Raw genomic sequence first — 57671 nt, 5'->3', positions numbered from 1 at the left:
AAGACTATCCATCGCGATTAAAACAAAGGCAAGCAGAAGAAATCCTAAACGTATAAATACCTTATTACTAAAGCTTATCTGTACAGTTATATCAAAAAATCCTGCATTAACAGGGCTTTTAGTTTGTCCTATTCAGACGTTACTCTACGTTCTGTATTTGTTCTCATTTGCTCCATTAACACTTTAATCTCTGCCGCTACGGCGGTGACTTCTATGCTGATTGATTTAGACGCTAGGGTGTTCAGCTACAACTTGATATGTTTCATTTCTTCAGCTTGAGCAAGATAGTATTCACATCGTGTTTTAATGGACTGTTTATATCGTTCAGCATACTCAGATTCTGCTTCCGTAAGCTCACCAGCTTGTTTTGCCACTTCATCTAGATTATCGAGGATGGCTTTTGCTAGTTGCTTGAGGGTTAATTCAAGTATGTTTGGCTTAATTCCACATTCTTCTGCCAATGTCATTAATTGATAGGCGTGGATCTTACTGGCTTCAAATTCATCACCAATTGCCATCGCCAGTTCTTGATCAAAGTCTGGGTACATTTTCACGTTGACAAGATCATACCATGGCGTCGCTTCAAGGCCTTTAGCGGTGACATAGAATGAATAGTTTTTACCATGTGAATCAGCATTGCATACGAGCAAGTTAAAGATTGTCCAACGAAGCATGTCGAACTTGGCTTGAGCAGGATTAGCACAGTGCTCAGCGATGCTAAACAGCTTTACTAGACTCACTCCTTCACGAATATCTTGCTCATCACGACCACTACCAAGATGTCGCTCATATTTTCTTGCAACGGAATAGCCTAAAGCCTGACGTGCATCGATTTGGTGACGACGCATCACTCTATGATGCTTAGCGTCATAGAGGCGATCAAAGCGGGTGACAGATAATGCTTTGTATTTCCCAATTGGCATTATCTGACGGGTGGTTATGCGCAAAGATTACCGCACTTGCGTTAACCTCAAGTACCGCTTTAACCACCTCTCGCGGATATATGCTTGCACTATCAATTGAACCGAAGAATAACTCCCGGTATTCAATCAGTTGATGCTGAGTATTCAACAGCATTACCGCAAACACTTCCCGTTCATATTTTCCTAGTTTAAAAGTTAAATACTCTTTGGTTGCTTTAGCGGTACTAAATGCATCTCCTTTAATGAATTTATCAGCAATGATCTCTGCGGCTTTCTCAAGTATCTGGTGTTCTGTCATTGGTCTGCACAATGCGTAACTGTGGGTAGATTTTGTGTGCATATTAAACTCCTTATGTAACCCGTTAGTGGGCTTATGCACATAAGTGATATATATCTGAAATAATCTGGAATCGAATTACTTTCGGTGAATTTTTACTCGCTCAACCAATGGTTTGAATGAACACAATAAGGATTCAAACCATGCGATTAATTAAGCTAGCAGAAGTAATGAAGCAAACAGCATTAGGCCGTTCGAGCATTTACAAATATATGAAAGAAGGATTATTCCCAAAGCCTGTTACACAAATAGGCAAATCAGTAGCTTGGGTAGAAGGTGAAGTGCAAGAGTGGATATTGGATAAGATTAAACAACGTGATGACGCAGAGTTACAGATTGCCGGATAAATAAGACATAAAGACAAGGGGCTACTGGTTCCTTGTCTTTATGCCCTGTTTTAATGATATCTTGAAATATATTAGAAAAGGCTGAAATACAAACTAATAGGCAAAAAGTAGACCTCCTTCACCTACATTATTCATTCAACACTTTTCTAGCACGATACCTTTACCCCCCCCACCCACCAGAAAAAACCACCCATCATAAATGTGACTAATAGTCCGTAGACTTATACGTCTCACAAAGGCATCTTGAGAATTTAGGTTGTAAATATGAGCAAAAAACTTGTCTTAGGTGTTTCGCAAACATTGAAAACACTCCGAAATGCTAATCAAATCAGCCAAGAAGAACTAGCAGAAAAAGCAAACCTAGACAGGACATATATTTCTGGCGTTGAAAGAGGGGTAAGAAACATAACCCTATCATCACTCGAGGCCATCGTTGATGGCTTAGACATAGACCTACTTGACTTCCTTGACTCATTAAAAAATCACATCCAATCAGAACAAACACTCAACCAACACAACTCTGATAAATAGAACATTTCTCATCATCAAAATTTAAATTTGGGGGGTAATACTAATTATGAATTTAACAGCCTTTAATAATTCTTCTTGGGTTGCCATTGAAAAGCACCTTGAAGCAATTGATAGTAATAAACAAAAAGGGGATCTTTTTGAGTATTTTACATATTTCTATTTAAAGTATTTCTCTAAGCTTCACGCAATTGATGAAATCTATTGCCCAATAGTAGACGGGAAGAGCTTTCCCGCTAAAGTTATAAACAAACTTAAACTTGAAAATACAGATAATGGTGTTGATGGGGTATATATAAATAACAAAGGCGAATATATAGCGTGGCAAGCAAAGTTCAGATCAAAAAGGGCCGCATTAACAGCAACTGAATTATCAACATTTTGGGCTGAGGCAGAATATGCAGATCATCGGTTGATAATTTCTAACAGTAAAAAACTAACAAAAGTAGCAAATAAAAAATCAGGCCACCTATCATTATTGTCTGACAAATTTGAAGTGCTAGATGAGCACTTTTTTACTCAACTTCATGATTTTTTTACTACAAAGAACAAAAAAATAGTAATAGATAAAAAAGTACCTAGAGACTATCAAGAAAAAATCGTAGAAGATATCCGAGAGGGTTTTTCTACAAGCAATAAAGGCAAAGTGATAGCAGCCTGTGGAATTGGTAAAACTCTTATTTCAATATGGTCAGCAGAAGCAGTTAAAGCTAAAAGGGTTATATTCTTTGCTCCAAGCCTTCAACTTGTAAGACAAACACTTGAAGCATGGTCCTTTGAATCATCAAGCACTTTTTCTTATCTATGCGTCTGTAGTGATCAGTCAGTAGATTCTGATATAGATAAAAATAATATTGACCTGGATGACATTGATATTCCAGTCACTACAAACCCTAAAGAAATTGCTAATTTTCTTTCATTAAAAAACCAAGAAGAATGCGTATATATCTTCTCTACTTACCAGTCCGCAGAAGTAATTGGGACGGCTATAGAGTCATTAGATGACTGGACATTTGATTTAGCAGTGTATGATGAAGCTCACCGAACCGCTGGAATTGGAGCTGACTCAAAATTTTCAAAAGCTCTTTTAGATGCATTAATCCCCACAAGAAAAAAATTATTTTTAACAGCTACCGAACGCTTAATACGACCAAGACTCAGTAACGCCGCTAATGAACTAGGGAAAGCAGTTTTCTCCATGAATGATGCAAATGTATATGGGCCTACCTTCAGTAGACTTACATTTGGTGAAGCAATTCATAAAAAAATAATTTCAGACTATCGAATAGTTTTTTCGGGTATAACCAATTCCGACCTTTCAAGAATAATTTCAAATAACCAATACATCAAAGATGAACTTTCAGATGAGCAGCAGACAGAAGCCATACATAATTTGTTCAAACGAACCATATTAAAGAAAACAATATTGGACCTTGGCGTGAGAAAGGTAATTACTTTCCATTCAAAAATAAGTGAAGCTGTAGAATTTTCAAAAAAACTAAATGAAGAGCTTATAAGTAATGATCCAAAAGATGATATCGCAATAAGCCATATTAATGGGCAGATGAGTTCACAAGCTCGGTGTGAAATAATTAATGATTTTGAAGCCTCAGACATAGGAGTGATATCCAATGTCCGCTGCCTTACGGAAGGGATAGATATCCCGTTAATTGATGCCGTATTCTTTGCAGACCCTAAAGGCTCTCTTATAGATATTGTGCAAGCTATAGGTCGAGCTCTTAGGCAAAAATTTGGACAGGAAAATAAGACCGCTTACATAATAATTCCTGTACTAATTGATGATGAATCATCTGACATTTGTACCGGGCAAGGCTTTGAATCACTATTTAATTTAATTCAAGCGTTACGAGATCAAGATCAAGAGTTATCAGAGTGGATTGATTCTATAAATTCAGACAAAGTAAGAGGCCGAAAGCAGTCCAAGGGGAACTTAGGGAAAATTGATGTAATACTCCCGAAAGAAATTGATATATCCCAATTTGAAGAATCCTTAGCCATTAGAATCGCAGATGTAAACAAAGATCCAACAGGAACGATTGGTGTTGGAGGACAGTTAGGAAAATCAGAGCGTAAGGGAAGCATAACTCGGGTATTTAAAACAGCTGTGGATTTCACCGCAAGCGTATGTTTAGAAAATCTGGTAGAACCTACCTTAAACTTGATGCTACCCAATCAAACTTATACTAGAAAAGACTTAATAATTTATACAAAAAATAATAGACCTAGTAATAATAATGTTTCTCATTGTGAAAGATTAGGGATTATTAAAAAAGTAGCAAAAGCTCAATTCCAACTCACTGGAATAGGTGAAAAAATAAAAAGTAACCAGCATGATTTCAACGACATGTTTAAAAATCAAATGATGTTATTTTCTCAGGACAAAGATGGATCTACACTATTCCCATATAGAGAAGTTTTTCTGTTTCTTAAAAGGCTGAAGTCAATTAACTTCGTTCAATTTGTTTATGGGATTTACTCTATTGAGTTTGATGATGATGATAAACCTAACATTGAGAAAGCAATATCTAACGCTCAAGAAATAAACCAAAATTACCCAAACATTCACCTCACAAGCGAAGCTAACAAGCAAGGCATTCTAAATGAGTTAAATGAAGCGTATAATTGCAACTTTTCCTTTGCAAATGTCTGGACTGATAGGACTACTGTTGGAAACCAATACCGCTACTTAAAGAATGACTTAATTATCTTCGATGAAATATTTACTTTTTCAAATAAGTGTATTCTATTGAAAGATGGCGGTGAAGAGAAAATTAGCGAAATATTATCTAGGTCTGGTGCATTCTTATCCCCTGAACTGTACGGCGAAAAAATTTGGATTAATGAATGAATAACGTTTCATATTTTAACAAAACAATAAAATCTTTAGGCCACACCCCTATATATAAGACACACAAATACTTTGCGCGCCGGCCACACAATGTATTCCGAGAGCTTATAAAACATTATTCTCAGGAAGGTGATGTGATTTTTGACCCCTTTGGTGGAGGCGGAGTGACATTAGTGGAAGGGCTTACAGAGAAAAGAAGGATTATCATCTCTGATATTAATCCAATAGCTTCTTTTATTCAGCTTAATCAAGTATCTGAAATTAATGAAGAGCGCTTTAAAATTCTTTCTAATAAGATCAATAAAGAAGTTATCGAAAAATTGGGAGAATTTTACTCAACTAGTTGCACTGAATGCCAAGAAGACTCTCACGTAAGATGGTACGAACACGCTTACAATGTCCACTGCCCTTCATGCTCAGTTTCAACCTGTATTGACCATAAATCAAAAGCTATAGGTAAAACTGGAAAACCAAAGAATGGGGTTTACCTTTGCAATCATTGTAAACATGAATTCAGAGCAGTTAATAGCCCTAGAATTAACAGTGAAATTTTAAATATTCGTTTCAAATGCTCTAGTTGCGGTACGCAAGATAGCAAACAACCGGAACAAGCAGATATTGAAAAGGCAAAATATTTCGTAGAGAATTTGAGCAAGTTAGTTGAGAAATTTAACATTGATATCCCAGATGATGAAATACCTGAAGACTGGGATAGACAGCAAGAGGATTGCCTCCACCGAAAAGGTTTTCATAAATTATCTGACCTTTTTACAAAGAGAAACCTTATTACTTGTGGGCTTTATTTCTCTTGTATCGAACGTATCAAAGACGAGCTAAAAGAAGATGAGTACCAATACCTTTTATTTTTAATTAGCTCATTACTCAGATATACAAATAACATGAATTTTTCCACCTCCTCATGGATGGATGGTAGACCTGTTGCGTGGTCTAAGCATGCCTATTGGACACCTAACCAATTCATAGAGGTGAATCCTATTGAGTATTTTTCCAATAGAGTTAAAGCTTTCAATTCATCAATAAAAGATAGGAATTCTAGATTCACTGATACTAAGTACTCACTCAACCTGCAAGATGTTCTTAATCAAGAGGCAGATTATTCCATCAACTGTGGGGATTCATCAGAAGTTAGCTTACCGGAAAATTCTGTTGATTTTGTCCTCACAGATCCTCCATATGGCAGTAATGTTCAATATGGTGAGCTATGCAGATTTTGGGATGTTTGGCTTAATAAAAAGTCACCATTTACATCTCACGATAAACTACTGAAAGCAGAGGCGGTTGTCCATAGAAGAACAAAATCAGAGGAGTACTCAAAAGATTTTAATGATTATTATTTATTATTGAACAAAGTATTTAAGAACTGCTACCGAGTGCTTAAACCTAATGGAATAATGGCATTCACATTTAATAACAAAGATATACGAGCATGGCATTCAGTAATAAAGGCCGCAATTGACGCTGGATTTTACATTGAACCTAGTGCTATTTTTTACCAAGAAGGTATAGATGCATATCGAGACACTGCACATTTACGTTTCGATGGAACACCCCAAGGTGACTTCATATACTCATTTAAGAAAACAGATAAAACTATAGATTTCAGTATGGTTCAGGATTCATTTTCACAATGTTTAGAGCGGACTCTTAAGGAAATAAAAAATAACCAGGAAACATTCACCTTAGGAGAGTTCTACATAAAACTCTTTGCTATTTCAACACTTTGCCTGATTAAGCAAGTTACAGAAGGTAAAAGTACTGCTGAAATAAATGAAGAGTTTTCGCATGAACTCATAGAAAAATTTCTCGACACTCAAGCAACTCTAAATAGAGATGGTAATCGCTGGCAAGTACGGGGAAATAAATAATGACATACTCATGGCTATCGCTAAAAGATGCGTACAACTCTCCCATTCTAAAACAAACACTAGAAAATATGGAATCACAATTTCATGGCCGAGATGAGACGGGTTATTTTTCAAGTTTAGTTAATACATCTATATCAAAAAAACAACCTTACCACCGCTGGATGAGATATAGGGAAGGGTATGCTGGAGACCTAGTTAAAGAGCTATTAAAGCGATTTCCAGTCGATAAGTCTGATTACGTAATTGATCCCATGTGTGGTTCAGGATCAACGATGGTCGCTTGTAATGAATTAAATATAGCTTCACTAGGGCTGGATGTTAATCCATATGCAGTTCTATCGACAAAAGTTAAAGGATATAAATTTACAACACAGGAAATCATTGATCTTAAAAAATATACTGAAAATATTTTATTGGTAGCTACAGATATGGAAGTAACAGCCAATGAATATGACGAAAGCATCTCAAAATATTTTAATTACAGTAACTTAAATCAACTGATAGCGATTAAATCCTCTATAAAAAAATTATGCACAGAGAGATATTTTGATTTTTTCTTTATGGCGTTACTTTCTATTATCGAAGATTGCTCCAACCGTAAAAAAGATGGGAATGGACTAGCAACACGAGAAACCAAAATTGTTGATTGCTTCTCTACATTTTCTAACCAAATAGAAATAATGCTTCAAGACTTCCAAATAACTCCTCACCTTCAAAATAATTTATCAAAAGCAATATTAACCAGCGCTATAAATTTGGATAAGCCAGATATAAAGCAGGCTCTCAATAAACAAAAAGTTGGGTCTATTATTTTTTCCCCTCCTTATGCTAATTCTTTTGATTATTTTGAATCATATAAAATGGAATTAATTTTTGGTGAATGGAGTAAAGCAAATGAAATTAAAGAAAAAAGAAAGCTTCTTATAAGGAATTTCCGCCTAAGTTACAAAGAAGACCTAATTTCAAAACTGCCTATCGTTGAACTTCTTTGTGATGAATTATGGAAAAAAATACCACAAAAGGAAAAACTAACAGGCAAACGAGATGGGAGAACAAGACTTGTTCCAAACATGCTAAGAGCCTACTTTGCAGATATGGGAGAAGTAATTAACAAAGGAATGCACCTCCTCAAAGCTGGTGGGCATATGCATATTGTCATTGACCAAAGCGCATATGTTGGTGTCGCAATTCCAACCGATACAATTTTCGCTTTCATTGCAAATGAACTGGGATATGAGGTAATTGAAATACTCAAATGCAGAAAAGCAAATACATCAGGCCAACAAATGAAACAATACCCCTATCTTAAAGATTTGCTTAGAGAAACTATAGTTACAATTAAAAAACCTGATTTAAATTAAAACCAATGCTTAGGTATCTCTAATTCAAACGTATTAGCAGCATGCCTAAGCATTGATATGACCTCTTTATGCTTAGCCTCGTCATATCCTTCGGATGAACCTCTCTGCTCAAGTAATTTCTTTAAAAGCGGTAAGTTAAACATCCCTAACTTATATAAATTACTCCAATTTGGTTCACCAAATAAATTATAAATTAATTCTGTACCATCCCGTTCACTCGCTAACCTTTTATCCCCTAAAATTAAACTTTCTGCTTTTTCAGCTTCATCTTTGTCTTCATATGTATTCAATAATTTCATATGCACAACCTATTTATTAATAATGGTCTTCAAATTTACAGAGAGTATGTATAAGGCATCACTTCGCTAATCAAAATAGTCATACCGATCATAAATCCCTTCAACACCTTCAATTTATGATTCAAACAGCGCTCGGCGACATGGCCGGGCGTTCCTTGTGCCGCTAATAGACTTCTGCAAGTGCGCCTTAAATCATGTACGGTGAAATGTGCCATGTCACCCATTTGGTTAGCTGGTTGTTTCTTCTTGCCTGCCTCATGACCAAACAACTTAGTAATAGCGCGATTAAGCGTATCTTTGCCCATACAGGGCCGCTTGCTTCTTCTGCGACTAGGGAAAACATAGTCTGATCCACATGCTCTGATCTGAAGCTCTTTAAGCCACTCTAAGACTGTTTCAGGTAACGGTATAACAATGCCGACACCGGACTTACTGCGATCTTTAGGAAGGCTCCATTTAGCCTCTTCCAAATCAAATTCCTGCCATAACGCTTCTGTTAACTCCCCTTTCCTTACACTTAATACCACCAGCAATGCACAAGCGAGATAATTATCACGGCTAAAGCTGTCGCTGTTGTCACGTGCTGTATGAAAGAAATGGGTGAGCTCTTCGATGGTTAAGGCTCTGTCTTTACTCTTTTCTACTCCACCAGCATCCGTAACCGAAAATGCACTCGCTGGATTTGCGCTAAGCAGATCCAGTTTTATGCCGTGATTGAAAAGTTGCTTGCTGTACATCAGAGCATCGTTAGCGATTGCTGGGCGGTTAGTGGCTGCGATGGCTTGTAATACTGCTCTTATGTCTCTGGCTGTGACGCTATCGACGCTGAAGCTACCTATATGTGGAGCAATGTCTTTACGGTAGATACGTTCGGGGATTTCGTGATGTTTTAGTCTTTTGATATTACCTAAATGCCAATCGGCAAACAGATCATCAACGGTTTTAATTTCGGCTTGTTCGGCGCGTTTCTTGGCAACGAGAGGATCTAGACCATCACGAAACTGCTTCATTTTAATTGCGGCTTCTGCGCGAGCATCTGCCAATGAAAGATCACTGTACTTAGCCAAAGTCATCTCTTTGCGTTTTTTGTTGGCGGTGTAGCGGAGCATCCAAAATGGTTTGCCGGATTTGGGAACGACAAAATATAAACCTTCACCATCAGCGAATCGGCAAGGCACTCCTTTGGATTTTGCTGCAACTTCCTTTGCGGTTAACTTTCCCATAAGCCCTTAGTCTCCAGTCAAATACAAGGGTGGGTTATTTACCCACCACCATGCATTGGCTATATACTAAGTTACTCACCATATCACCCACCATTTAACGTTGGAAAGTAGTGGGTGCTAATGGACCTCTTTGGACTGAGGTTTAATTAAAGCGTTTAAAATCAGTGGTCAAAGGTTTTATTTGGACTCTATTGGATGCTATTCAACGTTTTGGATCTGTTCTCTCATCTGCTCAATCAACACTTTAAGCTCTACCGCTGCGGCGGTGACTTCTGCGCTGATTGATTTAGAGGCTAGGGTGTTAGATTCGCGGTTAAACTCTTGCATCATGAAATCTAAACGGCGGCCTTGTGCACCACCTTTTTTGAGGATTAAACGCGTTTCAGCAACATGTGCGTCAAGGCGGTCCATCTCTTCTGCGACATCCATCTTTTGTGCAAGTAGCACCATTTCTTGTTCCATTCGGGCTGGATCAAGTTCGCCGGTGATTTCTGCTAAACGGTTGGTGAGCTTGTCACGTTGCCACTGCATAACCGCTGGCATGTGTTCACGTACGATTGCGACTTGCTCAACAATTTGGTCTAGGCGAGTTTGTAACATAGTGTTGATGGCTTCACCTTCACGGCCACGGGCTTCAATAAATTGCGCTACTGCGCCATCAAAAGCGACCAGCAGGTCTTTGTTGATATCGTCCATATCTTGCTCTGCGCCCGACATCACACCAGGCCAGCGTAGTATGTCTGCTAAGTTAAGCTCACCGTGGCTAGATTCTTTCTTTAACCAATCTGCAGCATTCAGCAGTTGTTTGGCTAAGTCTTGGTTTAGGCGCATTTCACTGCTGCCAGACTCTGATAATTCGTAACGTAGGTTTACTTCTACTTTGCCGCGGTTTAATCGCTTACGCAGGCGGTCACGTAATACGGGTTCAAGGCTACGCATTTGCTCTGGTAAACGTAGGTAAGTTTCCAAGTAACGTTGATTGACTGAGCGGAGTTCCCAAGAGGCAGTGCCCCATTCGGCTTTGTGCTCAATGCGAGCGTAGGCGGTCATACTTTGGATCATGTTTGAACCCTAATTAAGTTAGCGGCAATTGTATTGTGTCGATTATAGTCTGCTAGCAGTGAAGGTCAAAGTATACAAAAGCTTATGGACTAGCTTTTACATTAATATGCAACTTACGCCGACTTTTTAGGTCATATTGGCTACATATGTGCGGGCGAATGGATTTATCATGGCTGCTTGTTACTGGTAATTAACGTGTTGTTGGCAATGAGCATCGAATTACACGATTGAATTGTTTATAGTAAGCCTACATCTGCTGCTTGTGCCTAAAAGGTTTAGCTGTTTTATTATTTTGGAGTAGTCAATTGGACCATTTTGTGTGGAATCTCGACCCTGTGTTAATTTCGTTTATGGGTCTTAAAGTACATTGGTATGGTGCCTTGTTTGCCTTGGCCATTGCGAGTGGGTTTCAGGTAATGAAGCGCATGTATAAAAAAGAAGGCTTAGATGTTGAATCGCTCGATAATCTACTGATGTACTGTGTGGTCGGCATTATTGTTGGCGCACGTTTAGCGCACTGCTTCTTTTACGATCCAAGTTACTATTTTGCCAACCCGATGAAAATTTTAGCTATTTGGGAAGGCGGTTTAGCCAGCCATGGCGGCGGGTTAGGTGCCATTTTAGCGCTGTATTATTACAAGCGTAAAACCGATATGCCGTTTTTGTTTTTGTTAGACAGACTGGCTATTGCGACTGCAATATTTGGTTTTTTTGTGCGTATGGCCAACTTCGCCAACTCAGAAATATTAGGCTTACCGACCACTAAACCTTGGGGCATTATTTTTGAGCGTGTGGATATGCTGCCGCGTCACCCAGCGCAGCTATACGAAGCGATTAGTTATTTAGTTATCTTTATTACGCTATATGCGGTGTACAAGTTTACTAACCTAAAAGAAAAGCACGGCGTGATTTTTGGCTTGTTCTTGTGCAGTGTGTTCAGTGCGCGTTGGGCCATCGAAATGGTGAAAGTGAAGCAAGCAGCTTATGCCACTGAATGGACCATGAGTGCAGGGCAGTTATTGAGTATTCCATTTTTAGTGGTAGGCGTAGCCTTACTGATTTTACCGTTTGTGAGAAAGCAAAAGTAAACGCTAGATTGGTTTAATATGAATCGATAACAGGCCGTGACTTGATAAAGTCGCGGCCTTTTTTTGCTCTAATTAAGACTGCTTAAAGTAATGTGTGAATGTCGACCTTCTGGCCTTGTTCTAGTTTGTTAACCGCTGTGACTATGGCGGCATTAACGGGTGTCGCAACCTGATGTTGTTGCCCAAGTTTAACCACGGCTTGGTTTAAGTATTCTATTTCGGTTTTGCGATTAGCCTGTATATCTTCCCACATGGAAGAGCGCGCCTCGGGGTCGATATCGAGCATTTGTTTAGCGAGCACTGTAAACAGGCTGTCGGGTAAGGACAATATCAGCGGCAACCATTGGGGCTTAACTTTGGTGAATTGCGCTAAAGGTAAGTGAGCTTTTTTACATACGTTTAGCCACTCTTTCATCGCAAGGCTTAATAGTTTGCGAGTCGGTGCTTGGCTAAGCTGCTGCTTAATGGGCACGTCAGTAATCGCATTAAGTGCGTTATTGAGATTCAGCAGTAATTTGCCATAAATGATTGGCGCCATATCATCGACCAAGGTGCAGCTTAAACCATTAGAAATCATTGCTTGATGAACTGTCTGCGTATGGGGCGTGTTGGCAAATATGAATTCGCCTTCGGTGCCTTTATGAAAGGTGGCAAGTTCTTTTTGCAGCACGTTAAACGGCGTTATGCCTTGGATGACGAATCTTGATTGCTCTGGGTATTTAGATAATGCCTGTGTTATCTCATCAAAACTGCCTAGACCGTTTTGCATTAATACTATGGTGCTTTGCTTATGAGTTAGTTGCAGTAGTTGCTCAGTAATATTACTCAGCTGGTGGCATTTTAAGGTGACAAAAATTAGGTCGAATGTTGGTGTGTTGGCTTCAATTTCGGTAATAAGGGCTGTCGGCATCACTTTTTGATGCAAACCTTGGTAACTGGTGAGGGTGATGCCTTGGTTATCAATAATGCTGTGCTTAATTCGCTCGCGGCAAATGAGGCTCACATTCTGCTTTGCCATCAGTAGTTCGCCTGCGAGGTAGCAACCGGTAGAGCCAGCTCCAAATATGGCAATGTTCATTATTTTCCTTAACCTTTGCACCGAATCCTAACCCAGTGTGCCTTTTTGTTAATAAAAATCCAATAAGGGTTTTGTTTAGCGTGGCATCCGCGCAAACAAGTCACTATAATGTGCAGCCAAATATGCACGAAATTAAACTGCATAAGCTTAGATTCAAATATTAGATGCTGAGTCTAGATTCAAATATTAGATACAGAATTTGTCATCGATTCCACAAATAGGAAATTCATATGCGCCCAAGCGACAGAACACCTGCACAATCTCGTCCAGTTACGATTACTCGTCAATTTACAGCTCATGCTGAAGGTTCGGTGTTGGTTGAATTTGGTGACACTAAAGTTTTATGTACCGCAAGCTTTGAAGAAGGCGTGCCGCGTTTTCTTAAAGGCCAAGGCCAAGGCTGGGTAACTGCTGAGTACGGCATGCTTCCTCGTTCGACTCATAGCCGTATGCAACGTGAAGCTGCCCGTGGCAAACAATCTGGTCGTACTCAAGAAATCCAACGTTTAATCGGTCGTTCTTTACGTGCTGCTGTAGACATGAAAGCGTTAGGTGAGAACACTATCGTTATCGATTGTGACGTAATTCAAGCTGATGGTGGTACTCGTACCGCTGCAATTACTGGTGCATGTGTTGCACTTGTTGATGCACTTAACTGGGCGCGCGGTAAAGGCATTTTAAAAACTAACCCACTTAAGTTCTTAATTGCGGCAGTGAGTGTTGGTATTTACAAAGGTGAGCCAATCTGCGATTTAGAATACATCGAAGATAGCGCTGCTGAAACAGACATGAACGTAGTCATGACTGAAACTGGCAAGATGATTGAAATCCAAGGCACTGCCGAAGGTGAGCCGTTCAGCCACGAAGAGTTATTAAGCTTACTTGAGCTTGCTAAACATGGTATTCGCGAAATCGTGGATACGCAAAAAGCAGCATTAAGCTAAAACGTATTTGATTAAGGGGCTCTGTTAATAAGAGCCCCTTTTTTTAAGCTTTATTTAGGCTTAGTCGTCATTAAATAAAAACAGATAACAGTGTTAAGGAGATAATGTGAAAGCATATCAACGTGAGTTTATTGAATTCGCTCTTGAGCGTCAGGTATTACGCTTTGGTGAGTTCACCTTAAAATCAGGCCGTACTAGCCCTTACTTTTTTAATGCGGGTTTATTTAATACGGGTCGTGATTTAGCACGTTTAGGTCGTTTTTATGCTGCTGCATTGGTTGATTCTGGTATTGACTACGATTTAGTGTTTGGTCCGGCTTACAAAGGTATCCCTATTGCGACAACGACTGTTGTAGCGCTTTGCGATCACCATGATAAAGATGTGCCTTACTGCTTTAACCGTAAAGAGAAAAAAGATCACGGTGAAGGTGGCTCATTAGTGGGTAGCGAGCTGGCGGGCAAAGTGATGCTAGTGGATGACGTGATTACCGCAGGTACTGCTATTCGCGAGTCGATGGAAATCATCGCAGCCCACGATGCAAGCTTAGCAGGTGTGTTAATCGCACTTGATAGACAAGAAAAAGGCAAGGGCGAGTTATCAGCGATTCAAGAAGTTGAACGTGACTTTGGCTGCGCTATCGTATCTATCATTAAGCTAGGTGATTTAATCAATTACTTATCTGAAAAACCAGGAATGGAAAAAGAGCTAGCGTCAGTGAGCGCTTACCGTGAGCAATACGGTATTTAATCCATCTTCGTTAAAAACAAAAGCCAGACTTAATGTCTGGCTTTTTTGTGTTTGTTTTTCAGTGAGCAGGGTTAATGATTGCTAACTAACACTTAGACTGGTGTAAAAACTCAGCACGGGTGGCTGGGTTTGATTTAAAAATCCCGCCTAATGCCGTGGTGGTGGTTGAGCTGGTGGAGTCCATCACGCCGCGAGATTTAACACAGTAATGCACCGCATCCATCTTAACGGCCACATCTTTGGTTTCAAGCAAGGTTTGCAATGCAACTAAGACTTGCTGGGTCAGCCTTTCTTGTACTTGTGGGCGCTGGGCAAAAAAGCGCACGATGCGGTTTATTTTTGATAAACCGATAATTTTAGTGCGAGGCAAATAGGCGACAGTGGCATAGCCATCAATGGTGACTAGGTGATGCTCACAGGTGCTGGTTAGGCTTATGTCTTGCACACGCACCATTTCATCAACGCCCATCTTATTGTCGATGACAGTGATTTTAGGGAAGTTTTGGTAATCAAGCCCTGAGAAAATCTCATCAACATACATTTTAGCAATGCGGCGAGGCGTATCCATTAAGCTGTCATCTGATAGGTCTAACGCCATTAGCGTTAACACTTCTTTCATGTGATGCTCAATTTTTTGCTTACGCTCTTCTGGAGTATGAGTTTGCGGCAGCATTGGGGTTTCGAGCCCTTGCTCAGTCAGTGCTGTTTTGACCTGTAATGCAGCTTCACTTAATGCCATCTTATCCTCCAACCACAGGGGTAGTGCGTTTTACTGAGTGTATGTTAAAAATCGCCTTGTTGCTGATGCAGCAAATTAACTTGTGCTTCATGCGTCGCAATCATAAGGGACGGGGATAATAGCGTGATTTGAGTCAAATTAATATTATTGAAATAAAAAAAAGCCGACCCTTTTAGTCAAGTATTTGTTTTATGTTTAATTTGGTTGGTTTGGCGACGAATGAGATATTTATTTTTAGCATAAAAAAGCACTCAGTTGAGTGCTTTAAATTATTGCTGTTTAGCTCAGATATTTATTAGCTAGGCTTTTTATTAACTACGCTCTCAGTAACTGAGAGATTTACTAGCTGCGTAACAATTGCTGCTGCACAAACTGCCATTGCTCGTCAAAGTGCTCGGTAGGTTTTTGTTTAAATTCACTACGAACAAATTGGGCGATTCTGCCTTCGGCGATAGCTAATAATAAGTTAGCTAAAATGGCTTCATCTAAATTAAAACCATGGCCTTCACGTAAGGTTTTTTCACGTAGTATTTGCTTGATTTGGGTTTCTATTTTGGCAAATAACCCGCTGATGCGGCTACGTAAACGCTCATTTTCACCTAATAACGCATCGCCATTTAAAACACGTGATATTCCAGGGTTACGCTCAGAAAAGACCAATAACAGCTGCAATACTAATTCGCAGCGTTTCATGGTGTCTTTTTCTTCATCCATGATGATGTTTAATCTAGATAAAATCGCATCTTCGATGAACTCGATTAAGCCTTCGAACATTCTAGCTTTACTTGGGAAGTGACGATAAAGCGCCGCTTCAGAAACACCAACTTCCGCTGCCAATTTAGCAGTGGTAATACGTTGGCCAGGGCTGGTTTCCAGCATGTGCGCAAGGCATTGTAAAATATGCTCACGACGATTTATTTTGGGGCTAGCCGCCATTTGTTATTCCTAGGCTTGTGACTACTTGTAAAGGCTACTTGGTACCTGAGTGACCAAATCCGCCTTCACCACGATCTGAGGTATCAAACTCATCGACTAAGGTAAATTGTGCTTGTACGACAGGGACAAATACCAGCTGAGCTAGTCTGTCACCGATTTCTAATGTGAATGGTTTATCGCTGCGGTTCCAACAAGACACCATTAACGGCCCTTGATAGTCAGAATCAATCAATCCAACTAAGTTACCTAATACAATACCGTGCTTATGGCCTAAGCCTGAACGCGGCAAAATCACGGCTGCAAGACTTGGGTCAGCAACGTGCACTGCAATCCCTGTAGGGATTAATACAGTTTTACCTGGCTCAATGACCATTGTGGTGTCGATCATTGCGCGTAGGTCCATTCCAGCACTGCCTGGTGTGGCATAGCTTGGTAATGGGAACTCAGCGCCAATGCGAGAGTCGAGTAACTTCAGTTCTACAGGTGTTTTCATGATGTTTTTATTTTGGTCGCTATTAGAGTAAGTAATTGTTTTGCAAGCGTCAGTTTATCGGTTGCAGGCAGTTGTTGACTACCATCTTGCCAAAAAACATGTAATGCATTGGCATCGGCATTAAAGCCAAGGCCAGCGATTGATACGTCGTTAGCGGCAATTAAGTCCAACTTTTTACGTTCAAGCTTTCCGCGGGCATATTCTTCTACGTTATCGGTCTCAGCGGCAAAACCTACAGTAAAAGGTCGTTTAGTCAGGGCAGAAACGCTGGCTAAGATATCAGGGTTACGGACAAGCGCAAGCTGCATATTTTCTGACGACTTTTTAATTTTTGACTCAGCAACTTCGGCAATTCGATAATCCGCTACAGCAGCGCAGCCAATGAAGATATCTTGGTTATCGACATTATCCATTACCGCATTAAGCATGTCTTGCGCTGATTCTACATCAATTCTGTTTACGCCTTGTGGCGTCGCTAAGTTAACAGGACCTGTGACTAAGGTGACTTCGGCGCCCATTTGAGTTGCTGCCGCTGCTAAAGCAAAGCCCATTTTACCTGAGCTATGGTTAGAGATATAACGCACGGGATCAATCGCTTCGCGCGTTGGGCCTGCAGTTAACAGTAGTTTTTGGCCTGTTAACGGTTTAGGGCCAAAGAATTGCACCAGCTGCTCAGCAATGACTAATGGCTCTTGCATACGACCCGGGCCGACTTCGCCACAGGCTTGGTCGCCACTCGCCGGCCCCCACACTGTAATGCCTTTGCGGGCTACATTGGCGAGGTTTTCTTGGGTGGCTTGATTGCGGTACATCTGCTGATTCATTGCTGGGCAGATGATCACAGGTGCTTCAGTGGCTAAACAGGTGGTGGTTAATAGCTCATCTGCCATGCCTGCATTAATGCGGGCAATAAGGTTGGCGGTGGCAGGTGCCACGATAACCACATCCGCCCATCGTGCAAGCTCGATGTGTCCCATTGCTGCTTCTGCTGCTGGATCAAGTAAATCGGAGGCGACAGGGTGGCCTGACAAGGCTTGAATGGTTAGGGGAGTAATAAATTCCATCGCGCTTTGGCTCATGACCACACGAACATCTGCGCCGCGTTCTTTAAGACGACGAATTAAATCAGCGCTTTTATACGCTGCAATACCGCCACCAATTCCTAAAAGGACTTTTTTATTTGTCAGCATGTTTGGCTCAATCCTGCTATTCGCTTTATTGCCGCTACGATATCACAATCCACTTAAATGGGGATGATCCGAAATTAAAAATTTAGACCATACTCTTGTAGTTGCAAATGGCCATATCAGGTCACAAGGATGTATTAATTAGCAATATATAGGTAATAAACAAGGGAGTGTTTATGGTAATTAAAGATTGGCCTGACGGCGAAGGACCAAGAGATAAATTATTAAAGCATGGCGCAGGGCATTTATCTGATGCAGAACTATTAGCGGTTTTATTACGCAATGGATTAGCAGGGCACAATGCGGTGGATTTAGCCCGTGGGATGATCAGCAAATTTGGCGGCTTAAGACCATTATTTGCAGCGCCTAAATCTCAGGTGTGTCAATTGGCGGGTATTGGGCCGGTAAAATATGCCCAATTACAGGCTGCATCGGAGATTTCGAAGCGAATTTTTCAAGAAAACATGCATCGAGGACAAATTTTAATAAATCCTGATTTAACTCGGGACTATTTAATGAGACAATTAGCAGACCGATCCTATGAAGTGTTCGCATTATTATTGTTGGATAGCCAACATAGAGTGATTCAGTTTGTAGAATTATTCCGCGGAACGATTAATTCGGCATCAGTTTATCCACGTGAAGTGGTGACACTAGTGCTGGAGAAAAAGGCTGCGGCAGTCATAGTGTGTCACAATCACCCGTCTGGCATTGCAGAGCCAAGTCAGGCAGATCGGCAAATTACTGACAGATTAAAAAAAGCCCTTTCAACCATCGATGTTTCCCTTTTGGATCATATGGTTGTAGGCGATCAGGAGATAGTTTCCTTCGCTGAACGCGGATGGTTATTATAAACAATACTTGATCTTAGTTTTGTTATCGTGTATAAAATGCGCCCTCTTTGTGCCTCGGGCGACGGCCACACGAGGCACATAAATGCTCGAGCGTTTTAAAATTGTTTTTGGAGAAGATTGACATGTCAAGAGTATGCCAAGTAACTGGCAAGAAGCCTATGGTTGGTAACAACCGTTCGCACGCTAAAAATTCGACTCGTCGTCGTTTTTTACCTAACCTACAAAACCACCGTTTTTGGTTAGAAGAAGAAAAACGCTTCGTGCAACTACGTGTATCTACTAAAGGTATCCGTATCATCGACAAAAAAGGTATTGAAGTTGTAGTTAAAGAACTTCGTGCCCGCGGCGAGAAGGTATAATAGAAAATGGCTAAATCTAAAGGTAATCGTGAGAAGATCAAATTAGTATCTAGTGCTAAAACTGGTCACTTCTACACTACTGAAAAAAATAAGCGTAACATGCCTGAAAAAATGGAAATCAAGAAATTTGATCCAGTTATTCGTCAGCACGTTATGTACAAAGAAGCTAAAATCAAGTAATTGATTTTGTTCTTTTGAAAAGCCCCTTTATTGGGGCTTTTTTTTGGCCTTTTTTTAGTATTCGCTGACAATAATGATTACATTTATCGCTCCTACCTTTTAGCAATAAATCTTTACAGTTACACAGCTTATAAATTGGCTTATTCATTAAATCTGTCATATTTGGCCACTAGGCTGTCACATATTGTATTTTTGCTTATGTCTTCGCATACTTTTCAATGTTGTTGGGTTTTACTGTGAGTTTCACTAAGTAATTGTCACTGCAATAATTTATTGGAATGTCACTCTTGGGTGGTTTTGATACCATTTTTGAATAGTTAAATACTAAAAAGCCATAAAAAACCCAATAAAAGCCTTTTAAAGTGAATTTAAATGCAATAATATTGATTAATTATATTAACCTTGTTGTTCGCAACGAGACTTAATACCGATATATTTATTTGTGTAGGGGTTAATGTGCCTTTAAGAACCACAGAGCTTGTTGATGGTTTTCGTCATTCAGCACCGTATGTCAATGTACATAGGGGGAAAACCTTCGTTGTCATGTTGGGCGGCGAAGCGTTATTGCATAATCAGTTTCGCGGCATTTTAAATGATGTTGCCCTGTTGCATTCGCTTGGTATCAAAGTGGTACTGGTGTATGGCGCGAGGCCGCAGATTGATGCAGCGCTTCATGACGCAAACATTGAACCTAGTTATCACAATGGCGTGCGTGTTACTGATGAAGACTCACTAAAGGTCATTAAACAAGTAGCAGGTGCAGTCCAGTTTGATATTACCGCTCGGTTGTCGATGAGCCTTGGTAATACGCCAATGCAAAATGCACAAATCAACTTAGTCAGTGGCAACTTTGTCATTGCTCAGCCGCTTGGTATTGATGATGGTGTAGATTTTTGCCTGACGGGTAAAGTGCGTCGTATTGATACCCAAGGGCTTGAGCGTCAGTTAAACAATAACTGTATTGTATTGATGGGGCCTATGGCTGTCTCAGTGACTGGTGAGTGCTTTAACTTAACTGCGGAAGAGGTTGCCACCAAAGTTGCTATAAAACTGAAAGCAGACAAAATTATTGGCTTCAGTAGCACCCACGGTATTTTAGACCAAGTGGGTGAAGTGATTGCTGAGCTTATGCCTAATGAAGCGCAAACCATTTGGGATGAGATGAACCAAGCAGACCAACCTTGTGTTGGGACGATGGCATTTTTAAAAGCCAGTATCGATGCATGCCGAAATGGGGTGCCACGCTGTCACTTAGTGAGTTATTTAGAAGATGGCACCTTGCTACAAGAGCTATTCTCCCGTGAGGGTATTGGTACTCAAATCGTTACCGAAAGCGCAGAACGTTTAAGACGCGCTAATATTGGTGACATTGGTGGGGTACTGGACTTAATACGTCCATTAGAAGAGCAAGGCATTTTAGTACGTCGCTCGCGTGAACAGCTTGAAATGGAAATTGAGCAGTTCATGCTGATTGAACGCGATAGCCTAGTAATTGGCTGTGCGGCGCTGTATCCATTTGAAGAAGATAACGCCGGTGAATTTGCCTGCTTAGTGGTGCATCCTGATTATCGCGATGCAGATCGTGGCAGTGTGCTACTCAATAATATTATTGGTCAGGCTCGCGTGCGTGGCTACTCTCGCTTATTTGCGTTAACCACACGTAGTATTCATTGGTTTTTAGAGCATGGCTTTAATATCGTTGAAGTGGATGCCTTACCGAATGTGAAAAAGCAGTTATATAACTTCCAACGTAAATCTAAAATTCTTGCGTTAGATTTATAATCCTAAAAATTTAGCGTAATAAAATGCCACTTCATGGTCATACATGGGTGGCATTTTTGTTATGCTCGACAAATCTATCAGCTCACTATTAGCACTTTTAAGCCTTTGGAAAAATGATGAATATTGAACTTGCAGGACTCTCTAGTAATGCCATGGCGAATTTTATTGGCTTGTTAATTGGCTTAGTGCTGTTAACGATACTGCTGAAAGTGAAAAAATTACCAAGTGCGGCGTTTTATTCAAGCTTAGGGATCATTATTGCGGTATTCGCTTTGTTTTCGCTGACCATGTATCAATCGAGCCAATCAAGGGTATCTGTGAGTCAGTCGGGCGCTGTTGAGGTGAATATTCCATTGTATGGTCAACATTTTGAGGCTGGTGAGGTCGATTGGCAGCAAGCTAAGGTGATAAACCTTTTAGAAGAGCCTCAATACACGCCTAGCAGGCGAACTAATGGATTGGGCCTAACAGGATACTTTTTAGGTTGGTTTACGCTTAAAAATGGCGATAAAGCCCTAGTGTCGGTGACAACTAATGAAGCTGTATTACTCGTGCCAACAAAGAGAGGATATACGTTGCTGTTATCGGTGGAAAACCCGCAAGCAACAATGAATAAGATTGCTGCTTTGCAGGAATAAGAGAGATGGGCTAGCAGTTTATGTTTGCTTGATGCGGCGTCTGCGTTGCAATGCCATATCCGCAGTAAAGATAATTAACGCACTCCAAATAAAGCCAAAGGTGATGCCTTTTTCAATATCGAAGGGTTCGTTATATAAAAAAATCGCTAATATGAACATGATACTCGGGCCAATATATTGGAAAAATCCTAACATTGACAAGGGAATACGCATCGCCGCCCCCGCAAAACATAATAGCGGCACAGTGGTAACAATACCGGCAGCGATGAGCGTTAAGTTCATCGTCATATTGTTGGTGAAGATGTTTGCTGTTGCCGTATCTAATGTCAGCAGCAAATAGCCTAAAGCTACGGGTAATAGTATCGCGGTCTCAACCAGTAAACCGGTTTTAGCATCAATGTTGACCTTTTTACGCAGTAAACCGTAAAAACCAAAAGAGCAGGCTAAAGCTAGCGATACCAATGGAATTGAGCCAAACGAGATAAGTTGAACTAACACACCAATACTTGCGAGTGCCACTGCCAGCCATTGTAGTTTCCGTAAGCGCTCAGATAAAAATACCATTCCCAGTAACACATTAAATAATGGGTTAATAAAATAGCCTAAGCTTGCATCTAGCATATGGTCGTTATTAATCGCCCAAATGAAAATAAGCCAGTTAACGGCAATCAGTACTGAAGTAACCGTTAGCACTAACAGTTGTTTGGGCTTTTTCAGCACCAATTTAAGGCGCGAAAATCCGCCAATAAACTGCATTAAAATAATGATGAAGAAAAATGACCACAGCACTCGGTGAGCCAAGGTTTCAAACGCCGAGACATCGCTGAGTAATTTAAAATAAAGAGGCGCAATTCCCCAAAGGAAATAGGCACAAATGGCAAGGGCGATGCCTTTACGGTGTTCAAGATCTTGCATGGGAACCAACTGCACGGAAATAGAGAAAGGGCGATTGTAGGTTGCTGGTGATGATCACTCAAGTTATTAGCGTAATCATTTGTTTCATTCTGATTAACTAATAAGAATTTAGCAGGTAAGGATTTAACTGGTATGTGATGAACTAGTGCAAAATTTCCCTAGTTCATCAAATTAACGCTTAGCTCAATATATTAACCAACCATATAAGTGCCAGTACCAAAAGCTAAATGTGTCCCTTGCTCGTTATGTAGCTCCATGCGACAAACTGAAACACGATTACCTGAGCGAATAACACAACCTGTGCCAGTAAATACTTCACCACGACCTGGACGTAAAAAGTCTACACGCATGTCGATAGTTCCTAAGGTGGTTAAGCGTTTTTCTAATTGCTCGATTGTCCAATCTTCTCGACTTGAGACTAACCCTGCAAATGCGGTTAATCCTCCAACCACATCCAATAAAGTAGCTGTTACGCCGCCATGGAGAATGTTTTGGTGGATGTTACCGATAAGTTCGGGTTTCATACGAATAACAACTTCAACGCCTTCGGTGTCATAGCGTTTAATTTCTAATCCCAATAGATTATGAAATGGTACATGTTTATCAAAAATTTCAGCGACTTGCTTTAGTGCGTTTAATTGAACTTCCGTTGTCATAGTTAACCTTTTTATTGTTATTTGAGGTCGAGTGGCATGGGCAAACTAGCTAGAGTATTTAATCTAACTTAATTAGCTTTATAAAATCAATGCTGCATATTTGAGCAGTTAAAGATTGCAGGCTGACATTGGGTCGAGACATATGCGTGGCAGTGCTTTAAAATGACGCTTCTTATCTTCAGCCTAAAAGATGGACAGTCCTATTTCCAGTTCAAGCTCAAGCCAAACAGTTGATCAAATCGACTCTGCACCCAACGCGACTCAACAAGAGGCGCAGGATGTGCTTGGGCATCAGTTACAACAGATATTTGGTTATCGAGACTTCCGTGAAGGGCAGCGTGAAATTATTGAGCAGACATTGAGTGGCCAAGATACTTTGGTGATCATGCCTACTGGTGGTGGCAAGAGTATGTGCTACCAACTACCAGCCTTAATTTTACCGGGTCTTACCGTAGTGGTTTCGCCGTTAATTTCATTAATGAAAGATCAAGTGGACAGCTTGACTCAATCTGGTGTCGCAGCGGCTTATTTGAATTCATCTTTGCCACGTGACGAGACAGTGTCGATTTTGCGCCGACTGCATCAAGGTGAGATTAAACTGCTTTATGTTTCACCTGAGCGATTATTAAGACCTGATTTTATTGAACGATTGCACGAGCTTCATGTGTCATTATTTGCTATTGATGAAGCGCATTGCATCAGCCAATGGGGTCATGATTTTAGACCTGAATATGCAGCGCTTGGTCAATTGAAAGAAATATTCCCGTATATTCCGCTAATGGCGCTTACTGCAACGGCCGATCAGGCTACGCGAGATAGCATTTGCCAGCGTTTGAGCATTAATCCATTTTGCTTATTATCCAGTTTTGATCGACCTAATATTCGTTATACGGTGGTTGAAAAGCTCAATGCTGCGAATCAATTAAAGCAGTTTTTACAACTTCAAAAAGGCAGCAATGGCATCATTTACTGCAGTAGTCGACGACGCGTTGATGAGGTGGCTGATCGCCTGAAACTACAAGGATTCAGTGCTGCGGCGTACCATGCTGGTATGACCCAAGAAGAACGCATTGATATTCAGGATAAGTTTTTAAAAGACAAAATCGACATTGTGGTGGCGACGGTTGCTTTTGGTATGGGAATTAACAAGTCCAATGTGCGCTTTGTGGTGCATTACGATATCCCTAAAAGCGTCGAGTCTTATTACCAAGAAACGGGTCGTGCTGGCCGTGATGGGTTAGATGCTGAAGCTTATATGCTGTTTGACCCTGCTGATATCGGTCGAGTGAAGCACTTAATCGAGCAGTCAGAACCTGGGCCGCAACAAGATGTAGAGTTTCACAAAATGAATACCATGGCAGCCTTCGCTGAAGCGCAAACTTGCCGCCGTCAGGTATTGCTGCATTATTTTGATGAGAGTGCAGATAAGCCTTGCGGTAACTGCGATGTGTGTATCGACCCTCCTAAGAAATATGATGGCACTGAAGATGCTAAAAAGGTGCTTTCTTGCATCTTTAGGCTTAAGCAGTATTTTGGCGTGAATCAGGTCATTGATGTATTGCGTGGTTCAAAAGCCGCTAACGTGATGGATCGTGGCCATAATAAATTATCCACTTGGGGCATTGGCAAAGATCAGAGCCATGAGTATTGGTTATCGGTCACTCGTCAGCTGATCCATTTAGGTTTAGCAAGCCAAGACATTACCCGTGGCTCGTCAGTTAAGTTAAATGAATCTGCCAGACCAGTTTTACGGGGTGACGTTAAGTTAAAGCTGGCAGAACCGCGAATTCAATTAGTGACCACCAAGCGCCGCACCAGTTCATCTCGTGCGCCGCAGCAATATGACCGCAAACTGTTTGCTCGTCTTAAACTACTGCGCCGTGAGTTGGCTGAAGAGCACGATGTACCACCGTATTTGGTATTCAATGATGCAACCTTAGCTGAAATGTCAGCTATGGTGCCTACCAGTGCAGGTGAAATGTTGGCAGTGAATGGGGTTGGTGAGCGTAAGTTGAGTCGCTTTGGTAATGCATTTTTAGATGAAATCAGCCAATACCTGATTGAAAACTAAATTGTTCTAACTGTTGTTAATCAATGTCATCACAGACTCTAGTTACAGCTCTTGTTGCCAAGAATCCAATAGGAGTAACTAAGTTTAGTATTCACTGAGTGCTATGTCCCTAATTTCGAACAATCATCATTTCTAAATAATTCCTCTCTTTCGTTTGCAGATACTGCAATCACATTAAGCTTATTTCATATTTGATATAACAATTTTTGTTTAGTTGTTTTCAATTTTTTTATGCAAGTTTTATCCATTGAAGTGACTGTTTTCAACCACGGTAAAATTGAGTGAAAATAAATGCTTAAATCAGTGTATATCAAGCTTTACGGCACGATACATAGCTCAAATGAATTGGTTTAACTCAATTTATGAAGAGCAAACCTACAGCATTATGTTTGCCAATGGCTAAAAGATGAATAAATTGGGGTTGACACAGCAGGCTGGTCACGTTAAAAAGTGGGTATAGAAAATTTTAATTTAAGAATAATTAGTTAACTTTAATGAATATTTATAGTGGTAACATTCTCCTAGGTCTCCTTCTTCTCTTACGCAATATTTGCGCGGAGTCCTTTGTGTTACTTGCTAAATAAGTTTACTGGCATTCACAAACCCCGCGCTAACAGCCGCGGGGTTTTTTGTTTCTACAACCGATTAAATTTTTGAACAAACAAATTAAATGAACAAATACAGCTAACGAAATGGATTTAAGCGGTACCAAAATGCAGCAGTAAATCGTTAGTTAGGCGAGCAAACTTTTACGTGAACAATAGGTTCGATGGAGAAAACTGATGTCCAATAGAGTCATAATATTTGATACCACATTGAGAGACGGCGAACAGGCGTTAGCGGCAAGTTTAACTGTGAAAGAAAAACTTCAAATCGCACTGGCGCTTGAACGCTTAGGTGTTGATGTTATGGAAGTCGGTTTTCCTGTGTCATCGCCTGGTGATTTCCAGTCGGTACAAACGATTGCTAAAACGATTAAAAATAGTCGTGTTTGTGCCTTATCCCGTGCATTAGAAAAAGACATTGATGCCGCCGCCCAAGCCATGGCTGTTGCTGACCAGTTCCGAATTCATACATTTATTTCAACCTCGACCATTCATGTTGAAAGTAAACTAAAGCGCTCTTTTGACGATGTATTAGAAATGGCCGTAAGCGCGGTTAAATATGCGCGTCGCTTTACGGATGATGTTGAGTTTTCTTGTGAAGATGCTGGTCGTACACCGATTGATAACTTGTGCCGTATGGTTGAAGAAGCCATTAAAGCAGGCGCACGTACCATTAATATTCCTGACACTGTGGGCTACACCGTACCAAGTGAGTTTGGCGGTATCATTCAAACTTTATTCAATCGTGTACCCAACATCGACCAAGCAGTGATCTCGGTGCATTGTCACGATGACTTAGGTTTGTCAGTGGCCAACTCCATTACCGCAGTTGAGCATGGTGCGCGTCAGATTGAATGTACTATGAATGGCATTGGTGAGCGTGCAGGTAATTGTTCACTAGAAGAAATCGCCATGATCCTTGCAACCCGCAAGAATTTATTAGGGCTTGAAAGTAATATTAATGCTAAAGAAATTCACCGAACCTCATCGCTTGTGAGCCAGCTATGTAACATGCCTATTCAGGCTAACAAAGCCGTGGTGGGAACCAATGCATTTTCTCATTCATCAGGTATTCACCAAGATGGCATGCTAAAAGCCAAGAATACCTATGAAATTATGACCCCAGAAAGCATCGGCTTGAATCGTAATAATTTAAATATGACCTCTCGTTCAGGCCGCCATGTGATTAAACATCGCATGGAAGAAATGGGCTACAAAGAAACCGATTACGATATGGATACTTTGTACGAGCAGTTCTTGAATTTAGCAGATAAGAAAGGCCAAGTGTTTGATTACGATCTTGAAGCGTTAGTGTTTATGGAAGCGCAAACTCAAGATGATGATAACTATTCGCTGCAGCACTTAATGGTGCATTCAGATTCAACTGAAGGTGTGGCAACAGCTACCGTGCGTATTGTGGTGGATGGTAAAGAAATTACTGAAGCCGCTACAGGTAATGGCCCAGTCGATGCAGCGTATAACGCCATTGCACGTGCAACGGGTCGTACAATTAATATTACTAATTACAAATTAGGTGCTAAAGGCGAAGGCCAAAATGCACTAGGTCAGGTGGATATTACTGCTGAATACAATAAGCAGACATTCCACGGTGTCGGCTTAGCGACAGATGTGGTTGAGTCATCAGCACAAGCATTAGTGCACGTGATGAACTTAACGTATCGCGCAGATAAGGTCGCTGATTTCAAACAACAGATTCATAAAGATAGGGAGTTAGGTGGAGTATGAGTTATCAAGTAGCAGTATTAGCAGGTGATGGTATTGGTCCAGAAGTCATGGCTGAAGCACGTAAAGTGTTAAAAGAAGTTGAAGCCAGATTTGAACTAGATATTGAATATGCTGAGTACGATGTCGGTGGTATTGCCATTGATAACCATGGTTGCCCACTGCCAGATTCAACTTTAAAAGGCTGTGAAGCTTCAGATGCCGTGCTATTCGGTAGTGTTGGCGGGCCTAAGTGGGAGCATTTAGCGCCTAACGATCAACCTGAACGTGGCGCTTTATTACCACTTCGTGGTCACTTCGACTTGTTCTGTAATTTACGTCCTGCCAAGTTGCATACTGGACTTGAGCATATGTCACCGCTGCGTAGTGATATCTCATCACGTGGTTTTGATGTGCTATGTGTTCGTGAATTAACGGGTGGTATTTACTTTGGTAAGCCAAAAGGGCGCCAAGGTGAAGGACCAGATGAAGAAGCGTTTGACACTATGCGATATAGCCGCCGTGAAATCGAACGTATCGCCCGTATCGCATTTGAAGCAGCACAAGGCCGCAGCAAAAAAGTCACGTCCGTTGATAAAGCTAATGTTTTAGCGTGTTCAGTACTGTGGCGTGAAGTGGTTGAAGGTGTTGCCAAAGAGTTCCCTGATGTCGAGCTTGAACATATTTACATTGATAACGCGACCATGCAGCTGTTACGTCGTCCGAATGAATTTGATGTCATGCTTTGTTCAAACTTATTTGGCGACATTATTTCTGATGAAATTGCCATGCTAACGGGGTCGATGGGCTTATTATCATCAGCCAGCTTAAATAGCTCAGGCTTTGGTATGTACGAGCCTGCTGGTGGCAGTGCGCCAGATATTGCAGGTCAAGGTATTGCAAACCCAGTGGCGCAAATCTTATCAGCGGCGTTATTACTTCGTCATAGTTTAAAACTTGAAGATGCGGCTAGTGCGATTGAACGTGCTGTTAGCAAAGCATTATCACAAGGTTATTTAACCGGTGAACTATTGGGTGCTGATGAACGCCACAATGCTAAATCAACCAGTGAAATGGGTGACTTTATCGCAAACGCTGTTAAGGAAGGTGTCTAATGGCAACTCAAGTAAGTGCTGCTCAAACCCTGTATGAAAAAGTATGGGAAGCTCATGTATTAGCATCGCCCGAAGCGGAGGCGCCGATTATTTATGTCGACCGTCACCTTGTTCATGAAGTGACCTCGCCACAAGCGTTTAGCGGTTTAAAAACGGCGGGCAGAAAGCTACGTGCACCAGAAAAAACCTTTGCCACTATGGATCATAATATCTCTACATTGAGCGCGAGCCTTGATGCAATGAGCCCTATGGCACGTATTCAGGTTGAAACTCTAGCGCAAAACTGTAAAGAGTTTGGCGTGAAGCTTTATGATATTCATCATCCTAATCAAGGTATTGTCCATGTAATGGGCCCAGAGCTGGGTATTACTTTACCTGGTACGGTCATTGTTTGCGGTGATTCACATACTGCAACACATGGTGCATTTGGCGCGTTAGCATTTGGTATTGGTACCTCTGAAGTTGAGCACGTTTTAGCTACCCAAACTTTACGTCAATTAAAAGCCAAAACCATGAAAGTGGAAGTGCGTGGTAATGTCGCCGAAGGCATTACTGCAAAAGATATCGTACTGGCGATTATTGGTCGTTTAGGTATGGATGGCGGTACAGGTTACGTGGTTGAGTTTTGTGGCGAAGCCATTGAAGCATTATCAATGGAAGGCCGCATGACCTTATGTAACATGGCCATCGAAATGGGCGCTAAAGCGGGTATGGTTGCACCAGATCAAACTACATTTGATTATTTAGAAGGTCGTGAGTTTTCTCCTAAAGGCGATGACTGGGAGCAAGCTGTAAAAGATTGGACTGCACTTAAAACTGACCCTGATGCAACGTTTGATGCAGAAGTGGTGCTTGAGGCTGCCGATATTGCGCCGCAATTGACTTGGGGCACAAATCCAGGGCAGGTGGTTCCGATTGATGCAGAAGTGCCAAATCCTGAGACTGAATCTAATGCTACCGTCCGTGGCAGCATGGAAAAAGCGCTTGAATACATTGGCCTGACTTCTGGCACTAAGATGGTCGATATTCCAATCAATAAAGTGTTTATTGGCTCGTGTACTAATTCGCGTATCGAAGATTTACGTGCAGCAGCCCATCACGCTAAAAACCGTAAAGTCGCAGATGGCGTCGTTGCCATTGTGGTTCCAGGTTCTGGCCAAGTGAAGTTGCAGGCAGAAGCGGAAGGTCTAGATAAAGTCTTTTTAGAGGCGGGTTTTGAGTGGCGTTTACCAGGTTGTTCTATGTGTTTGGCAATGAACGATGACCGCTTAGAAGCGGGCGATCGCTGCGCATCAACCAGTAACCGTAACTTTGAAGGCAGACAAGGCCGTGGCAGTCGCACTCACTTAGTGAGCCCTGCAATGGCAGCAGCAGCTGCCATTGCAGGCCACTTTGTTGATATTCGTAAGCCTTATTAACCGACAACCAAAAGGAAAATCAGATGCAAGCTTTTACAAAACATACTGGTCTAGCGGTTGCGATTGACAGCGCGAATATCGATACCGACCAAATTATTCCTAAACAGTTTTTATCTAAAGTCACCCGTGATGGGTTTGGGGTTCACTTATTCCATGACTGGCGTTACCTAGATGAAGCTGGTGAGCAAGATAACCCAACGTTTTCTTTAAACTTACCTCGCTATAAAGGCGCTTCAATTTTATTGGCGCAAGAAAACTTTGGCTGTGGCTCAAGCCGTGAACATGCGCCATGGGCGTTAGCTGATTTTGGTTTACGAGTCGTGATTGCCCCAACGTTTGCCGATATCTTTTATGGCAACTCGATCAATAACGGTTTATTGCCAGTAAAACTAACCCATGAGCAAGTTAAAAAGCTTATGGCGGAAGTTGAAGCAACTGAAGGCGCTAACATTACTGTCGATTTAGAGTCGCTTACTGTGACGTCTCCATCAGGTAGTGTATTTAATTTTACTATCGCGGAATCTGCAAGACACAAGCTATTAAACGGCTTAGATGCCATTGGGTTAACGCTTGAATATGCGGCGGCCATTAGCGACTATGAAACAAGCATTCCTGCTTGGCGAGCTTAATAGCGAATAGTAGATAAATAGAGTGTCATTTATTAGCTTACTGAGAGTGTCGAGTTAAGCTATTTTTTGATTCGCAAATACATCCTTATTTAAGTTATAGGGTTTAGCGTACACCTGTACCAAGTTTATATTAGTTAAAGCCTCTACTGGTTTCAGTAGAGGCTTTTTTATTGAATTAAGAAAATGATATCGCAATAAGGTTATGAATTTAAATGGTAAATCTATTATTGGTTTCTGTTTGATAAAAACTTAGTTTAAATCACTATCAATTTTAGCGTACTGGTGTTTAACATTTTTAACCTTATATCTATATGATAAATATGTATTTAATCTTTGTATTGGATATGTTTGATGTAAGTCTTAGCGAATGATTTCTTGAAAAAACGCTTATTTGGGTAATTGCGGTGTGACTTGGGTCACTTAAAATGTTTGATATCAGTCTTTTGCTAGTTATTTACTCTGATTTAAGTCTTTTAGTTGTAAATTTATTCTGCATCAGTAAACTTGCCGCGATTTCAAATTGAGCAATTGCTCTAATGATGTAAGAGATTAGGCAAACATAAGATTTGCTATAAACAGAGACTAATAATGAAAAAGACAATATTGACTGTGGCAGTTAGTGCCATGCTTTTCGGGGCAACGACTCAAGTAAATGCGGCTGGTTTCCAGTTAGCTGAATATTCTTCGACTGGTTTAGGCCGTGCTTTTGCTGGTGAAGCTGCAATGGCAGATAACGCAGCAGCGCAAGCTAGAAACCCTGCAATGCTAACGTACCTTGAAGGCCGTCAGCTTTCTGGTGGTGCTATTTATGTCATGCCAAATGTTGATGTACTTGGTGACGTTAGTATTTCTTCTCCATTATTAGGGGCCGATCCTGTGATGGTACCTGCCGATGCAATTGATATTGCTGACAGCGCGGTAGTACCTAATTTCTATTACTCGAATCAATTGAACGACCAGTGGACTTGGGGTTTAGCAGTTAACTCTAACTATGGTTTAGCGACAGAGCTAGATGCTAGCCATGCAGCTGCTATATTTGGTAGCGAAACTGGTATCACCACAATTGAGTTCAATCCGAATATTGCCTACAAGGTGAATGAAGCATTCAGTGTCGGTGCTGGCTTACGTGTTGTTTATGGTGAAGGCCATGTCGGTGCATCTATGCCGGGTTGGATTGATGGTGTTAAGCAAGCGGTGCCAGACTTAGCGCCAATGTTACCGGATGCTGGTGCAAGCCTTAAATATATGGAAGGTGATGATATTGCTTTCGGTTGGCAGTTAGGTACTAGCTGGCAAATAAACGACACTCACCGTTTAGGCTTTGCTTATCATAGTGGCGTTGAATTAGAACTAGACGGCGATGCATCTGGTTTACTTTATGATGGCGGCCAAGATGTTTACATTGAAGGCTATTTACCGATCGAATTACCAGCGTTTGCAGAACTAGCATCGCATCATCAGTTCACTGATAACTGGGCAATGCACGCTAGTGTCAACTGGACTCAATGGAGTGTATTTGAAGAGTTAGTGGCGTATTTCCCTGGTGAAAATAAGCCAACTGGCGATCTTGAGTCCGATCTAGTTAAAGAAGAGAACTTTAAAGATAACTGGCGCTTTGCTGTCGGTTCGACTTACCAGCTTAATGATAAGTGGTTAGTACGCGGTGGTGTAGCGTTAGATAAAGGCGCTGCGCAGGACGAGTATCGTTCAACTACAATTCCTGATTCTGACCGTTTATGGTTCAGTGCGGGTGCTGGTTACCAAGCGACTCAAAACTTAACGGTCGATTTTGCAGTGACTTACATTAAAGGTGTAGGTGATGCTCCGATTAACGAAACTCAAGATTTATTGGGTTTGGCATCAGTTAACTTCAGCGGTGACGTTGAAGCTGACGTATGGTTAGCGGGTATTCAGGTTAGCTACAAAATGTAATCTATTGGTTTTGTTTGCCAATTTAGATTAAAGCCTCGCTGATGCGGGGCTTTTTTATGTTCAAAAATCTTATTTTATCTGGATAACATGCTTTAGCCCTATTTACTGACTTGTGATTAAGCCATATCCGTCTTACCTTATTATCATGCAGTATTAATAATGAAAAAGCTCGGGCGAAGAGAGCTTCAGCTTTACCTTTTGCTTCGATAAATAATTTATAACCAAGTTTTCGTCAGTAATAAGTAGATAGGCCAGTAATGAATTCAAAGAAATATGTTATCGCGCTCGATCAAGGCACCACCAGTTCAAGAGCAATTGTGTTTGATCATAAAGCTAATATGGTGGCGGTGTCCCAGCGAGAGTTCAGCCAAATATATCCACAAGCTGGTTGGGTTGAACATGATCCTATGGAAATTTGGTCTTCCCAAAGTTCATCGTTAATTGAAGTATTAGCCAGAGCGGGGATCAGTTGTGATGATGTTGCCGCAATTGGTATCACTAACCAACGTGAAACAACCGTTGTGTGGGATAAAAATACCGGCAAGCCAATTCACAATGCTATTGTGTGGCAATGCCGTCGCAGCCAAGCAATATGCCAGAAATTTAAAGCTGATGGTCTAGAAGAGTATATAAAATCGGCCACAGGTTTAGTGTTAGACCCTTATTTTTCAGCAAGTAAAATTAAATGGTTATTAGATAATGTTGAAGGTGCTCGAGAAAAAGCCGAGGCTGGTGATTTACTGTTTGGCACTATTGATACTTGGTTAGTTTGGAAGCTGACTAAGGGTAAGGTGCATGTTACCGAGCCAACTAACGCTTCACGCACAATGTTGTTTAATATTCATCAGCAACAATGGGATGAAAAGTTGTTAGCCGCTTTTGATATTCCTCGTGCTATGTTGCCTGAAGTTAAGCCTTCTTGTGCGGTTTACGGCACGACGACTATTGCGGGTGGCGAGATAGCCGTGGCAGGCATGGCTGGCGATCAGCAATCTGCACTATTTGGTCAACTATGCTTTGAACCCGGTATGGCTAAAAATACCTATGGCACAGGTTGCTTCTTATTGATGAACACAGGTGAAAAAGCCGTTTTATCGACCCATGGCTTGTTAACTACCATAGGTATTGGTAGCGATTTATCCGTTAACTATGCTTTGGAAGGCGCGGTATTTATGGGCGGTGCGGTGATCCAGTGGTTACGTGATGAAATGGGTTTAATTCAAGATGCACAAGATACTGAATATTTTGCCAATAAAGTTTCAGACACTAATGGCGTCTATTTGGTGCCCGCTTTTGTAGGCTTAGGGGCACCTTATTGGGATGCTGATGCACGAGGTGCGATTGTTGGTTTAACCAGAGGTGTTAACCGAAGCCATATTATTCGTGCCGCCTTAGAAGCAATCGCATATCAAAGTAAAGATTTACTTGAGGCAATGAGCCAAGACTCTGGTGTTGCGCTAAAACAAATTAGAGTGGATGGCGGCGCAGTTGCCAATGATTTTTTGATGCAATTCCAAGCTGATATTAGTGATGTCGATGTAATTCGCCCTCAAGTCACTGAGACCACAGCGATGGGTGCAGCTTATTTGGCTGGACTGGCGGTAGGGTTTTGGCAGTCAACAGACGAGCTTAAAAATATTGCTGCGACAGATAAGCAGTTTACTGCGCAAATGGACAATTCGGTAAGAAGTGATTTGTATGCCGGCTGGAAGAAAGCGGTTCAACAGACTATTTCAAACTAACAGTCTTTTTCAAAGTAATAAAGTGAGTCACAGTCGCTGTGATTAAACTTCTATGTCGATGTGTTTTATTTTTGAATTGTCGTCAGTGTGCTGGGAAGCTTTGTTAGCGCTAGTGTCTTTTGGCGTTAGCTTGGTTTCTGGTGGTAATTGAGATTGAGGCGCTTCATGGCTATCAGCAGATATCGATTCACTGTCGCTGACTTTTTTGACATTTCTTTTAACTCCATCAACTTGCCTAGGCGGCCTGGCTACAATGGCGTAAATACTGTCTAAACTCATTTTGACCTCCTTAATCACATTGAACGATACTGTTAGTTTCTAGTTTCTAGTTTCTAGTTTCTAGTTTCTAGTTTCTAGTTTCTAGTTTCTAGCTTTGAACTGTTAGCAGTTAATTATTAACTTACTCTCGGCAATAATCATCTTATCGAATCTCATCCGTAGATTTAGCGTTAATAACCTAAGTTATTACTATATCGGCAATGGCTGATTAATATTTAATCTATTTCATTGTATGTAGTTCAGCCTTTAATCACAATTATCTAGTCTCGTTTGCTTGTTTCACTTTGAATTCGATTTCTGAAATTCACGGTACACATTATTTCTATAAAGAGACCCATCACACATTGGGTGGATATTTCTGAATAAAAATACAAGCTGAAATCGATCCTTATTGTTATTTTTATATGAAAATAGTCACAACTTGGATCAAATTCCCCACATTTATTACTGTTATTAGTGCTGTTATGTCTATGGTTTCGTTCATTTACCCGTCTATAAACCACTTTTCTCCACCTCGAAGAGCGTAATTATAATTTGCTGCTAACCCGCTTCAGAACTGGATTTAATTAATGTTCTCATCGCTTGACAATACTTGTGTTGTATCCCTAAACTTAAGGGTTGTGGGGAATTGTGGATATTTGTGGGAATTTTAATAACAATTAATAGGGATCGATGGCTGTGTTTCGGGGTGCTAGTGCGATAAATATGGATGCAAAAGGACGGATCGCTATTCCAATGCGATACCGCGAATCCTTACGCACCGAGCACGATGGCATTGTCGTTATTACTGTGGACATCCAATCACATTGTTTATTGATCTATCCGATCCACGAGTGGGAATTGATAGAAGCTAAATTGTTGCAATTATCAGACACCGACAAAGTTGAACGTTCCATGAAACGAAGATTATTAGGCCACGCTCATGAATGTGAGTTAGATGGTAATGGGCGTGCGCTAGTTCCTCCAGCATTAAGACAGTATGCAGGGTTACAAAAGAAAACCATGCTGGTGGGCTTATTAAACAAGTTTGAATTGTGGGATGAAGCCGCTTGGCAGACGCAAATGGATGAAAGCCATGAGCTGATCCAAGCTGAAGATCTCGCTAGCCATGAAAGATTAGCTAATTTTTCATTATAAATAACCAATTAAGAAGAGTCTGATGAGCCAAGAATTTGCCCATTTATCTGTACTACTAAAAGAAACCGTTGACGGTTTGAACATCCATGAAGATGGCATCTATATCGATGGCACTTTTGGACGTGGTGGTCATTCTAGGCATGTGCTGAGTCAACTTGGTGAAAATGGCCGCTTGATTGCTATCGATCGCGACCCTCAAGCTATTGAAGCGGCAAAACAGTTTGCCGACGATCCGCGCTTTCAGATTGTTCACGGTGGTTTCGGTCAGATAGAACAATACGTTACAGAGCTCGGCCTTAAAGGCAAGATCGATGGGGTGTTATTGGATTTAGGTGTGTCTTCACCTCAGTTAGATGATGCTGAACGCGGATTTAGTTTCCTGCGTGATGGCCCTTTGGACATGCGGATGGATAATAGCCAAGGTCAAACAGCTGCGCAGTGGATTGCTAAAGCTGAAATTGAAGATATGGCATGGGTATTTAAAACCTATGGTGAAGAGAAAAATTCTCGGCATATTGCCCGTTGTATTGCCGCAGACCGCGATGAAAAGCCATTTTTAAGAACCAAAGATTTAGCTGAGTTAATTGCACGTATTACTAAAAATAAAGAACGTAATAAACATCCTGCTACGCGTGTGTTCCAAGCTATTCGTATTTATATCAATAGTGAATTAGAACAAATAGAGCAAGCATTAGAAGGTGCTGTTGCTGTACTTGCGCCAGAAGGGCGTTTATCGGTGATCAGTTTCCATTCTTTAGAAGACCGAATGGTGAAACGTTTTATTCGTAAATACAGCCAAGGTGCGAGCGTGCCGCATGGTTTGCCTATTACGGAAGCTGAAATCAATAAGTCAAAAAAATTAAAAGCAATGGGCAAGGCAATGAAGCCTTCTGATATTGAAATTGAGCAAAACCCTCGTGCACGCAGTTCAGTACTTCGTGTTGCGCAGCGTCTTGATTATTAAAGAACGAAATTAACGGTCTTATTTAAAGACCTTAAAAGAACAATAGATGAGGTTAACTTGGGGCAATCATCGATAAAATTATCACGTATTGTGCTTGCCGATATCTGGCGACATAAGTGGATTTTATTAATGTCGGTGGTTGTACTCGTCAATGCAGTAGGCGTGGTTTATACCAGTCATGCGACGCGAAAGTTAACCTCGCAAATGGATCATTTATTACAAGAGCGCGATCGATTGGACATTGAATGGCGCAATTTGTTGTTAGAAGAGCAATCTAAGTCAGAACATAGTCGGGTGACACGGATTGCGACTAAAGATTTAAAAATGATGCGTCCATTACCGAAAGAAGAAGTGGTCATTCGGTTACAGTGAAATTATATAAGCGGTTAAATTAATAAGGATTGTTGAGTCACTAACTCAAGTTTAAACGATGAGCAGACAAGCCAAACGTAAGTTAAACCCAGAGCTGATCCCATGGCGATTATTCGTTGTGGTTGGTTTTGTGTTGCTTTTATTTACGGCTTTGATTGCACGTGCCGCCTATATTCAAATTATAGAACCCGACAAATTACGTCACGAAAGTGATATGCGTACTTTACGTACCAGCAGTAATCAGGTGCAACGTGGCTTGATCACCGACCGTAATGGCGAAATGCTCGCTGTCAGTGTCCCTGTTCGTGCCGTTTGGGCAGACCCTAAAATTTCCCATGATAAAGATGCCTTTAAAGACATGCGCCGCTGGAAAGCGCTTGCGGATGTATTGCATGAGCCTGTTGATGAGATAGTAAACAAAGTACAGCGCGATCCTAAACGTCGCTTTATCTATTTAAAACGCCAAGTTACTCCTGCTGTTGCTGAATACATTAAGCAATTAAAGATTTCGGGTATTTATTTAAAGTCTGAATCTCGTCGATATTATCCTGCAGGTGAAACTGCAGCGCAGCTAGTTGGATTAACTAACATTGATGATGTTGGTATTGAAGGTATCGAAAATGCTTACGACAGCTGGCTAACTGGAACACCTTCAAAGCAAAAAGTGCGAAAATCTCGCGATGGTAAAGTGGTGCAGCGTTTAGATATTGTTGAAGAAGGCGAAAGTTCAAATGACTTGGTGCTCAGCATTGATCAACGTATCCAGCAATTAGCGTATCGTGAGTTAAAACGTACGACTGAAATCAACCAAGCGACGTCAGGCTCTGTTGTTGTGCTAGACGTGAAAACCGGTGAAGTACTGGCGATGGTCAATACGCCATCTTATAACCCCAATTCTCGTGAAAACTTGCAATCCTATCGTATGCGAAATCGCGCATTAACCGATACCTTTGAGCCGGGTTCTACAGTTAAGCCGTTTGTGGTTGCTGCGGCTTTAGAGGCTGGCACGGTTGAGCGAGATGACTTAATTAATACTTCCCCAGGCTGGATGCGAGTGGGTGGACGCCAAGTGCGTGACACTATCAACTACGGCAATATGACCTTGGATAAGATTTTGGTGAAATCCAGTAACGTTGGGATCAGCAAAGTGTCTTTATCGATGCCAGTGCAAGAGTTATTGGGGACTTATCAATCGATGGGTTTAGGTAATTACTCAGGTATTAATTTAGCGGGTGAAAGTGCAGGTCTTATTCACGACCGTCGCCGTTGGTCTGACTTTGAACGTGCAACATTGTCTTATGGTTACGGCCTTACTGCCACGCCGCTTCAATTAGCGAGAATGTACGCAACATTGGGCAGTGGCGGAATTCTATACCCTGTTTCGATTCTTAAGTTAAAGCAAGCCCCTCGCGGTGAGCAAGTTATCTCTGAACAAACTGCCAAAGACGTGATGGAAATGATGTTAGGTGTAACCGAAAGGGGTGGCACAGCAACTAAAGCACATATCGATGGCTACCCTATTGCAGGCAAAACTGGTACTAGCCGTAAGTCCATTGCAGGAGGTTACGGAGATGATTATGTTTCATTGTTTGCGGGCGTTGCGCCAGTACATAATCCACGTTTAGCGATTTCAATTGTGGTTAATGAGCCAAAAGGCGATAGATATCATGGCGGCGATGTGGCTGGCCCTGCTTTTGCAAAAATTATGTCTGGAGCATTACAGATGCTCAATGTAGAACCATTAAATGAGAAAGAGAAAGTTGAATTGGCAGCAATCGCTAGGAGGGCAGAATAATGCTTCTTAGTGATTTATTAGCACCTTGGTTTCATTATGCTGGCCGTGAGTCAGTCTCTTCAATGACGTTAGATAGCCGTGAAGTCAGCCAAGGATGTTTGTTCGTTGCTTTACCTGGCCATCAAGTTGATGGTCGAAAATTTATTAATAAAGCCGTTGAAGCGGGCGCCTTAGGTGCATTAATTCATACTGATAACCCTGAGGAACATGGCCAAGTTAATTATCATGATTCTGGTGCCGTGTTGGTGTCTTTTTTTCAATTAAGCCGCCAGTTATCGGCCGTTGCTGCGCAGCTATATCCTTTATTCAACGCCGATATGGCGATTATTGGGGTAACAGGGACTAACGGTAAAACTTCGGTCAGTCAGTTGATTGCACAGTTGGTGACCCTTAAACAGCAAAAAGCCGCTGTTATGGGCACGTTAGGTAATGGTGTTTGGGGCAGTTTAATCGATAGCGGCAATACAACCGCTGATGCCATTACGCTTGTCCGTCAATTACATGAGTTTCAGCAGCAAAATGTTAATACTTGCGCGATCGAAGTCTCAAGCCATGGTTTAGTGCAAGGCCGAGTAGAAGCTGTGCCTTTTAGTACGGCAGTGTTTACCAATTTAAGTCGTGATCACCTTGATTATCATGGTGACATGGATGCTTATGGCGCGGCAAAGAAGCGTTTATTTACTTTTTCTTGCATCAAAAATGGCTTATTAAATCTTGATGATGCCGTAGGTGAAAGATGGTTTGATGAGCTGAAATCGGCAAGTATGTTTGGGTTTAGCCTTAACAAGCATCCTTTAGCGCGCTTTTACACTGATAACATGCATTTCAATGATGCAGGGGTGACGTGTGATTTCTATTACCCTGCTGATATTCATCATCAAGATTCACCATTATTGAAAGGTCAGTTGTCATCACCGCTTTTAGGTGATTTTAATCTATCAAATCTTGTTGCTGCGCTAGGTGCACTGTATTTGCAAGGTACGTTAACGGCACAGGATAGCAGCGTAAACCTAATGGATGAGTTGCTTACGTTAGTACCTCATTTGACCCCTGTTGCCGGTCGTATGGAGCGATTTAATCAAGCTAATGGCCCGACCTTAGTGGTTGATTATGCCCATACGCCTGATGCCATCGAACATGCTTTAAAAGCGCTGCGAATTCACTGCCAAGGCACCTTGTGGTGTGTGTTTGGTTGTGGTGGTGACCGTGATACAGGTAAGCGACCTTTAATGGCGCAAGCTGCTGAGCAATTTGCTGATAAAGTCATGGTGACCAGTGATAATGCTCGCAGTGAAAAGCCGATGAGTATTATCAATGATGTGGTTGCTGGATTAACTCACCCTGAGTTGGCATTGACTCAAATTGACAGGGTTGAAGCGATTAAAGCCGTGACTAAACTCGCCAAAGCGGGTGATATTGTCTTACTCGCGGGTAAGGGACATGAAACCTACCAAGAAGTCGCAGGTAGCAAAATTGATTACGATGAACGTGCATTAGCCATGATGTTAACCAGTCCAGATGCAGAACAATCTCTTGTCAAAACAGGAGGCATCTGATGATAGAGATTAAATTATCAACTTTAGCTGCTGAGCTTAACGCTCAACTCATCGGCGCTGACATCACCATTAATGATGTAACCAGTGACAGCCGGAAAATGCTGGATAGCAGTTTGTTTGTTGCCTTAAAAGGTTTACGTTTTGATGGCCATAGCTTTGCTGAAACAGCAATTGAAAATGGTGCAAAAGCCTTACTGGTAGAGCGACAACTTGATGTCAATATTCCACAGCTTGTTGTCGAGAACACGCAAAAAGCCATGGGCGCTATTGGTGCTTATATTCGCCAGCAAGTTAACCCACTTTCAATAGCTCTGACTGGCTCTAATGGTAAAACGACGGTTAAAGAAATCGTTGCGACAATTTTATCTCAGCACCATAAAGTGTTGTTTACTGCTGGCAACTTTAATAATGAAATCGGTGTGCCATTAACACTATTAAGACTTGAGCAAGGCCATGAGTATGGTGTGTTTGAGTTAGGCGCAAATCATCAGGGTGAAATTAATTATACTTCATCTTTAGTGACGCCTCAGGTGGCATTAGTGAATAATGTCGGCCGTGCTCATCTTGAAGGTTTTGGTTCAATTGAAGGCGTTGCTGAGGCAAAGTCTGAAATCTTTAATCATCTAAGTAAAGACGGTACTGCCATTATTAATGCTGATGATGATTTTGCTGATTTCATGGTAAAAAAAGCATCGGCCTTTAAGCAACTGACATTTTCAATTTCTGAAACTATCGACGCTGATATTAAAGCAGTTGATATTGTTGCTAACGATAGCGGTTGCTATCAATTTAATTTAGTCATTTTAGGTCAGTCTTACCCTGTAAAACTTCCATTAGCGGGCTTGCATCAAGTGAGTAATGCATTAGCTGCTAGCGCCATTTGTATCGCTCTGAATATCCCTGTTACAGATATTGTAACGGGGCTAAGTACGTTAACGCCTGTTAAGGGGCGAATGGTGCCGCACAAGTTAGGACGAATTTTATTGGTTGATGACAGCTATAACGCCAATCCGACTTCTGTTGATGCCGCGATCAGTTGGTTAAAACAAACTCGTGGTTTTCGATGTTTAGTGCTGGGAGATTTAGGCGAATTAGGTGACAATAGCGCCCTTTTGCATTTTGAGGTTGGTCAACAAGCCAAACTCGCTGGAATCGATGACCTGTTTTGTTGCGGACAACTCACTGAATCGACTAGTAAAGCGTTTGGTTCTGAGCACTTTAGTGACTCAGGCTCACTTGCTCAAGCATTAATGAAAAAGATAAATCTGTTACCGGATGATGTAACTATTTTAGTGAAAGGCTCTCGAAGCGCAGCGATGGAAACTGTGGTCGAAGAGTTATTAAGTGCCAATAGGCGTGGGGAGTTTGTTTAGATGCTGGCTTATTTAGCTGAGTATTTAACCCAGTTTTATAGTGGGTTTAATGTATTTTCATATCTGACCTTAAGAGCCATTTTAGGGCTTATGACAGGTCTGATTTTTAGCTTATGGTTTGGCCCTAAGTTAATTGAACGTTTGCAGTTACTTCAAATTGGACAAGTCGTTCGTAATGACGGTCCAGAATCACATTTCAGTAAGCGTGGCACACCGACAATGGGCGGTTTGCTGATCCTCGCAGGGATTTTTGTCAGCGTTTTATTATGGGGCGATTTATCAAATAGATATGTCCTCGTGATGCTATTTGTACTGGGTACATTTGGTGGTATTGGTTTCCTCGATGATTACCTAAAGGTAGTCAAGAAAGACTCTAAAGGTCTGATTGCCCGTTGGAAGTATGCTTCGCAATCAATTGCCGCTTTAGCCGTTGCTTTTTACTTATATAGCTCAGCGACAATTCCGGGTGAGACTCAGTTAGTCGTACCATTCTTTAAAGATGTGATGCCACAACTAGGTTTGCTTTATATCGTGTTGGCCTACTTCACTATTGTGGGTGCCAGTAACGCTGTGAACTTAACCGATGGCCTAGATGGTTTAGCAATCATGCCTACAGTCATGGTTGCAGCAGCATTTGCACTGATTGCCTATTTATCAGGTCATGCTCAGTTTGCTAGTTATTTGCATATTCCGCACCTGCCAGATGCAGGTGAGTTAGTGATTGTGTGTACCGCGATTGTTGGTGCTGGCTTAGGATTTTTATGGTTTAACACCTACCCAGCACAAGTGTTTATGGGTGATGTTGGATCGTTAGCGCTTGGCGCTGGCCTGGGTGCTATTGCCGTATTAGTTCGCCAAGAAGTGTTATTAGTGATTATGGGCGGTGTTTTCGTTATGGAAACGGTGTCGGTGATTCTACAAGTGGGTTCTTATAAATTACGTGGACAACGTATTTTTAGAATGGCACCGATTCACCACCATTACGAATTGAAAGGTTGGCCAGAGCCAAGAGTGATTGTTCGCTTTTGGATTATTTCGTTATTCCTAGTAATGCTAGGACTGGCAACCCTTAAGTTAAGGTAGTAAGCAATGCAATCAAGCTATTCACATATTGTTTTGGGGTTAGGTGCAACAGGTTTATCTGTTGTGCGTTATCTGATGTCCCAAGGTATTACACCATTGGTGATGGATAGCAGACGAGCGCCACCTGGACAAGAAACGTTAGCGCAGGATTTTCCTGATGTTGAGTTGCTTACAGGCGGATTTGTATGTCGTTACTTAGTGCAAGCGAAACAAATTATTGTAAGCCCAGGCATCGCAGTTGATACTCCAGAAATTCGCGCTGCGATTGATATGGGTATTGAAGTTATTGGGGATGTGGAGCTGTTTGCGCAAGCAGTAGCAGATAGAGCGCCTTGTGTTGTTGCAATTACCGGCTCAAACGGTAAAACCACTGTGACTACGCTTGTTTACGACATATTGGAAGCAGCAGGTAAAAAAGTTGCTGTCGGCGGCAATATTGGTATCCCAGTATTGGATTTATTAACGACTGACGCAGAATACTTTGTCTTGGAACTATCGAGCTTTCAATTAGAAACAACCCATAGCTTGAACTGTATCGCTGCCACTTGCTTGAACATAAGCGAAGACCATATGGATAGGTACCACGACATCCATTCCTATCGCGCTGCAAAATTACGTTTGTATCAGCAAAGCCGTTTTGTCATGTTCAACCGTGACGATCAGCTGACGTTTCCTGATGAACCAACAAACCAAAACACTTTTGGTTTAGGTGTTCCTGAAGGAGATGAGTGGGGCATTGCTGACGGCAAGATATTGCATGGTGAAAGCGAAATCATGAATTTACATGAAGTCAGCTTAATCGGCAGCCATAACCAAGCTAACTTGTTAGCAGCTATGGCATTAACAGATGCTTGTGGCATTGATAAGAGCTTCATGATTGAGATTGCATCAAACTTTGTTGGTTTAGAGCACCGATGTGAAATGGTAGGCCTTAAGCAAGGTGTCACTTATATTAATGATTCTAAAGCAACCAATGTTGGCGCCACCGTTGCTGCATTGAATGGACTAAGTGATCACTTAGGTGATTTGATTTTAATCGCCGGTGGTGAAGGTAAAGGCGCAGACTTTAAAGAGCTGGAATCTTCATTAAGCAATGTCACGCAAGTTATTACCTTTGGTAAAGACGGCCCTAAAATCGCAGCGTTAAAAGCAGATAGTATTTCAGTTAACAGTCTTGAAGAGGCAGTAGCTAAAGCGGTTGAAATCACCTTTTCAGGCGATATCGTTTTATTATCTCCAGCTTGTGCCAGTACAGATATGTACAAGAACTTCATGGAAAGAGGTCATCACTTTAAACAATTAGTGGAGCAGATTGAAGATGGCGAGGGGTGAGCAGCAACTGAGCTTATTCCAACAAGTCCTAAAGAGGTCTTGGCCAGATATATTATCTGAAACGTCGCCAGGCGATCAGCTTTATGACCGCAGCTTGTTTGTAGCAGTTGTAGGACTTATTGCCTTTGGTTTTGTGATGGTGATGTCGGCTTCTATGCCAGAAGCTCAAAAGCTGACAGAGAACCCGTTTCATTTTATTTATCGCCATGTGGCATATCTAATGGGATGCGGGATTATTGCTTACGCAGTACTGAACATAGAGTTGAAGTTTTGGGAGCGTTACAGCGCTTATTTAGTGTTGCTGGTATTACTCATGTTGGTTGCCGTGTTAGTGGTCGGCACAACGGTAAACGGTGCAACACGGTGGTTGTCTGTTGGACCCGTTAGAATCCAAGTAGCTGAAATAGCCAAGTTTGTTTTTATTATTTATATGTCCGGCTATTTAGTTCGCCGACATGGTGAGCTTAGAGAAAATAGCAGGGGTTTTATTAAGCCTATTATTGTCTTTACGCTGTTTGCTTTATTGATTTTGGCACAGCCAGACTTGGGAACAGTCGTTGTATTATTTGTGTGTACAGTCAGCTTGTTGTTCCTTGCTGGGGCAAGAATTTTAGACTTTTTAGTCTTGATGATTTTTGGTGTTGGCTCTTTTATATTCTTAGTGGTGTTTGAGCCTTACCGTATGCGAAGGGTCACGTCATTTTTAGACCCGTGGGAAGATCCATTTGGTAGTGGTTATCAGTTAACACAGTCTCTTATGGCTTATGGACGCGGTGATATATTTGGTCAAGGTTTGGGTAACAGTATTCAAAAGCTGTCTTACCTGCCTGAGGCTCACACTGATTTTATCTTTGCAGTGATAGGCGAAGAGTTAGGTTTTGTAGGCATTGTTTGTGTATTAACTGTGTTGTTTTTTGTGTCGTTTAGAGCGATTCGACTGGGCAATTTATGTTTGAGTATTCAGCGTCCATTTGAAAGTTATTTAGCTTACGGTATCGGGATTTGGATTTGTTTTCAGACCGTTGTAAACGTTGGCGCAAGTATTGGCATGTTGCCGACAAAGGGACTGACTTTACCTTTTATTAGTTATGGCGGCAGTAGCTTGTGGGTAATGACTGCAGCGGTGATGCTGTTGATACGCATAGATTATGAAAGGCGGTTAAGTTTGACACAAGCGGTGCAAGGGAGAGTAAAAAAATGAGCCCTAATATGACAGATGCACCTAAATTATTGGTGATGGCTGGCGGCACGGGTGGACATGTATTCCCGGCGTTAGCTGTAGCAAAAGCGCTAGCTAAAAAAGGCTGGCAAGTACGCTGGTTAGGTACAGCAGATAGAATGGAGGCGCGTTTAGTGCCTCAACACGGTTTTGATATTGAGTTCATTGATATTAAGGGCGTGCGTGGCAATGGCATCATTAGAAAGCTCGCTGCGCCATATAAAATTTTACGCTCCATCATGCAAGCTAAGGCTTTTATCAATGAATATCAGCCGGACGTAATTTTAGGCATGGGTGGCTTTGCTAGTGGTCCAGGTGGAGTCGCAGCAAGAATTTCAGGCATCCCATTAGTATTGCATGAGCAAAATGCGATACCGGGGATGACAAATAAGTTGTTATCAAGAATCGCTAGCAAAGTGCTATGTGCGTTTCCGAATACCTTTTTACCAGCGACGAACTCCGAGGTAGTGGGTAATCCGATTCGACAAGAGTTAATCGAGTTAGGGCAAACTGCAAAGGTATGTGACGACACCGCATTAAAAGTATTAGTGGTGGGTGGCAGCTTAGGTGCAAAGATATTTAACGATGTGATGCCTGATGTTGTAGGGCAACTTAGCCAACAACACTCGATTACGGTATGGCATCAGGTAGGTAAAGGAAATGAGCCTACCGTGAAAAGTCACTATCAAGACAAGGGTCAAGCGGCCAGTGTCAATGTGGCAGAATTTATAGATGACATGGAAGCCGCTTATCGCTGGGCCGATGTTGTGGTTTGTCGCTCAGGAGCATTAACCGTTTCTGAATTAGCTGCAGTGGGTAGAGCCAGTATTTTGGTGCCATATCCCCATGCGGTTGACGATCATCAAACAAAAAACGCTTCAGTATTAGTAGAAGCCGGTGCGGCATTTTTATTACCGCAAACCATATTAAACGCAGATAATTTAGCCGAGAAGTTAACCCTTTTTGCTGAAGAAAGACACGTTGTTTTAGAGATGGCGCAACAAGCCAGAAGTGTTGCAGTGTTAGATGCAACCCAACGTGTAGCGAGTATTTGTGCTGAATTAGCACGAAAGGATTGAAATGACTAAAACAGAAAAGTATGCCCAATTACGCACCATGATCCCAGAGATGAGAAGGATAAAGAAAATCCATTTCGTCGGCATAGGCGGAGCTGGTATGGGCGGGATAGCCGAAGTATTAGTTAACGAAGGTTATCAGATCAGTGGCTCAGATATCGCTGTTAACAGTGTTACCGAAAGATTAGAAAGTTTAGGTGCGAAGATCATTATTGGTCATCAGGCTGAAAGTGTTGCAGACGTTGATGTTGTCGTGGTTTCGACCGCAATTGATAAAGAAAATCCTGAAATTATTGCAGCAAAAGAGCGCCGAATTCCAATCGTTCGCCGTGCTGAAATGTTAGCAGAGTTGATGCGTTATCGTCATGGTGTAGCTATTGCTGGTACTCACGGTAAAACAACGACAACCAGTTTAATTGCTAGCGTTTATGGTCAAGCTGAGCGCGATCCTACGTTTGTTATTGGTGGTTTGTTAAATAGTGCAGGTACCAACGCACGTTTAGGTACCAGTCGTTATTTGATTGCCGAAGCAGATGAGAGCGATGCAAGTTTTTTGCACTTACAGCCAATGGTTAGTGTTATCACTAACATCGAAGCTGATCATATGGACACGTACGGTGGCGATTTTGAAAAGTTGAAAACCACCTTTGTGGACTTTTTACATAACTTGCCTTTTTACGGCGTTGCTGTGATGTGTATCGATGATGAAGTCATTCAAGAGATAATGCCAAGAGTGGGCAGACAAGTTGTCACTTATGGCTTTAGTGATATTGCTGATGTTCAAGCACTTAACTTTAAACAAGTGGGACATCAGAGTCAGTTTAGTGTTCGCCGTAAAAACCGTGAAGATTTAGATATTGTATTGAATCTTCCTGGTGAGCATAACGTGTTAAATGCATTAGCGGCCATTGCTGTTGCCAGTGAAGATGATATTGCTGATGACGCTATCGTTGCTGCGTTAGCAGAGTTTGAGGGTATTGGCAGACGTTTCCAACATCTTGGTGAGTTTGATACTCCGAATGGCAAGGTGATGTTGGTTGATGATTATGGCCATCACCCAAGCGAAGTATTAGCAACGATTAAAGCGGCTAGAGCTGGTTGGCCTGATAAACGCTTAGTTATGGCATATCAACCACATCGTTTTAGTAGAACACGTGACTTGTACGAAGACTTTGTTGAAGTGTTATCGCAAGTTGACGGCCTATTGTTGCTAGATGTTTATGCTGCAGGCGAAAGCGTTATACCTGGCGCAGATGGTCGAGCCTTGTGTCGCTCAATTAGATTACGTGGGCAGGTCGACCCGATTTTTGTGGCATCACCTGAACTATTAGCTGATGTATTGCCAGATGTGCTGCAAGAGGGTGACTTATTGCTGACCCAAGGTGCAGGTAATATCGGTGCATTGTCGAAGTTATTGTCATCGAGTAATTTAGGCTTCGATAAGTAATTGTCAAACTGGCGGATGCTAATAATTGATGAATGAATTTTATATTATAACTGTTTGTAAATATAAGCTTTAATACCGTCAGTATGCTAGATATAATGGTGGATTGCCCAATGAAAGTGACAGTGTACAGTTTGGAGTTGCATTAACTGTGGCGTGGAGTGATAAAGCTCGCCAACTGAAAGGCCATTTGAGTGAAGTCAATTGGTACTTGTATACAGGTTTGCTGTTTTTATTGACGGTATTGCTCACAATAGTTTGGGCAGGTTTGAAGTTAAATGTACTGCTTAATGATGCCGATGCATTGCCAATAGATGCTGTCGCGATAAAAGGTGAGCGAGTTTATACCTCAGATGCTGAAATTCAAGCGGCTTTGCAGGCATTGATGGAACGTAGTTTTTTTAGTGCCGATGTAGGTGAAGTGCAGCAAGCATTAGAGGCGTTACCTTGGGTTTATCATGCCTCTGTAAGACGAGAGTGGCCTGCAAAGCTTAAGGTTACTTTGCAAGAGCAACATGCTGTAGCTCATTGGAATGGCGATGATTGGTTAAACATTAATGGTGAAGTTTTTGTGGCGCAACCTCATGAAAGTATCGAGCGTTTGCCACTCCTTTCAGGCCCAGAAGAAATGTCTTCTGAAGTGTTAACTAGTTATCAGCAATTGTCTGATTTATTAAGTATTAATGGATTTAAGCTAGCAAGTTTAAGTTTAAGCCCAAGGCATGCATGGCATGCAACGTTAGATAACGGCATTCTGCTTGAACTAGGTAGAGAAGATAAAATGTCTAGAATACAAAGATTTATTAATGTTTACCCTGAAATAACACGCAATCAAAAGCCAATAGCAACCATCGATTTGCGCTATGACACCGGAGTCGCCGTTGGCTGGGACGATACTAAAACAGAGAGTCGACACTAAATGACCAAGAATCAGGAAAGAAATCTTATCGTAGGCTTAGACATTGGTACGTCCAAGGTCGCAGTGATCATTGGTGAAGTACTGCCTGATGGTGAGATTAGCGTGGTCGGTTTAGGCAATCACCCTTCACGTGGGATGGACAAAGGTGGCGTGAATGATTTGGACTCTATCGTTAAAAGTGTGCAACGAGCACTAGATCAAGCTGAGTTAATGGCCGATTGCCAAGTATCATCAGTGTATTTAAGTATTTCAGGTAAGCACATCGCATGTCAGAACGAAAATGGCATGGTGTCTATTAACGATGAGGAAGTGACACAAGAAGACGTTGATAATGTTATTCATACTGCGCGGTCGGTAAAAATTCCGACAGAAAGACGGATTTTACACGTGTTACCGCAAGAATATTCAATTGACGTTCAAGATGGTATTAAAAGCCCTATCGGTATGTCAGGTATGCGAATGGAAGCGAAAGCTCATATTGTCACCTGTGCCAATGATATGGCAAAAAATATCACCAAGAGTGTTGAGCGTTGTGGCTTAACAGTAGATGACTTAGTTTTTTCTGGTATTGCTTCTGCTGATTCAGTATTGACCAATGATGAAAAAGACTTAGGTGTGTGTATTGTCGATATTGGTGGCGGAACCACTGATATTGCTGTTTATACCAATGGTGCATTGAGACATTGTGCCGTGATATCGGTTGCTGGTAATCAAGTGACCAGTGATATCGCTAAGATTTTTAGAACACCATTAACTCATGCTGAACAGATAAAAGTGCAATTTGCCAGTGCAAGAAGCTCAATGGTGAGCCGTGAAGACAGCATTGAAGTGCCTTCAGTAGGTGGGCGACCATCACGGAGTATGTCTCGTCATACATTAGCGGAAGTGGTTGAGCCAAGATATCAGGAATTATTTGAACTGGTATTAAAAGAATTAACTGACTGTGGTTTAGAAGATCAAATAGCCGCAGGCATAGTATTAACAGGCGGTACAGCATCTATAACAGGTGCTGTTGATATTGCTGAAGCGACTTTCGGCATGCCAGTTAGGGTAGCCTCACCGCTACCAGTAAAAGGGTTAAATGAATACGTGGATCAGCCTGTCTATTCTACTGGAATAGGGCTGCTTCATTATGGCGCCAGACGTGTTATCGAACGTCAGTTCGAACGTCCTGAACGTCAAGGGGTTACCAGTCTTTTGAATCGGGTCAAAAGCTGGTTTAAGGGTGAATTTTAATAACGCAGACTAACGGAGATCAGACAATGTTTGAGATCATGGACACACATAATGACGAAGCGGTGATCAAGGTCATCGGCGTCGGTGGTGGTGGCGGTAACGCTGTCGAACATATGGTTAAACACAGCATCGAAGGTGTTGAGTTTATCGTAACGAATACGGATGCTCAGGCATTACGCAAGTCAGGTGCTGGCTCTACGATTCAATTAGGACGTGATGTCACTAAAGGTCTAGGTGCTGGAGCAAACCCTGATGTAGGTCGCCAAGCTGCTGTTGAAGATAAAGAAAATATCCGCGCTGCAATTAAAGGCTCGGATATGGTCTTTATCGCTGCAGGCATGGGTGGTGGTACTGGTACTGGTGCTGCACCTGTCGTTGCTGAGATTGCTCGTGAAGAAGGTATTTTAACCGTTGCAGTTGTAACTAAGCCTTTTCCTTTTGAAGGCAAGAAGCGCATGACATTTGCCGATCAAGGTATTGCTGAACTTGCAAAGCATGTTGATTCGCTTATCACTATCCCAAATGAAAAGTTACTAAAAGTATTGGGTCGTGGTACTTCGCTACTGGATGCGTTTGCTGCAGCCAACAATGTTTTATTAGGCGCTGTGCAGGGTATTGCTGAGTTAATTACTCGTCCTGGTTTAATCAACGTGGATTTCGCCGACGTTAAAACGGTAATGTCTGAAATGGGTAATGCCATGATGGGCACAGGCGTTGCTACTGGTGATGACCGTGCTGAAGAAGCTGCTGAAGCGGCTGTTGCAAGTCCATTACTTGAAGATATTGATCTAGCTGGTGCGCGCGGCGTATTAGTTAACATCACAGCAGGTATGGACATCAGTATTGAAGAGCTAGAAACTGTGGGTAATCACGTTAAAGCTTATGCATCTGATAATGCAACAGTGGTTGTTGGCGCTGTGATTGATCCAGAAATGAGTGAAGAGTTACGTGTAACAGTTGTTGCTACAGGTATTGGCGCTGAGAAAAAGCCTGATATCCAATTAGTGACTAAGCCTGTTTCACGCCCAGAGCCTGCTCCAGTTGTTGAGACAAAAGTTGAGCCAGTTGAAGAGCAAAATGTAGCATCAAGCTATGTTGCACCTACAGGCAACGCTGTTCCTGCTCCTCAGCAAGCAGCGCAACCTGCAGCACGAGTTGACGGTGATTACTTAGATATTCCAGCATTTTTACGTAAGCAAGCTGATTAGTTGCTGATAGTAAAATGAAAATCTAGAAAGCCTAAGATGTTGATAAAATGTTGCTTATGTAAGTAGAGGCGGATAAAAAGACTGTAAAGGGTGTTTTTTTGTGAAAAGACAATTTTATGGTAGTATACCGCCTCAGCTTACTGGGTATACTCAGTATATATAGCTCAAGAATGTTTATTTAAAAGTGATTAAAACGGGTAACTGAATGATTTTTCAAAGAACTGTTCAAAAAATGGTGAAGAGTACTGGTGTCGGATTGCATTCCGGCAACAAGGTAACTCTGTGCATTATGCCCGCACCTGTCAACACTGGTATCGTACTTAGACGTACAGATTTAAGCCCTGCAGTGGAAATTCCTGCAAAGGCTCATCTTGTTCGTGAAACAACTATGTGTACGGCATTAGTTAATGATGAAGGTGTTCGCATTTCTACTATCGAACATTTATTTGCAGCACTTGCAGGCCTTGGCATAGATAACGCTGTTATCGAAGTTGATGCTCCTGAAATCCCGATTATGGATGGCAGTGCAAGTCCGTTTGTTTTTTTACTGCAAAGCGCGGGTATAAAAGAACAATCGGTAGCTAAAAAATATATCAAAATCAATCAAACTATTCGCGTTGAAGACGGTGATAAGTGGGCAGAGTTAAAGCCATTCAAAGGCTTCAGAGTTGATTTCAAAATTGACTTTAATCACCCTGAAATTTCGCGCAGTCAACAACATATGGTGATGGATTTTTCAACATCTGCTTTTGTTAAAGATATTAGTCGTGCTAGAACGTTCGGCTTTATGCAAGATATCGAATACCTGCGTGCTAACAATTTAGCATTAGGTGGCAGCATGGAAAATGCTGTTGTGCTTGATGAATATCGTGTCCTTAACCCTGACGGTCTGCGATATGAGGACGAATTTGTTAAGCATAAGATTCTTGACGCATTTGGTGATTTATATGTAGCAGGACATGCCATTGTTGGTGAGTTCTGTGCATATAAAACAGGTCATGCTTTAAATAACCAATTGGTTAGAGCATTACTTGCACAACAAGAAGCTTGGGAATTGGTCAGCTTTGAGAATGAAGTTGATGTACCACTTAGTTTCATGGTGCCAGGCGCTGTATCTTTAGCGTAAAAATATTAAGATTGCCTATTACGGCTGGCTAATGCAGCCAGCCGTTTTAGTTTTTCGCCAAGAGAACCTTCTACGTGATCAGCCAATGACTGCAGGTGTTGTGCAGCTGCAGGGCTGATTTTTGCATAATTAGTTGGTGCTTTACTTGGCGTAATTGCTATCCCTGGGTTGACTTTAACCTCTATAGCGGTAAGCATTGGAAGCGTTTCTTCCTGAAGTTGTTGCAGTAGTTTGGTCTTTTGGAAATTTATTCTAGCAGCCCATGCAGCCGAAGTAGTTTCAATAACAAGAACACCCTGACGAAGATTAGCGACTTTTAGCTGTTCACTAACAGGACCATTTAAGCACTGCTTAACGTAGTTATTCAGTTGGTTTAACAGTTCTGCTTTCTCAGCGAGTTCCGGTAATGTTCCCGATTGATGTAGTAATCTACTGAGATCTTGAGGGGGCTTTTTCATATGATAATAAGATGGCTGAGTTAGGCTATGAGTGTAACAGTTTTTATTCAAGGTCGAAATGGAGTAACGCGTTGGCATCCTAGCAAACGTTGGTTACTTCTACCTATCCTTTTAGTGGCGGCAGGAACTGGTCTTTACCAGCAGAGTGCTGATCGTTTTGCTGCGCAGCAAACCAAAGTTGATGAAAATCAGAAATTGCGCGAACAGCAAAAACAACAAGTCATTAATCTCAAAAAAGCGACAGAAACACAATTAAGCACCTTAGTTGCCCACGTCGCGCGTATGCAAGCTAACGTTACTCGTCTTGAGGCGTTAGGCCAGCAAGTTGCCGAAAATAATTTACTTGAAGATCAGTTCGATTTTTCTACCGAAGTGGGTGTCGGTGGGTTAAGTGAAATAGGCGCAGGTGTTGAATTAAACCAACTGTTAGATGACATGTCACAGTTGGCCTCCAGAATTGATAATAATAATGTTCAGTTATCACTACTTGAAACAGTGGCAACTAATCTCCATATAGATAAAGAACGTTATATATCAGGGCGACCAATCGTTAAAGGTTGGTTATCTTCGCCCTACGGTTTACGAAATGACCCTTTTAATGGTCGTAGAACATTGCATAAAGGCATTGATTTTGCGGGCAAGGAAGGCGGCGATGTGATTGCTACTGCTGCAGGCGTAGTTACATGGTCAGGAAATATGCTTGGTTATGGCGGGCTTGTGGAAATTGATCATGGAAATGGTCTTCGCACTCGTTATGGGCACAATAAATCTATGTCAGTAAACCTAGGTGACGTCGTTGCCAAAGGCGATAAAATTGCCAGTATGGGTAGCACAGGCCGGTCGACCGGTCCCCACGTGCATTACGAAGTGTTGCGAAACGGACAGCAAATAGATCCAAGAAAGTTCGTGTATCGCAAGGCTAGTTAATAACATTTTCGGTTAAGTCGCTCATTTGAGCTCAACCTACAAGAGATAAGTGATTAAGATGTTAGGCAAATTACTGACAAAAGTATTCGGCAGTCGTAACGACCGTACCTTGAAAGGCCTTGGTAAAGTTGTAACTAAGATTAATGCATTAGAAGCTGAATATGAAAAGCTGACTGATGACGAACTAAAAGCAAAAACAGAAGAGTTTCGTCAGCGCATAGAAAATGGTGAAACATTAGAAGCTATTATGGCTGAAGCATTTGCTACAGTTCGTGAAGCATCAAAGCGTGTATTCGAAATGCGTCATTTCGACGTCCAATTATTAGGTGGTATGGTGCTAGATAGTAACCGTATCGCTGAAATGAGAACGGGTGAAGGTAAAACACTTACCGCAACACTTCCTGCATATTTAAATGGTTTAACGGGTAAAGGTGTTCACGTTATTACAGTGAATGACTATCTTGCTGGCCGTGATGCTGAAAATAACCGTCCTCTTTTTGAATTTCTAGGTTTAACTGTCGGCATTAACGTCGCAGGTCTTGGCCAAGTTGAAAAGAAAGAAGCGTATAACTCAGATATTACTTATGGTACTAACAACGAGTTTGGTTTTGATTACCTTCGCGACAACATGGCGTTTTCGCCACAAGAGCGAGTTCAGCGTCCACTTCACTATGCACTAATCGATGAAGTCGATTCAATCTTGATTGATGAAGCGCGTACACCGCTAATTATTTCAGGCGCTGCTGAAAACAGTTCTGAGCTATACATCAAAGTAAACACGCTAATTCCAAATCTTATTGTCCAAGAGAAAGAAGACACCGAAGATGAGATTGGTGAAGGTGACTTCAGCGTTGATGAAAAAGCAAAACAAGTTCACTTCACTGAACGTGGACAAGAAAAGGTAGAACAACTACTTATCGATATTGGCGTATTAAACGAAGGTGATTCACTTTATTCGGCTGCCAACATCTCTTTATTACATCACGTTAATGCAGCACTTCGCGCTCATACATTGTTTGAACGCGATGTAGATTATATTGTTCAAGATGGTGAAGTGATTATTGTTGACGAACACACTGGTCGTACAATGCCAGGTCGTCGTTGGTCTGAAGGTTTACATCAAGCTGTAGAAGCTAAAGAAGGTGTAAACATTCAAAACGAAAACCAAACGTTAGCGTCTATTACATTCCAAAACTACTTCCGCCAATACGAGAAGTTAGCTGGTATGACAGGTACCGCTGATACTGAAGCATTTGAGTTCCAGCACATTTACGGACTTGATACAGTAGTAGTACCAACTAATAAGCCGATGGTTCGTAATGACATGGCTGATTTGGTTTATCTAACTGCTACTGAAAAATACAATGCTATTATTACCGATATTAAAGGTTGTCGTGAGCGTGGTCAGCCTGTACTTGTGGGTACAGTTTCGATTGAGCAGTCGGAGCTATTAGCAACGTTATTAAAGCAAGCTAAGATCCCACACTCTGTACTAAACGCGAAATTCCATGAGAAAGAAGCGCAAATTGTTGCTGATGCTGGTAGTGCCGGTACGGTAACGATTGCAACTAACATGGCAGGTCGTGGTACCGATATCGTGTTAGGCGGTAACTGGAAAGTTGAAGTCGAAGCACTTAATAACCCAACTGAAGATCAAATAGCGCGTATCAAAGCTGAATGGCAAGTGCGTCATGATGCTGTAATCGCTTCTGGTGGTCTGCATATTCTTGGTACTGAACGTCATGAGTCGCGTCGTATTGATAACCAATTACGTGGTCGTTCTGGTCGTCAAGGTGATGCGGGTTCTTCACGTTTCTACTTATCAATGGAAGATAGCTTAATGCGTATCTTTGCATCAGATAAAGTAACGGGCATGATGAAAAAACTGGGTATGGAAGAAGGCGAAGCCATCGAGCATCCATGGGTATCACGTGCTATTGAAAATGCTCAACGTAAAGTTGAAGCGCGTAACTTCGATATTCGTAAGCAATTACTTGAATATGATGATGTTGCAAATGACCAACGCCAAGTTGTTTACTCACAACGTAATGAGTTGATGGATGCAGAAAGTATCGAAGATACTATTTCAAACATTGAGCAAGATGTTGTTAGCACTGTAATCGATCAGTACATTCCTCGACAATCAGTTGAAGAGTTATGGGACATTCCAGGTCTAGAGCAACGCCTTGAACAAGAGTACGGTCTTAAACTGACAATTCAGAATTGGTTAGATACTGAAGATGACTTACATGAAGAGACGTTACGTGAGCGAATTGTAACGAGTTGGAGTGATGCATATAAAGCTAAAGAAGAAATGGTCGGTGCACAAGTACTTCGCCAATTCGAAAAAGCGGTTATGTTGCAAACGCTAGATGGCCTTTGGAAAGAGCATCTCGCAGCGATGGACCATTTACGTCAAGGTATTCATTTACGTGGTTATGCGCAAAAGAATCCTAAGCAAGAGTATAAGCGTGAATCTTTTGAATTATTCCAGCAAATGCTAGAGTCACTTAAACTCGATGTCATCAGTGTATTGTCTAAGGTTCAAGTACAGGCTCAATCAGATGTTGACGAAATGGAGCAGCGCCGTCGCGATGAAGAAGCTAAAATTCAACGCGATTATCAACATGCAGCGTCAGAAGCATTAACTGATAACACTGAATCCGAAGCGGCAGCTCCAAGAACGGTTATTCGTGATGGGGAAAAAGTTGGACGTAATGATCCTTGTCCATGTGGTTCAGGTAAAAAGTACAAGCAATGCCATGGCAAACTAACTTAATTTAGCTTTCCTAAGCGCATTTTCTAAAAGCAGCTATCAATAGCTGCTTTTTTTATATCTGCAAAATAGTATAAGAAACAAGCGTTAGGGATTGGTTTGTGGATAACATTGTGGATTAATAGTGGTTAGCTTGTGGCTAAATAGAAACTTTTAAAATAAATGAAATTAATTGAAAAAAGCCCTTGCGGTGTTTCAGAATCTGCCTATAATGCGCATCCACTGACACGGCAAACCACGCACTAGCATGGGTTACACGCCAAATCAGTTCACTGTAAAGTGACGCTGAAAATAGTTTTTAAATAAGTTTAAAAATGACTTGACGCGAAAAGGGAATTGCGTAGAATACGCATCCCAAGCCAACGACCTAGCGTCTACTGGCGGAGTCTGAAAAATTGATTCCACGCTCTTTAACAATTTATCAAGTAATCTGTGTGGACACTCACAGGTGTTGAGTTAATCGAAATTGTCACTTAGGTGGCAATCAAAATTATTATCAATGTAACGATGAGTGTTCATAGCAATATGTAACAAACAGGATGTAGATTCTTCCGAGTCTGCATAATGTAATCAGAATTCATTGAGCCGAAGCATTTTCGAATGTTTCAAAAAACTTTAATTGAAGAGTTTGATCATGGCTCAGATTGAACGCTGGCGGCAGGCCTAACACATGCAAGTCGAGCGGTAACAGGAAGAAAGCTTGCTTTCTTTGCTGACGAGCGGCG

51 protein-coding genes, 1 rRNA gene and 1 pseudogene (1 of these 53 running past the window's edge) are annotated in these 57671 nt (G+C 41.6%); 39 read left to right on the top strand and 14 right to left on the bottom strand.

Annotation, left to right across the window (positions count from 1 at the left end):
- Positions 1-56 carry the 3' end of a restriction endonuclease gene (locus K5Q58_RS09325; protein ID WP_220753656.1) on the top strand. 1243 nt of this gene lie to the left of the window's left edge, so only the last 56 of its 1299 coding nucleotides appear in the window; the start codon falls outside the window, past its left edge; its stop codon occupies positions 54-56.
- A gap of 189 nt (positions 57-245) precedes the next feature.
- Here the strand turns inward: K5Q58_RS09325 and K5Q58_RS09315 are convergent, their stop codons facing one another.
- Both K5Q58_RS09315 and K5Q58_RS09310 read right to left on the bottom strand, forming a co-directional pair.
- Positions 246-923, bottom strand: coding sequence for a HipA domain-containing protein (locus tag K5Q58_RS09315; RefSeq protein ID WP_259651300.1), 678 nt, complete (start codon positions 921-923; stop codon positions 246-248).
- Positions 880-1263, bottom strand: coding sequence for a JAB domain-containing protein (locus K5Q58_RS09310; RefSeq protein WP_220753655.1), 384 nt, complete (start codon positions 1261-1263; stop codon positions 880-882). Before K5Q58_RS09310 ends, K5Q58_RS09315 begins: the two co-directional genes overlap by 44 nt.
- Before the next feature lie 140 nt (positions 1264-1403).
- Between K5Q58_RS09310 and K5Q58_RS09305 the strand changes: the two genes are divergently transcribed.
- The 5 genes from K5Q58_RS09305 to K5Q58_RS09285 all read left to right on the top strand — a co-directional run bounded on the left by K5Q58_RS09305 (position 1404) and on the right by K5Q58_RS09285 (position 8251).
- A complete protein-coding gene (locus K5Q58_RS09305) occupies positions 1404-1607 on the top strand; it encodes an AlpA family transcriptional regulator (RefSeq protein ID WP_220753654.1) in 204 nt (67 codons plus the stop codon).
- 264 nt (positions 1608-1871) lie between these two features.
- On the top strand, positions 1872-2138 hold the full coding sequence (locus K5Q58_RS09300) for a helix-turn-helix domain-containing protein (RefSeq protein WP_220753653.1): 267 nt from the start codon (positions 1872-1874) through the stop codon (positions 2136-2138).
- A gap of 46 nt (positions 2139-2184) precedes the next feature.
- On the top strand, positions 2185-5004 hold the full coding sequence (locus tag K5Q58_RS09295; protein ID WP_220753652.1) for a DEAD/DEAH box helicase family protein: 2820 nt from the start codon (positions 2185-2187) through the stop codon (positions 5002-5004).
- Positions 5001-6890, top strand: coding sequence for a DNA methyltransferase (locus tag K5Q58_RS09290; protein WP_220753651.1), 1890 nt, complete (start codon positions 5001-5003; stop codon positions 6888-6890). Before K5Q58_RS09295 ends, K5Q58_RS09290 begins: the two co-directional genes overlap by 4 nt.
- The gene (locus tag K5Q58_RS09285; protein WP_220753650.1) at positions 6890-8251 is read left to right on the top strand and encodes a DNA methyltransferase; all 1362 of its coding nucleotides are present in this window, start codon (positions 6890-6892) and stop codon (positions 8249-8251) included. Before K5Q58_RS09290 ends, K5Q58_RS09285 begins: the two co-directional genes overlap by 1 nt.
- On the opposite strand, the gene K5Q58_RS09280 is transcribed toward K5Q58_RS09285, so the two are convergent.
- The 3 genes and pseudogenes from K5Q58_RS09280 to K5Q58_RS09270 form a co-directional block, all read right to left on the bottom strand.
- Positions 8248-8550, bottom strand: a complete 303-nt coding sequence (locus K5Q58_RS09280; protein ID WP_220753649.1) for a hypothetical protein — start codon at positions 8548-8550, stop codon at positions 8248-8250. The genes K5Q58_RS09285 and K5Q58_RS09280 overlap by 4 nt on opposite strands.
- 66 nt (positions 8551-8616) lie before the next feature.
- Positions 8617-9773: pseudogene (locus tag K5Q58_RS09275) on the bottom strand (tyrosine-type recombinase/integrase).
- Between the two features lie 198 nt (positions 9774-9971).
- Positions 9972-10835 (bottom strand): YicC/YloC family endoribonuclease, encoded by an 864-nt coding sequence (locus K5Q58_RS09270; RefSeq protein ID WP_220753648.1) that lies wholly within the window; start codon positions 10833-10835, stop codon positions 9972-9974.
- A 305-nt stretch (positions 10836-11140) separates the two neighbouring features.
- On the opposite strand from K5Q58_RS09270, the gene lgt reads away from it, so the two are divergent.
- A complete protein-coding gene (lgt, locus tag K5Q58_RS09265) occupies positions 11141-11923 on the top strand; it encodes a prolipoprotein diacylglyceryl transferase (protein ID WP_220753647.1) in 783 nt (260 codons plus the stop codon).
- A gap of 82 nt (positions 11924-12005) precedes the next feature.
- Here lgt and K5Q58_RS09260 read toward each other — a convergent pair whose 3' ends face one another.
- A complete protein-coding gene (locus K5Q58_RS09260) occupies positions 12006-13001 on the bottom strand; it encodes a 2-dehydropantoate 2-reductase (RefSeq protein ID WP_220753646.1) in 996 nt (331 codons plus the stop codon).
- A gap of 230 nt (positions 13002-13231) precedes the next feature.
- Between K5Q58_RS09260 and rph the strand changes: the two genes are divergently transcribed.
- The gene (gene rph / locus K5Q58_RS09255; protein ID WP_055025233.1) at positions 13232-13945 is read left to right on the top strand and encodes a ribonuclease PH; all 714 of its coding nucleotides are present in this window, start codon (positions 13232-13234) and stop codon (positions 13943-13945) included.
- A 106-nt stretch (positions 13946-14051) separates the two neighbouring features.
- Positions 14052-14693 carry an orotate phosphoribosyltransferase gene (gene pyrE / locus K5Q58_RS09250; protein WP_065110096.1) on the top strand — a complete coding sequence of 214 codons (642 nt, stop codon included), beginning with the start codon at positions 14052-14054 and terminating at the stop codon, positions 14691-14693.
- An 85-nt stretch (positions 14694-14778) separates the two neighbouring features.
- On the opposite strand, the gene folE is transcribed toward pyrE, so the two are convergent.
- The 4 genes from folE to coaBC all read right to left on the bottom strand — a co-directional run bounded on the left by folE (position 14779) and on the right by coaBC (position 18051).
- Entirely contained in the window at positions 14779-15432 is a 654-nt protein-coding gene (gene folE, locus K5Q58_RS09245) for a GTP cyclohydrolase I FolE (RefSeq protein WP_220753645.1), read from the bottom strand.
- Positions 15433-15774: 342 nt separating this feature from the next.
- Positions 15775-16368: a nucleoid occlusion factor SlmA gene (slmA, locus tag K5Q58_RS09240; protein ID WP_220753644.1), complete on the bottom strand. Its 594-nt coding sequence runs from the start codon at positions 16366-16368 to the stop codon at positions 15775-15777.
- A 34-nt stretch (positions 16369-16402) separates the two neighbouring features.
- Complete coding sequence (dut, locus tag K5Q58_RS09235; protein WP_220753643.1) at positions 16403-16861, bottom strand: dUTP diphosphatase; 459 nt, start codon at positions 16859-16861, stop codon at positions 16403-16405.
- Positions 16858-18051, bottom strand: coding sequence for a bifunctional phosphopantothenoylcysteine decarboxylase/phosphopantothenate--cysteine ligase CoaBC (coaBC, locus tag K5Q58_RS09230; protein WP_220753642.1), 1194 nt, complete (start codon positions 18049-18051; stop codon positions 16858-16860). Before coaBC ends, dut begins: the two co-directional genes overlap by 4 nt.
- Positions 18052-18224: 173 nt before the next feature.
- On the opposite strand from coaBC, the gene radC reads away from it, so the two are divergent.
- From radC to K5Q58_RS09205, 5 genes are all read left to right on the top strand, one after another.
- Complete coding sequence (radC, locus tag K5Q58_RS09225; protein WP_220753641.1) at positions 18225-18902, top strand: DNA repair protein RadC; 678 nt, start codon at positions 18225-18227, stop codon at positions 18900-18902.
- 122 nt (positions 18903-19024) lie between these two features.
- The gene (rpmB, locus tag K5Q58_RS09220; protein ID WP_055025225.1) at positions 19025-19261 is read left to right on the top strand and encodes a 50S ribosomal protein L28; all 237 of its coding nucleotides are present in this window, start codon (positions 19025-19027) and stop codon (positions 19259-19261) included.
- A gap of 6 nt (positions 19262-19267) precedes the next feature.
- A complete protein-coding gene (rpmG, locus tag K5Q58_RS09215) occupies positions 19268-19441 on the top strand; it encodes a 50S ribosomal protein L33 (protein ID WP_011494790.1) in 174 nt (57 codons plus the stop codon).
- 456 nt (positions 19442-19897) lie between these two features.
- Positions 19898-21223 (top strand): amino-acid N-acetyltransferase, encoded by a 1326-nt coding sequence (gene argA / locus K5Q58_RS09210; protein ID WP_259651299.1) that lies wholly within the window; start codon positions 19898-19900, stop codon positions 21221-21223.
- 116 nt (positions 21224-21339) lie between these two features.
- Positions 21340-21861 (top strand): PH domain-containing protein, encoded by a 522-nt coding sequence (locus tag K5Q58_RS09205; protein ID WP_220753640.1) that lies wholly within the window; start codon positions 21340-21342, stop codon positions 21859-21861.
- Between the two features lie 18 nt (positions 21862-21879).
- Here K5Q58_RS09205 and rarD read toward each other — a convergent pair whose 3' ends face one another.
- On the bottom strand, positions 21880-22776 hold the full coding sequence (rarD, locus tag K5Q58_RS09200) for an EamA family transporter RarD (RefSeq protein WP_220753639.1): 897 nt from the start codon (positions 22774-22776) through the stop codon (positions 21880-21882).
- A gap of 191 nt (positions 22777-22967) precedes the next feature.
- Positions 22968-23432 (bottom strand): thioesterase family protein, encoded by a 465-nt coding sequence (locus K5Q58_RS09195; RefSeq protein ID WP_220753638.1) that lies wholly within the window; start codon positions 23430-23432, stop codon positions 22968-22970.
- Positions 23433-23622: 190 nt separating this feature from the next.
- Here K5Q58_RS09195 and recQ point away from each other — a divergent pair, with 190 nt between their 5' ends.
- The 7 genes from recQ (at position 23623) to glpK (ending at position 34666) form a co-directional block, all read left to right on the top strand.
- On the top strand, positions 23623-25503 hold the full coding sequence (gene recQ, locus K5Q58_RS09190; protein WP_220753637.1) for a DNA helicase RecQ: 1881 nt from the start codon (positions 23623-23625) through the stop codon (positions 25501-25503).
- 782 nt (positions 25504-26285) lie between these two features.
- Positions 26286-27854 carry a 2-isopropylmalate synthase gene (leuA, locus tag K5Q58_RS09185; protein ID WP_220753636.1) on the top strand — a complete coding sequence of 523 codons (1569 nt, stop codon included), beginning with the start codon at positions 26286-26288 and terminating at the stop codon, positions 27852-27854.
- Complete coding sequence (gene leuB, locus K5Q58_RS09180) at positions 27851-28945, top strand: 3-isopropylmalate dehydrogenase (RefSeq protein WP_220753635.1); 1095 nt, start codon at positions 27851-27853, stop codon at positions 28943-28945. The genes leuA and leuB overlap by 4 nt, the downstream gene beginning before the upstream one ends.
- Positions 28945-30363 (top strand): 3-isopropylmalate dehydratase large subunit, encoded by a 1419-nt coding sequence (gene leuC / locus K5Q58_RS09175; RefSeq protein ID WP_220753634.1) that lies wholly within the window; start codon positions 28945-28947, stop codon positions 30361-30363. The genes leuB and leuC overlap by 1 nt, the downstream gene beginning before the upstream one ends.
- Before the next feature lie 23 nt (positions 30364-30386).
- Entirely contained in the window at positions 30387-30992 is a 606-nt protein-coding gene (leuD, locus tag K5Q58_RS09170) for a 3-isopropylmalate dehydratase small subunit (protein WP_220753633.1), read from the top strand.
- Between the two features lie 588 nt (positions 30993-31580).
- The gene (locus tag K5Q58_RS09165) at positions 31581-32924 is read left to right on the top strand and encodes an outer membrane protein transport protein (protein WP_220753632.1); all 1344 of its coding nucleotides are present in this window, start codon (positions 31581-31583) and stop codon (positions 32922-32924) included.
- A gap of 257 nt (positions 32925-33181) precedes the next feature.
- Positions 33182-34666 carry a glycerol kinase GlpK gene (gene glpK / locus K5Q58_RS09160; RefSeq protein WP_220753631.1) on the top strand — a complete coding sequence of 495 codons (1485 nt, stop codon included), beginning with the start codon at positions 33182-33184 and terminating at the stop codon, positions 34664-34666.
- Positions 34667-34708: 42 nt separating this feature from the next.
- Here glpK and K5Q58_RS09155 read toward each other — a convergent pair whose 3' ends face one another.
- Positions 34709-34945 (bottom strand): hypothetical protein, encoded by a 237-nt coding sequence (locus K5Q58_RS09155; protein WP_220753630.1) that lies wholly within the window; start codon positions 34943-34945, stop codon positions 34709-34711.
- A 678-nt stretch (positions 34946-35623) separates the two neighbouring features.
- On the opposite strand from K5Q58_RS09155, the gene mraZ reads away from it, so the two are divergent.
- The 15 genes from mraZ to lpxC all read left to right on the top strand — a co-directional run bounded on the left by mraZ (position 35624) and on the right by lpxC (position 52785).
- Positions 35624-36082: a division/cell wall cluster transcriptional repressor MraZ gene (mraZ, locus tag K5Q58_RS09150; protein WP_220753710.1), complete on the top strand. Its 459-nt coding sequence runs from the start codon at positions 35624-35626 to the stop codon at positions 36080-36082.
- 22 nt (positions 36083-36104) lie between these two features.
- Complete coding sequence (gene rsmH, locus K5Q58_RS09145; RefSeq protein WP_220753629.1) at positions 36105-37046, top strand: 16S rRNA (cytosine(1402)-N(4))-methyltransferase RsmH; 942 nt, start codon at positions 36105-36107, stop codon at positions 37044-37046.
- Positions 37047-37103: 57 nt separating this feature from the next.
- A complete protein-coding gene (gene ftsL, locus K5Q58_RS09140; protein ID WP_220753628.1) occupies positions 37104-37418 on the top strand; it encodes a cell division protein FtsL in 315 nt (104 codons plus the stop codon).
- Between the two features lie 58 nt (positions 37419-37476).
- Positions 37477-39213, top strand: coding sequence for a penicillin-binding protein 2 (locus K5Q58_RS09135; RefSeq protein WP_220753627.1), 1737 nt, complete (start codon positions 37477-37479; stop codon positions 39211-39213).
- Positions 39210-40769 carry a UDP-N-acetylmuramoyl-L-alanyl-D-glutamate--2,6-diaminopimelate ligase gene (gene murE / locus K5Q58_RS09130; RefSeq protein WP_220753709.1) on the top strand — a complete coding sequence of 520 codons (1560 nt, stop codon included), beginning with the start codon at positions 39210-39212 and terminating at the stop codon, positions 40767-40769. The genes K5Q58_RS09135 and murE overlap by 4 nt, the downstream gene beginning before the upstream one ends.
- Entirely contained in the window at positions 40769-42142 is a 1374-nt protein-coding gene (murF, locus tag K5Q58_RS09125; protein WP_220753626.1) for a UDP-N-acetylmuramoyl-tripeptide--D-alanyl-D-alanine ligase, read from the top strand. The genes murE and murF overlap by 1 nt, the downstream gene beginning before the upstream one ends.
- Complete coding sequence (gene mraY, locus K5Q58_RS09120) at positions 42143-43225, top strand: phospho-N-acetylmuramoyl-pentapeptide-transferase (protein ID WP_220753625.1); 1083 nt, start codon at positions 42143-42145, stop codon at positions 43223-43225.
- Between the two features lie 6 nt (positions 43226-43231).
- Complete coding sequence (gene murD, locus K5Q58_RS09115) at positions 43232-44557, top strand: UDP-N-acetylmuramoyl-L-alanine--D-glutamate ligase (RefSeq protein WP_220753624.1); 1326 nt, start codon at positions 43232-43234, stop codon at positions 44555-44557.
- A complete protein-coding gene (gene ftsW, locus K5Q58_RS09110; protein ID WP_220753708.1) occupies positions 44544-45758 on the top strand; it encodes a cell division protein FtsW in 1215 nt (404 codons plus the stop codon). The genes murD and ftsW overlap by 14 nt, the downstream gene beginning before the upstream one ends.
- An 8-nt stretch (positions 45759-45766) precedes the next feature.
- Positions 45767-46855: an undecaprenyldiphospho-muramoylpentapeptide beta-N-acetylglucosaminyltransferase gene (gene murG / locus K5Q58_RS09105; protein ID WP_220753707.1), complete on the top strand. Its 1089-nt coding sequence runs from the start codon at positions 45767-45769 to the stop codon at positions 46853-46855.
- Between the two features lies 1 nt (position 46856).
- Entirely contained in the window at positions 46857-48299 is a 1443-nt protein-coding gene (gene murC, locus K5Q58_RS09100; RefSeq protein ID WP_220753623.1) for a UDP-N-acetylmuramate--L-alanine ligase, read from the top strand.
- Positions 48300-48402: 103 nt separating this feature from the next.
- On the top strand, positions 48403-49215 hold the full coding sequence (locus K5Q58_RS09095; RefSeq protein WP_374758490.1) for a cell division protein FtsQ/DivIB: 813 nt from the start codon (positions 48403-48405) through the stop codon (positions 49213-49215).
- Positions 49216-50451, top strand: a complete 1236-nt coding sequence (gene ftsA, locus K5Q58_RS09090; RefSeq protein WP_102526855.1) for a cell division protein FtsA — start codon at positions 49216-49218, stop codon at positions 50449-50451.
- A gap of 26 nt (positions 50452-50477) precedes the next feature.
- Entirely contained in the window at positions 50478-51659 is a 1182-nt protein-coding gene (ftsZ, locus tag K5Q58_RS09085; RefSeq protein ID WP_220753622.1) for a cell division protein FtsZ, read from the top strand.
- Positions 51660-51864: 205 nt separating this feature from the next.
- A complete protein-coding gene (lpxC, locus tag K5Q58_RS09080; protein WP_220753621.1) occupies positions 51865-52785 on the top strand; it encodes a UDP-3-O-acyl-N-acetylglucosamine deacetylase in 921 nt (306 codons plus the stop codon).
- A gap of 5 nt (positions 52786-52790) precedes the next feature.
- Here the strand turns inward: lpxC and K5Q58_RS09075 are convergent, their stop codons facing one another.
- Positions 52791-53243 carry a DUF721 domain-containing protein gene (locus K5Q58_RS09075; protein WP_220753620.1) on the bottom strand — a complete coding sequence of 151 codons (453 nt, stop codon included), beginning with the start codon at positions 53241-53243 and terminating at the stop codon, positions 52791-52793.
- A 27-nt stretch (positions 53244-53270) separates the two neighbouring features.
- On the opposite strand from K5Q58_RS09075, the gene K5Q58_RS09070 reads away from it, so the two are divergent.
- The 3 genes from K5Q58_RS09070 to K5Q58_RS09060 all read left to right on the top strand — a co-directional run.
- The gene (locus K5Q58_RS09070) at positions 53271-54170 is read left to right on the top strand and encodes a M23 family metallopeptidase (RefSeq protein WP_220753619.1); all 900 of its coding nucleotides are present in this window, start codon (positions 53271-53273) and stop codon (positions 54168-54170) included.
- 58 nt (positions 54171-54228) lie between these two features.
- Positions 54229-56949 (top strand): preprotein translocase subunit SecA, encoded by a 2721-nt coding sequence (gene secA / locus K5Q58_RS09065; RefSeq protein ID WP_220753618.1) that lies wholly within the window; start codon positions 54229-54231, stop codon positions 56947-56949.
- Positions 56950-57562: 613 nt separating this feature from the next.
- A 16S ribosomal RNA gene (locus tag K5Q58_RS09060) occupies positions 57563-57671 on the top strand; the annotation flags it as partial.

It is taken from the genome of Shewanella sp. KT0246 (genome assembly GCF_019654955.1).
In the GTDB taxonomy this organism is placed as follows: domain Bacteria; phylum Pseudomonadota; class Gammaproteobacteria; order Enterobacterales; family Shewanellaceae; genus Shewanella; species Shewanella goraebulensis.
Note: the sequence above shows the minus strand (reverse complement) of the source record. Positions and strands in the feature narration are given on the sequence as shown.

What these genes read in the sequence shown, in the direction of transcription:
- rsmH (WP_220753629.1), top strand. Translation starts at nt 36,105, where the DNA reads ATGAGCCAAGAATTTGCCCATTTATCTGTACTACTAAAAGAAACCGTT.
- K5Q58_RS09295 (WP_220753652.1), top strand. Translation starts at nt 2,185, where the DNA reads ATGAATTTAACAGCCTTTAATAATTCTTCTTGGGTTGCCATTGAAAAG.
- K5Q58_RS09205 (WP_220753640.1), top strand. Translation starts at nt 21,340, where the DNA reads ATGAATATTGAACTTGCAGGACTCTCTAGTAATGCCATGGCGAATTTT.
- K5Q58_RS09070 (WP_220753619.1), top strand. Translation starts at nt 53,271, where the DNA reads ATGAGTGTAACAGTTTTTATTCAAGGTCGAAATGGAGTAACGCGTTGG.
- murG (WP_220753707.1), top strand. Translation starts at nt 45,767, where the DNA reads ATGACAGATGCACCTAAATTATTGGTGATGGCTGGCGGCACGGGTGGA.
- murC (WP_220753623.1), top strand. Translation starts at nt 46,857, where the DNA reads ATGACTAAAACAGAAAAGTATGCCCAATTACGCACCATGATCCCAGAG.
- dut (WP_220753643.1), bottom strand. Translation starts at nt 16,861, where the DNA reads ATGAAAACACCTGTAGAACTGAAGTTACTCGACTCTCGCATTGGCGCT.
- rarD (WP_220753639.1), bottom strand. Translation starts at nt 22,776, where the DNA reads ATGCAAGATCTTGAACACCGTAAAGGCATCGCCCTTGCCATTTGTGCC.
- coaBC (WP_220753642.1), bottom strand. Translation starts at nt 18,051, where the DNA reads ATGCTGACAAATAAAAAAGTCCTTTTAGGAATTGGTGGCGGTATTGCA.
- K5Q58_RS09075 (WP_220753620.1), bottom strand. Translation starts at nt 53,243, where the DNA reads ATGAAAAAGCCCCCTCAAGATCTCAGTAGATTACTACATCAATCGGGA.
- K5Q58_RS09270 (WP_220753648.1), bottom strand. Translation starts at nt 10,835, where the DNA reads ATGATCCAAAGTATGACCGCCTACGCTCGCATTGAGCACAAAGCCGAA.
- K5Q58_RS09155 (WP_220753630.1), bottom strand. Translation starts at nt 34,945, where the DNA reads ATGAGTTTAGACAGTATTTACGCCATTGTAGCCAGGCCGCCTAGGCAA.
- K5Q58_RS09290 (WP_220753651.1), top strand. Translation starts at nt 5,001, where the DNA reads ATGAATAACGTTTCATATTTTAACAAAACAATAAAATCTTTAGGCCAC.
- K5Q58_RS09135 (WP_220753627.1), top strand. Translation starts at nt 37,477, where the DNA reads ATGAGCAGACAAGCCAAACGTAAGTTAAACCCAGAGCTGATCCCATGG.
- K5Q58_RS09280 (WP_220753649.1), bottom strand. Translation starts at nt 8,550, where the DNA reads ATGAAATTATTGAATACATATGAAGACAAAGATGAAGCTGAAAAAGCA.
- glpK (WP_220753631.1), top strand. Translation starts at nt 33,182, where the DNA reads ATGAATTCAAAGAAATATGTTATCGCGCTCGATCAAGGCACCACCAGT.
- murF (WP_220753626.1), top strand. Translation starts at nt 40,769, where the DNA reads ATGATAGAGATTAAATTATCAACTTTAGCTGCTGAGCTTAACGCTCAA.
- rph (WP_055025233.1), top strand. Translation starts at nt 13,232, where the DNA reads ATGCGCCCAAGCGACAGAACACCTGCACAATCTCGTCCAGTTACGATT.
- lpxC (WP_220753621.1), top strand. Translation starts at nt 51,865, where the DNA reads ATGATTTTTCAAAGAACTGTTCAAAAAATGGTGAAGAGTACTGGTGTC.
- K5Q58_RS09165 (WP_220753632.1), top strand. Translation starts at nt 31,581, where the DNA reads ATGAAAAAGACAATATTGACTGTGGCAGTTAGTGCCATGCTTTTCGGG.
- leuB (WP_220753635.1), top strand. Translation starts at nt 27,851, where the DNA reads ATGAGTTATCAAGTAGCAGTATTAGCAGGTGATGGTATTGGTCCAGAA.
- K5Q58_RS09260 (WP_220753646.1), bottom strand. Translation starts at nt 13,001, where the DNA reads ATGAACATTGCCATATTTGGAGCTGGCTCTACCGGTTGCTACCTCGCA.
- ftsZ (WP_220753622.1), top strand. Translation starts at nt 50,478, where the DNA reads ATGTTTGAGATCATGGACACACATAATGACGAAGCGGTGATCAAGGTC.
- ftsW (WP_220753708.1), top strand. Translation starts at nt 44,544, where the DNA reads ATGGCGAGGGGTGAGCAGCAACTGAGCTTATTCCAACAAGTCCTAAAG.
- radC (WP_220753641.1), top strand. Translation starts at nt 18,225, where the DNA reads ATGGTAATTAAAGATTGGCCTGACGGCGAAGGACCAAGAGATAAATTA.
- folE (WP_220753645.1), bottom strand. Translation starts at nt 15,432, where the DNA reads ATGGCATTAAGTGAAGCTGCATTACAGGTCAAAACAGCACTGACTGAG.
- leuA (WP_220753636.1), top strand. Translation starts at nt 26,286, where the DNA reads ATGTCCAATAGAGTCATAATATTTGATACCACATTGAGAGACGGCGAA.
- K5Q58_RS09310 (WP_220753655.1), bottom strand. Translation starts at nt 1,263, where the DNA reads ATGCACACAAAATCTACCCACAGTTACGCATTGTGCAGACCAATGACA.
- slmA (WP_220753644.1), bottom strand. Translation starts at nt 16,368, where the DNA reads ATGGCGGCTAGCCCCAAAATAAATCGTCGTGAGCATATTTTACAATGC.
- K5Q58_RS09315 (WP_259651300.1), bottom strand. Translation starts at nt 923, where the DNA reads ATGCCAATTGGGAAATACAAAGCATTATCTGTCACCCGCTTTGATCGC.
- rpmB (WP_055025225.1), top strand. Translation starts at nt 19,025, where the DNA reads ATGTCAAGAGTATGCCAAGTAACTGGCAAGAAGCCTATGGTTGGTAAC.
- K5Q58_RS09285 (WP_220753650.1), top strand. Translation starts at nt 6,890, where the DNA reads ATGACATACTCATGGCTATCGCTAAAAGATGCGTACAACTCTCCCATT.
- leuD (WP_220753633.1), top strand. Translation starts at nt 30,387, where the DNA reads ATGCAAGCTTTTACAAAACATACTGGTCTAGCGGTTGCGATTGACAGC.
- leuC (WP_220753634.1), top strand. Translation starts at nt 28,945, where the DNA reads ATGGCAACTCAAGTAAGTGCTGCTCAAACCCTGTATGAAAAAGTATGG.
- mraY (WP_220753625.1), top strand. Translation starts at nt 42,143, where the DNA reads ATGCTGGCTTATTTAGCTGAGTATTTAACCCAGTTTTATAGTGGGTTT.
- ftsA (WP_102526855.1), top strand. Translation starts at nt 49,216, where the DNA reads ATGACCAAGAATCAGGAAAGAAATCTTATCGTAGGCTTAGACATTGGT.
- murD (WP_220753624.1), top strand. Translation starts at nt 43,232, where the DNA reads ATGCAATCAAGCTATTCACATATTGTTTTGGGGTTAGGTGCAACAGGT.
- K5Q58_RS09195 (WP_220753638.1), bottom strand. Translation starts at nt 23,432, where the DNA reads ATGACAACGGAAGTTCAATTAAACGCACTAAAGCAAGTCGCTGAAATT.
- K5Q58_RS09305 (WP_220753654.1), top strand. Translation starts at nt 1,404, where the DNA reads ATGCGATTAATTAAGCTAGCAGAAGTAATGAAGCAAACAGCATTAGGC.
- rpmG (WP_011494790.1), top strand. Translation starts at nt 19,268, where the DNA reads ATGGCTAAATCTAAAGGTAATCGTGAGAAGATCAAATTAGTATCTAGT.
- recQ (WP_220753637.1), top strand. Translation starts at nt 23,623, where the DNA reads ATGGACAGTCCTATTTCCAGTTCAAGCTCAAGCCAAACAGTTGATCAA.
- K5Q58_RS09300 (WP_220753653.1), top strand. Translation starts at nt 1,872, where the DNA reads ATGAGCAAAAAACTTGTCTTAGGTGTTTCGCAAACATTGAAAACACTC.
- secA (WP_220753618.1), top strand. Translation starts at nt 54,229, where the DNA reads ATGTTAGGCAAATTACTGACAAAAGTATTCGGCAGTCGTAACGACCGT.